This window comes from Virgibacillus carmonensis (assembly GCF_057836705.1).
In genome coordinates this window covers 1-57,671 of the sequence record NZ_JBYQFJ010000015.1, presented here as the reverse complement: position 1 = coordinate 57,671, position 57,671 = coordinate 1, and the positions used below count along the sequence as shown (strand labels likewise).

Genomic DNA, 57,671 nt, shown 5'->3' with positions numbered 1-57,671 from the left:
GAGTTATTATCGGAGTAAATGTTCTCTCATCAGCTATTGCGATGGAATTGCAGTTAGCTGGAGTCGAGGTTGCCTGTCTTACGTTACCTAAATTAAACCAAATTACTCATGATTCTGCACATCCAAAGAAGGTGCTGGATTCACTTCTCCATGTATCACACATGGCTCCTTCTCAATTCGTTAAGTTGGGAAGCAAATTAATGAAAAACGATTTTATGAAAAAGTTAGGAGTTACCTTTTACCCAAAAAATGGAGTGAAAATGTGGAATATACCGATCCAGCTTAGAAAAGCAGTAATCGAAATCTACGGCGAAAATCAAGTAGAAGGAGTAACAATAGCCACAATTAATCCGAATGGAGATGTGGTCCCTGGTAGCGAAGAGAATATTTCCGCAGACTTTGTCTGTATTGCTGGTAGCCTTTATCCATTGGCTGAATTAGCATCAGTTGCCGGGTGCCCATTCTATTTAGTCGAAGAATTAGGTGGATATATACCATTACATAATGAACGGATGGAAACTACCTTAGATGGATTATATGTTGCAGGCAATATAACTGGTATTGAAGGGGCGAAAGTCGCTGCTGCACAAGGGCGGACAGCTGGTTTAACAATTGCTTCAAAGTCTGGAATTAGTGGGCTGGATAGTGATATTCAAGATTCCATCCGTGCTGTAGAACAAACAAGGGATAGTGCATATATTCAATTTCATCCTGATGTAAAAAAAGGAAAAAGGGCAATGCAAGAGCAATGGGAAAATACTTAAGATCCACATCCAATACAAAGGTCAATATATAGGTCTCAGTACAGTTAAAGCATATGCGAGAACCAGAAAAGGAATCGGAAAGTAATCCGATTCCTTCATCTGCAAGATAGTACCAAAAGTTTTCATAAAGAACCGTCACGTTTGAATTCTTTATTTATTACCATTCTGCATACTATCTTCAGCGATTTTGATCATACGTTTGACCATCTCGCCACCCACCGATCCATTTTCTCGTGCAGTGGTGTCAGCTCCAGGCTGTACACCAAGTTCATTTGCAATTTCCTCTTTCATACTGTCAATTGCATTTCTTGCACCTGGCACTAACAAATCATTTTTGTTTCCTGCCATCGTTGATCACTCCTCGTGGGATTTTGAACAGAAAAAGTCTGTTCTGCTTTATCATTTGAAGAAAATCAATACTTTACACCTGTAAAATAGTAGATGTCAATGAAAAGTATATCTTTTAACCATTTTAACGATGGAATTACGCCCCTTTTATTTCTCAGTAAAAAATATATCCCGGTCTATTATTTCCGAAAGAAAACTTGTTCCTTCAGCTGTTTCCGGAATTCCAAAAAAGTCACTAAACGTTGCCCCTACATCTGCCATTGACTCGCGTAGACCGATATTAGCTGCTTTTACTTTCCCTCCGACAATCATGATTGGTACATATTCTCTTGTATGATTCGAATGTCCAATTGTAGGATCATTTCCGTGATCAGCCATAATAATCAATATATCGTCTCTACCCATTGTTGAAACAAATCCTTCAAGCCATTTATCCGTTTCATTAAGCAAATTACAATACCAATCAACATCCTCAGAATGTCCTGCTAAATCTGTTTCTTGGATATTTACTAAAAAGGCTGCATCACCTTGCTCTTGCGTATATGCCTGTGTAACTTTATCCAACAAGTCTGTCGTATTTACAATTGGATCTTCTGGTCCCTCCCCATGGATAACATCTGCGGTTTTTCCCAATCGATAAACCGTTAGTCCTTGCTTTGCAGCAATCATCGGAAATTGGTTCTCAATATCAACACCATAACCCATATGAAAAACCTCGTAGCCTTTCCCATAGACTGCGGCTCTAGGTGTATCCACACCCCATTGTTTCCCACTTTTTTCTTTTACACACCGTAAAATATGCTCAATTGACGTGTTAGGTCCACCAAAAGCGATAACCCGAGTGGTATCAACATTATCTCTAACCACTTTTCCGAGGCTTTTCACCTCAGAAAATGGCATTTTATTAAAGTCAGCGGTCACATTAATAATGTTCCCTACAGCAGATTCTAGGTTATCAGCCACAACGACTGCATCATTCACTAGTAGAACTGGACAATTTTCAAATGGGTATTTCACATTATACCCAGTCCCTTCAAGAGCCTCTTTTATAGTTGAATGAATACTTATCATCAGTCTTTTATTTGACCTTTTTGGGCAACTTCCTGCTATTTCCTGGTGACCTAAATAAGTATCTGCTCCATGATGCGCTAATTTAGAGGACCCATAGGCATTACCTGGAGCGGAATTACCATCTACAAGAGTTCCCAGCCCCAATCCATACATGAATGGGATTTGTAAATCACCTTGCTTTTTTTCTCGGATATGTTTATACGTGTGAGCACGACAATCCGACGGTAGATATTTTTCACAATCGTCCATTGCACCGATTCCAAAACTATCGATGACTACCAATGTCATTTTCGCCACCTGATTCACCACTTCCTTTCTAGATGAATAAGCTTTGGATTCCCTGATTGTATACCCTCTACTAACGCGATATGTGCACGGGTTACAAAAATTTGTGTGCGGAATGCAAATACTGCTGTATCTCCTATTTCAATTGAAAAATCAGTAGGAATATCAATTGCACCATAGTAATCAATTGATTCCGGATTTTTTTTAAGGGTATCAACGTATCGACTAAGAATAGTCTTTTTATCATGACCTACCAAACAGCCTTCCATATTGGAACGTCCATAAAATCCACCTGCTATCACGTGGTAGCTTTCTTTAGATTTATGTGATACTTCACTTACATATACAATTGCTGGTTTCTCAGCTAAATCTTTGAATGCGTGTAAAGGTGTCGTACCAGTTAATCCATGACCAGGCTCTCCATGCGTAACTCCTTGTTCAGCTAAAAAAGGAATCGTTTCACTGCTTGTTCCACTTGGTCCATTTACTTGTTTTATATTTATCCCTTTTCTCTCAAGAATCTCCCTAGCATTTAATAAAGAGGATAAATTATTTGTTGGAATCATTTGTGTCTTATCGCTAGCTAATTGCAAGTTCGGAAAAGTAGTAACACCAACAATTGTTACACCTTCTAACTCAACAAATTGATCAATTACATCAGAAAGCTCCTCCAGAAATATTCCGCCTTCTTGGCTTTCATATATACTGTCTTTTGGACCAACAACCTTTAACAAAATATCCTGATTAACACCAAGCTTTACCGCGGTACTCGATAACTGTTTTGCCCGTTCATATGAAAAAATGGTTACTACTTCTGGCTTCCAGCTTAGAACTTCTTCCCATTGATGTTTTCCAGGCTGAACAAGATGTCCAATGTTACCGATAGCTATTCCATGATCAGCTAATATTTTCCCTTCATCAAAATCGACCGCTACAGCCTTGTTTATTCCATTTTCTACAATAATCTTTGCGATTTCTGGAAAACGACCGAGTTGTTTACTCATAAAGTACAGCTCAAGATTATGATTTTCAGCAACTGTAGCAAGTTTATTTGTGTTCTCTTTTAAAATATCGATGTCGATTACATATGTGTTCGGAGGAATATCCCCCATTTGATGAAGTGAAACACCAGCATGTATTAGCTCTGGATTTCTACGTTTTGTTACATCCAAAAACATGGAAGCATCCTCCTATTTCTTTCTTGTCTAGCGTTATTTATTAGGATTTAATTGCTTTTTCTAATATATTTAATACCGTTGAAGCTCCTGACTTCATTGGATTTATACGTAGTCCATACTTTTTAAGGCGTGGTTGCGCCTCAATAAAACTTCCCGAAACGCGGTAAATCATTGGTACAATTTCGTATTTCGACTCTGCTCCAACGGGATGTGTAGCTGCCCCTAGACTATTGCTTTGTTTAATCACTTCTTGTGCAATTGGATCCTTCAACTCAACAATAACATTTTTTGATTGTGCGTTAGTCATATACGCAGATTCTATTCCCTCGATGGTACCTTCATTTAATTGCTTACAGACTTCTTCAACTTGTGCATTTTGTATGGCAAGCGAAACTGGAGCAAAAGTCATCATACGCAATAACTCCATAGCTTCATAACCTTGTACCTGTCCACCGCCAGAATAGTTGCGTTCCTGCAAAAGATTTATTGCTCCTTCTTTCCCTGCTATAACACCAATTCCTTCAGGCCCAAGTATTTTGAAACCGGAGAAAGTAGAGTAATCTGCACCATATTCAATACCAATTCCATGTGTTTTCATTGCACAATAATTATCATCAACCACTACCTGTAAATCAGAACGCACACACTTGACTGTTTCTATCAACGCCTTTAAATCATACGTATCTGTTGGTAGCTGTCTTGCATGCTGGACATAGAACAACTTGCAAACTTGATCATCAACAACAGCCTTTTCAACAGCCTTTAAATCATTAAAATCAACAGCTTTTGTTTGGACACCTAACATCTTTACGGTATCTTTCGTCGTCGTATAAACAGGAGCCGTATGAATAAACATAGATTCGCCTGCAGAAAGTAACGTGCTTAATATAATTCGGATTGCACCAGTTCCTGCACCACGAACCAGTGCTGTCCTTTCCGCTCCAAAGAAATCAGCTATCGCACATTCTACTCTTTCCGTTTGTTCGGGTTTTTTATACCGTGGTGCAACACCTAAATCACCCATAGATAAAAATTGGTCCCCTGTAAAGTGCTTACTCATGCTCCCGACCAATTTGAATTGCAAGTTTTGCGCTTCTTCAATTGTTAAACTCGGAAGTACAGAATCTGCGTATTTTAATCGTGTTGAATCATAAACCATTGTTATTACTCCTTTATTGAAAATGCATTTGCTGGATTATGAACTACTAAATCTGAAATCACTTCATCAGAAATCCCACGCTCTTTCAAGACCGGTATAAATTCATTTAATACTAAGTCATATCCAGGCCCACCATGTTTTCTCCAATGTGATTTCCTTGTTAAATCTGCCGATAACAAAATTTGTTTATGAAATCCTTTCTCAATAAAATCCATTAAAAAAGCTAATCGGTCCTCATCAGGCCTGTAATTGTTTTTTCCTATCGTGTCAAATCCAATATATACACCTGATTGAAGAACATCTAACACTTCTTCCTTATTTGCATTTAAATCCTGATGACCGATAATAATTTGATCCTTCGATAACCCAAGTCCAAAGAACATTTCAACCTGTTTACTTCCTAGTGTCCCGAGCGACGTGTGTGTTGAAACAGGTAAACCAGTTTCCAATGCTGCTTTGCCAGCGCCTAGAATTAATTCATTTTCAACCGGCTTTATTTCATCCACACTCGTTCCAACTTCACCAATTACTCCAGGAAAAATATCCGTGCCATCAATACCCTGTGTAATTTCTTGAATAAAATGGGCAGCAAACTGATCTTGATCCCATCTTTTTGCAAATGCTGGGATGAACGGATCTTTATAAAACCCGGTACACGTAACAATATGAACATACGTTGCTTCACTTAATCGTTTTAAGCGCCTTACATCTCTTCCCATACCATCATTCGTTAATTCAATCATCGAACGACCGCCAGCACGATGAAAATAGTAAAGCTCAGCAATCATACCGGTTTCATCATCTAAAATAGTATCTGGATCAATCTTTACTCTCGATAAATCAATCGATAAATGTTCGTGCGCTGCACATATCCCAAGTTCTTCTTGCTTTATCTTACCAGCAACTGTTTGTATCAAATGTCTCACCCCTAAGTTGTTTTTAAGCTATCGTCATTATTCCTAGAGCTACCAAAATATTTGCGATAATACCTACCGCGATTGCACCTACTGGTCCTACTGCCATACGTACAATCGGGCGCCCTGCTATTTCATTTAATAAATAAAATCCTGCAATAAAGAAGAATCCGAATCCTGGTGCGATCGCGTTTGACGCATTTGCACCACCAATTAGCAAAGCAACCTCAATCAATCTTGTCATTGCGCTTCGGATGTTTTCTCCAGAATTTCTAACGCCTGGATATTTATCTAAGAATTTAGCAATTGAACCCAACAGCATAACCTCTAAGAAAATAACAATTGCACCAACAACAACTGCAATCCACACATTCGGTGAAAACAATCCTACAACAAAAATTAATGTAAATCCTACTGGGCTATATACACCCGTTGCAATAGCTGTACTCGCTACTAAAGGAATGAATCCAATTGCTCTAGCAGCTGCAGCAATACCAGCATCCGTTTGTTTACCCTCTGCTAATAAGCTAAGCGAAATTGGGTCGCCAGCCATTAGCAATAAATTAGTTGCACCAGCAATTAGCGCACCAATCACCATAAAGAATGCCACATTCTTCTTGATAGATTTAACCTTTTCACTAAATATAGAAGCTAAATCAACAGAGGCGTCACCTTCTGACTTTTCACGCATTGCATAGCCAAAGAGAAAAATCATTCCAGCAATTAACGCCATACCTTCCTGGTTTAAACTAATTACATTACCGCCAATACTAATAAAACCGCTTTCATTTACAAAAACGGCTAACTGTCTAACCAACGCTGCTACGATAAATGTCAAAACACCTTTTTTAACACTGAATTGCATGGCGACCGCGAGTGCAGGAAATGCCATAAAGGTAACAACAACTGGTGTACCTACTGCCCCCATTGGTTCTAAAAAGTTAACAGGTAACTTTTCAAATAACGCCACGAAGCCCTCTAATCCAGCTAATAACCCCCAACCATATAAACCACCCACTACAGCGGCTACGGGCGTACCCCATTTATTTTTTGGAGCTATTAAACCAATAATATCTGTACCTAATAAAATACTATGAATTAATATAATACTAGCTGTTATCGTAAAAGGAATACCAAAACCAATAACTAATCCAAAGCTCATTGCAAACGCAGTTAACCCGAGCTCCCTACGTTTCAAACGCCCTTCAATATGTTCCCCAACTATCGGACGTAACCCGTCATTGAACACCGCGATATTTAAGTTAGCTAACACCGCAGCTACTGCACCTATTAACACGACAAATACTAACTCCATAAATAATCCCCCTCAAATCAATTACTTATATTTTTTAAAGATTTAATAATCATTGGTACTGCCGTTTCCATATGATCTCCCGTAAATCCAAAAGCTTTCTTCCCACTAGTTACAGCTACCTCAACTTTTTCTGCAACTGGTTTTCGCCCTGGCATGGAAACAGTTTCACATTGATCTCTCCCAATTAAAGCGATGGCCATTGCAAGCGCACCGCCACCACCTGTGTGACATGCTCCTAAATAATAATCGGCTTGACCATTCTTAATAGCCATAGCTGCATCTATGTCCGACTTAATTACAGTTTCAATTGATGAATCTATACCCTTTATCAATGCCTGCATTTCCTTTTTTTCTACTTGTCCGCCAATTACAATTTTCATATTACTCTCCTCCAATTGTTACATTTATAACGTTCGTATAATGCATATATAGATATTCCTTTTCTCCCTGTGGCAGTCCTCTTCCCCATTCTCTTTCAATAAAATTTAATTGCCTTTCTGCAACATGAAAATGAGGAGAATCTTTAATCTCACTCATTATTTCAGGTAAGGGAGCCTCTACTACTTCCCCGCTTTCAATTCTTGATAAAGCAGTTGGTAAATGAGTGAACAGCATCTCTGCCTGCTCCAGTTCACTAACATTTAAACTATCTAACAACCTTTCGAATGCTAGTTTCGTAACATCGCTCGCACGCGTCGTAATAACCTGTTGATCTACTAACAATAGAAGTCTTTCTTCAAGTTCAGCTCTATCCATATAGTAATATTCCTCCCCACTCTAATAATGTGGTAGCTTTTTCTTATCCACTACTAGCTGTTGAACGGAAACGATTTTTTGTTTATCAAGATGTAAAATCTGATCTAATTCATCTTTTCGATTCTTTTCAACTACGATTACAGCCGTGGAAGCCTTTTCTGAAACGCTCAGTGCTTTTTCAGATTTAAAAGCACCAGTTTTAAAAGCATTTTTAGATCTGTTTTCATCCGAGTTCCATACTGCCGCATCAAGCGTTCCATTCATCAAATTATCGAAAAGCTGCATGTAGTTTACCGGTACTAATTCAACATTTATACCTTCACATTCTAGTAGCGTTATCTTTGATTGGTCGATTGACGTACGATCAATCCCAATTCGCATGCCATCTTTTATATAACTATCATTTGAATTTGCAAAGAATATTTGGTGGGACGATACATATGTTTTCGGTCCAAAGTTTTGAACAATTACTAGATTAGCATCATGTTTGAACTCTTCTTCAGCTGCTAAATGGGACATAATAATGAAATCATACCTGCGTGATTTCAATGCTTCTAACCTGAGCTTTGAACCTCTCATATATGCTAAGTTAAGGCGGTTTATCATTTGTTCCGATGTCTCAATCAAACCTGTCGCTAACCCCTCGTACTGTGGTGAGTACGGTAAAGGCATAGCTCCCATCAATGAACCCACCCCGGCTATTTCTTTTAGTAAATGCAGATCTTTGTTCTTTAAAAAAGTACCTAAATGTCCTTTTGATTCCAGGCGGACCGCATGAAGATTTTCCAAAACCCTTAATGCCCCTTGCACCGTTCCCCGACCCAATGCTAGCTCTTCCACAAGATCATCTACTTTTGGAATTCTTCCTCCTTCCTCTACGTGCACTAACTTCATTGCAATTTCTTTTGCTGCCAAACCATTTTTTGAAAATAAACTATCCCAGATTCTACTCATTTTTACCCCTTTTTGAAAATACAGTATTTAGTATATTGAAAGTATAGCGCTTTCAATATTCAATTACAACTCCTTAATTCAAAATTTTTGTTTTACTTTAATAATTTGTCGAACCTATAGTTCATAAGTGGTTTGGCTATTTCAATTCAACAAATGAGACTTTTGGCAGTCTTGAAACCCATTCCAATATACATTATATTGTATATTAATAGTTATTGTATAGTTCAGAAATTTATTACACTTTTCAATTACAGGGAGGATTATTAATTCATGAAAAAAAGCCTTTTAATTTTGTTACTAGTTTTCTTAACTTTTGGGGTAACGCTTCAAACGACAGATTCTGTTTTAGCCAAGTCTTCTGAACTTAGTCATGGAAGTCCACAAGCCGTTGGAATGGATAAGGAAAAGTTAAGTGAATTAGATGAGATTGTTAAAGATGCAATTAACAATGGAATAACACCTGGTGCAGTGGTTTTAGTTGCAAAAGACAACAAAATAGTAAAAGAAACTGCGTATGGCTATGCCCAAAAGTATGATATGGGTCAATTACTTAATCATCCTAGAAAAATGAAGCCTAAGACCATCTTTGATTTGGCTTCTGTTACAAAAGTAATGGGCACGACACAGGGGATAATGAAACTAGTTAGCGAAGGGAAAATAGCTGTTGATGATAAAGTGTCTACTTATATTCCAGGGTTTGCACAAAATGGCAAAGACGCAGTAACAATTGCTGATCTGTTAACGCATACATCCGGATTAACACCTTGGCAACCTACTTATTTACACGCTAGTAATTCAAGAGAGGTACTTGACTATATCAATAAACTACCATTAGAATATGAGACTGACACAGACCGCCGATATAGTGATTTTAGTTTTATGACACTTGGGTTCATTATCGAAAAAGTAACGGGGCAGCGATTAGATGTTTATTTAGAAACAACTATCTATAAACCTTTGAAAATGAAAAATACAATGTTTGCTCCACCTGAAAAATTGAATAAGAAAATCGCAGCCACTTCCTGGGGCAATCCTTTTGAATACAAGATGATAGACGATCCAAACTTTGGATACTATGTTGAGGAAGATGCTGATGACTTCAAAAGATGGAGAGACTATACGCTCGTCGGCGAAGTAAGTGATGGAAATAGTTATTATGCAAATAACGGTGTAGCAGGACATGCAGGTCTATTTTCAACCGCTCGCGATCTAGCAATTCTTGGTCAAACTATGTTAAATGGCGGAAACTATGGAGATGTAACGTTATATGATGAAATGATAATCGATACATTTTCCCAGGCGCAACGATATGGCCAAGGATATGGCTGGGAACTGAACAAAGGATGGTATATGGGTGAACTACATTCCGATTCAGCCTTTGGTCATACCGGTTTTACAGGAACACAGGTGATTTTCGACCCAGCACATAACTTACAAATCATCGTATTAACGAACAAACAAAATAATGGTCAATTAGAAAGTGGATCGTACCCTAGTACTGGGTCGTTGTCTGCAGAAATAGCTACGACAGTTTATGAATCTATTGGTGAGTAAACATTTTAAAAGAGCGGTCGTCATGCGACCGCTCTTTTATATTATATAAATTCTTATTTCCATTAACTTTCTCACGAACATAAAATTTGTTTATCACATGACCAATTAAGAGGTATGTTCGTTTTTAAAATCATATTTTCCTGTTGTCTTTAGAAGATGTTGATCATCTTTTCAAGCACCTAATACAAATTCCCTTAATGCGTACGCCACCCCATCATCATTATGATGCTTTGTAATATATGTAGCTTGTTTTTTTACATCTTCCTCAGCATTTTCCATCGCAATGCACATCCCAGCAATTTCGAACATGGAAATATCATTTAAATTATCGCCAATTGCAACCGTATCTTCCACTGGTATTCCAAAATGATTTGCAAGGAATTCTAATGCATTACCTTTACTTGCTTGAGAGTGGCCAATTTCGAGCTTTTCGGTTCCAGATGAAGTAAGAGATACTTCTTTATGCGTTAGGTTCTCACGCAGCTTTTTTAGTTTTTCTTTATCAAAAGAGAGAACAAACAATTTGTAGACGCCTTTATCAGTAAAATCTATTCCTTGATAATCATCTACATCAATTAAACCGTTCTGTTCATATTGAATATCAATGACATGCTCTGCTTTTTTTAACTCTGAGCTGCTAGATCGATACTTTAAAGCATCAATTTCCTTATTTAAAAGATCTCTCCCGTCTTTTTTAATTAAAATGCCTTCATTGGTATAAATCTCATAATATAATCCACTTTTTTGTAACAAACTCATCATTTCTGATAGAACCTCTGCAGAAAGGGTATGGTGTTGAATAATCCCATCCGATTCGAATGAAAGTCCACCATTTCCCGTTATAATTGGACATTCTAAACCAGCATCATGCAGAATTTGTTTTACGTCATGCAAGGAACGCCCTGATGATATAGAAACAATATTTCCCTGACTTTGTGCATCAAGAATTGCATCTCTATTCCCCCCACTAATCGTACTATTTTCAGAAAGCAGGGTCCCATCCATATCAATAGCTATTAATTTCATTTAAAGAACCTCCCTCGTATTAAATTTATGCTAAGTACTTTATTTAACATTTAACCCACCACAACAAAATTTTACTTCATGTTATAGTTATACTTTTCCAATACCCAACGCGGGAGCTCCATTCGGGAAGTCATTAATGGATCAACAATTTGGCAAATCTTTAAATCTGCACCTACTGATAAAAACATTCCTGCTTCATTAACATCCATTTTTAACTGCTCAACTAAAAAGGTATGCATATTTTTTGTTGCTTTTTTGGCAGCTTCATCCAACGTCTCTGCCGATGCAATTGCCATCACATAATCGTTATCTACAAGAAATGGCAATGGATAGTCACGGCCTTTTAACACGGATACCTTAACAGTAACTTCTGCCGGTATTTCCAGACCACAAATTACTACCTCTCCGTCTCCCATAACAGCATGCACATCGCCCATAGCCAAAAGGGCCCCATCAACATTCACCGGCAAATAAAGAGTTGATCCCTTTGCAATTTTTTTACAGTCCATGTTTCCACCATGATCTTTAGGAGTACCTGTTGGAACATCTTCATCAAGTGGAGCAGTACCTATAACTCCAATCATTGGTTTTATAGGTAAATTCAACTGATCATTAAATTTTGCAACACCATTTTCAATCGGAATAATCTTTGTCTTTTCACCGGTAACTGTTCCCGCTAAGGCACCCATCTCAGGTGATATAGCCATAACGCCTTTATCTTCAATTTGAATATCAATTATCTCAACCTTTAGAGTGTCACCAATCTTTGAACCTTCAACAAACAAAGGACCTGTTGCTGGGTTTATTTTGTCCCAGCCAACTGAACTAAACGGATGTTCCTCACTAGTAATCTGATTACTGAAACAGTCATATGTTTCAAAGATAATTGTTTCGCCCGAGTCTACTCTTTCTACCTCTTCATTATTAGGTGACATTTTTAAAATACATTTTTCCTTTGAAATAGTTTTCATTATCATTACCTCCAACTGTTGATTTTCAGTTTAATCATAGAAGATGTCCAAACATTACTATCAAACTATATAAAGTAATACCCTTATTATAACTTTAGTTCAGTATTGATGAAAATGAAATGATAGAATTATTGCATTTTTGCGTATTGGCAATTTTATTCAAAAAAAAGCCCGATTATCCGGACTTAATTTAATGATTTTAATTCTATCTCACTTTCCTTTTATCCCTTTAACAATTTGAGCTCTTCTAATTCCTTTAACACAACCGAAATTAATGGATGAGTAGGATTCAGATCAGAAACGGACTGCAGTGTTTGTTTATAGCCATATTCCGTAATCATTTGTTGTAGTTTAACCGCTTCTTCATCTTGTTCGTTTTTGTATTCTAAAGCGGATGCTATTGTTTTACCGAGATAGAATGGCTGTTTTCCTGTCACGTCCATAAAAATGCTAGCTGGGCGAATCAAGCGGTCGTTTGGGCCAAGCTTCCTTATCGGGCCCCTTCCTACCCTGGTAACTTCATCAGAAATGTACGGGTTCATAAACCGCTGAATAATTTTATTTATATACGTTTGATGCTCTTCCCGATCAAATTGATAGGTTTGAATAAGTGCTTCCCCTGATTCCGTTAATGCGCCTTTAATAATTTCTTGAACATGTTGATCATTCATTGCTTCATTAATTGTTGTATACCCCATATAACGGCCAATATAAGCAGGTACAGCATGACCAGTGTTAACAGTAAATAATTTACGCTCAATATATGGTTTTAAATCACGTACATACGTCACCCCATCAATTGATGGTTTAGCACCCCTGATAGTTGTTTCTTCTACAATCCATTCATAATAAGGCTCAACAGAGACCTCTAAGGGATCATCATTAACTTGATTGGGAACAATTCTGTCAACAGCAGCGTTTGGGAAACCAAATACTGCATTAAAGGATGTTTGTTCCTCTTCGGTTAAATGTTCACCTATCTTTTTCTTTAATTGTGAGCTTCCGCCAATCATGTTTTCACAGGCAATAATATTAAGTGCTTGTTGGTTAGACTTCATTCTTGCTCGCAAACCTTTTGCAATTAATTCTGAAATTATCGCTAGAATATTAGGACCGACAGCGGTTGTGATAATATCAGCGTTGACAATAGCTTCAACAACTTTTTCTGGATCGCTTAGGCTGTTGATTCCTGAAACATTTTTTACTGTTAATGTTTCACTGTTTTCGGAGGCTAACACAACATTGTATTGCTGCTTTTCGTTTAGTTCCTGAACTACTGCTTCGTTTACATCAACAAATGTTGTATGATAATTTGCTTGATGTAAAAGGGATCCGATAAAACCCCTGCCTATATTTCCTGCGCCAAAATGTACAGCTAACATTTAGTTCACCTCATCGAATAGAGCTAGAATTTCTTCCTTTGATTGTGCGTCCACTATTTTTTTGATATTTTCTTCTTCTGAACATACAATAGCAATTTTCGATAGAACTTCTAAATGTTCATCCCCTTTTCCAGCGATCCCGATTAAAACCTTGGCAATGTTACCATTACCAAAATCAACACCATCAGGTGCAGTTACAACGGTAAGACCTGTTTCTAGAACAGCTCCCTTCGCGTCATCTGTTCCATGGGGAATTGCGACATTATTACCCATAAATGTAGAGGTTACTTCTTCTCTTTCCAGCATCTTACCAACATATGATTCTTCCACATATCCGTTTTCCACCAATATTCCGCCAGTATACCGAATTGCTTCCTCTTTATTATCTAACGTTACATGTAAATGAATCGTTTCTTTGCTTAATACTTCTTTTGGCATAATATAACACACTCCTATAAGAGATTTTTTTCATGTAAAAATTTATGAAATTGTTTTGACAGGAATTGTTTGACTTCAGCTTCATTACCTGATTCAAACAATTTAATACTTTCTTGTCCTTGTATAATTAAACTGCTTAGGTAACTGAGAACTTCTAACGCTTCTTGATGTATATCCTCAGGAGCAAGCATTAACAATACCGTATCCATTTCCATACTTTCGCCATCCATTCCTATAACAGATAGTGGATGATTTAACGGATGAATGGAAAAGCTTGGTCTAAATACATCATTTGACCGCGTATGAAAAAGTGCAAGGGAAGTATTAGGAATTCCTAGACCACTTATTTGCTGCCTTTTTAAGAGCATATTCCTAACATTTTCTTTATTTTGTATCAGCCGGTTTTCTTCTAATTCTGTACAAATCAAATGCAACATGGATTCCATTGAACCTTTTTCTGTAACTTGCCTGACATGGAACGAGGCTAACAGATCCAACATTGATTTTGTATAACTTTGCATGGCTTCAAGCCGCGGAATGAAATCTGTACCTAACTTGTCTTCACGTATAGAATCAGATCTCTTTTGACTCCCTCTTGTTTTGTAAGCAAGCTTTTTTTGTCTGATTATTTTTTTAATACGATGAACTTCCGATTGCGTCAAAATTGGCGAGGTGAGAATATAGTCACCAGCGAATTCTTTTAATGGGATAGTCGAAACAATGATGTCATATTGATTTGGTTTGAGATCCTCCAGATCAAACAGAGATTGATTTTTCACTTCCTTAATTTCTGGAATCCGTTGCACTAATTTCGTAGCAAGTATTTTCGAAGTTCCAATCCCACTCGAACAAATAACTAACGCTCTTACGTTATATGCTTCTTCACCATGTAATAAGGCAGCTGCAAAATGAAGTACGAGATAACCCGTTTCATCCTCTGGAAATACCATGTCTGGAAATATTTCATGAACACTTTCCTGGATTAACTGGAAAAGATCAGAGTAGTCTCTCGTAATGTCTTCTATTAGAGGATTCGTTATATTCATTCCCTGTTTAAGCCGATAGATTGTTGGCTTTAAATGTGCTACCAGATCATTCAACAAAGAGGTATTTTCAGATAAATCCACATCCATATGTGACCCTACATAATAAATCAATTCTTTTGTTTTATAAGCAATATCTAAACTAGAATCTTCTATTAAATAATTATGATCGATGCGCAGTTTTGCTCCCATTAAATGCATCGTGATATACCCGATTTCATCATCTGGAATATCCATGGAAAGAGACACTTCCAAATCTCGGATCATTTTCCTCGCAATTGCATACTCGTTAGTTCCTTCAATTTGTTTCATATATGCTTGATCAAATTTGATATGATCTCCCTTTTGCAGCCGTTCAATCGCTAATGCTAGATGAACAACTAAACCAATAAACGCACTATCAGCTAAATCGTGTGTTAATTCCCTTTTTGCTTGATTTACCCTTTTTTCAATTGTGCTTAACGTTTCTGGATTAACTAAACCTAATAACCGATTTGAAATCGTATTTAATGGTTGTTTCGATTTTTTCTCGATGTTTTCTTTTAAGAGGGATATGAATTCAAAAGGGTCCACATTCTTTGCAATTAAGTTACTTATTACTGCGCGTTTATTCGATTCATCCCCTTCAATCCTCACGCCATACCCTCTTTTTCTCAATAAAAGAAGGTGAAAAGTTGTTAATTCTTTCTCTAACTGATCCAGGTCATGACTTATCGTAGCAATCGTCACTTTCAACTCATGTGCAAGGGTGAACAGTTTTACCGGTTCCTTCGCCTCAAGAAGGGTTGATAAAATAATTGTCTGTCTTTCCTCAGAAGTATAATCAGAAGAAGATGCATTGGAAAGCGTGACTTCTAATCGTTGCTTATCATCCTTGCTTCCGATTACACGAAGTCCTTTCCCTGCCTTTTTCACTACCTCCAAATCATGACCTGAAACCACCTTTTCAACGCTATTCAGGTCACGGTGAATCGTTCGTTCACTTACTTCAAGAATAGTAGCAATTTCTTTTACTGTGACATCTTCTTGAGCATGTAATAAAAGCTTAAGCATTTTTCGTTCACGGCCAGATATATACAAAACTGTCACCACCTCACGCGGTTAATTCACTCCCTATTGTTTAAAACGTTCAACTAATTCATCATATCTAGGACTGTTCAAGAAATTTTCTACAGATATATGCTCAGCATCAGGGAGTTTCGCCTTCGCCCGATCGGTTAAATCCTTATGCGTAATGACAATATCTGCATCATCAGGCAATTGATTGATTGCTGAATTCGTAACGAAAATATCAATATCTGCCTTTTTAAACTTGTTTTTCAGCAACGATGAGCCCATTGCACTCGAACCCATTCCTGCATCACAGGCAAAAATAATCTTCTTAACATTTTCTATTTTTTCACTTCCGACTGGCACTTCCTCAGCATCTTGGTTCAAGGAATTTGTGACAGAGCTTTTCTTCCCTTTCATTTCTTCCATTTTACCAGTAGCTGCTGATAAATCTTCATCTTCGGCTTTACTTGCTTTCAAAATGATAGAGGCAATAGTAAAGGAAACAGCTGCTGCCACAATTACACTTGAAATTACACCGATATAACTACCTTGTGGTGTCAAGGCTAAAACAGCGAAAATACTTCCTGGTGATGCGGGAGCTACTAGTCCCGCGTTAAATATTGTGAGTGTGAATACGCCACTTATACCACCACCAATAGCTGCTAAAAGCAATGCAGGCTTCATTAAAACATAAGGGAAATAGATTTCATGTATACCTCCAACAAATTGAATAACCGCAGCTCCAGGTGCAGAGCTTTTCGAAAGTCCTTTTCCAAAAAAAGAGAATGCAAGCAGGATACCTAATCCCGGGCCAGGGTTTGCCTCCACTAGGAATAAAATGGATTTACCAACCTCTGTTGCTTGTTCAAGTCCAATAGGAGTTAATATCCCATGATTAATTGCATTATTTAAAAATAAAATCTTTGCTGGTTCGATAATAATGCTTGCAAGTGGTAGTAATCCAGCATTAATCGTTGCCTCTACACCAGCTGCTAATGCATTGTTTAACCCTTCTACTACAGGGCCAATAAGTTGTATTGCAATACTCGCCAAAATTGCTGCAAGTATACCTGCTGAAAAATTATTGTAGAGCATTTCAAATCCTGATCGAACTTTATCCTGAAATAATTCGTCGATTTTTTTCAAACAATATCCAGCTAACGGACCCATGATCATGGCGCCTAAGAACATCGGTATATCCGCTCCAACGATAACACCCATCGTAGCGGTCGCACCTACAACTCCGCCTCGTAACCCGTGAATCAACCGTCCACCAGTAAAACCAATTAACAGTGGCAATAAGTATTTGATCATTGGATCTACTAATGTTGCCAAATCTTCATTTGGCCACCAACCATCAGGAATAAATAAAGCTGTTATAATACCCCACGCGATAAATGCACTTATATTTGGCATAATCATTCCACTTAAAAAGCTACCAAAGCGCTGTACTTTAGCTCGAAATCCCTTTTTAGCCATATTAAAACACCCTCTCTAAAATAAGTAAATAAAAGTTCCATACCCTAATCGTACAGCGCTTTCACCACCATTATCAATTTATACTAAAGACCAATTTGGCAAAGATGATGTTGACATAATTTAATAGTGCATTTTTGGGAACTTTGCACAGACATTCTATCCAGAGTATTTCCCTTCAATTTACCTTTATGTATGAGTTTCCATCAAATAAAACCTGCACTACCCTTTTAAAGTTGCGTAGGTCTTCCCATCTCGAATATAAGAATCGTATTAAAAAACAGTGGTGAAAATTTTTTTATACAAAATACAAATCTACAACACCCATAGGCCTCTAATTTGTTGAAATGCACCAAAATGTTTGTTTTAATATACCATAGTATAATTTTTAAACTATCTTACTATTCAAGCAAGCATTTTAGCGAGGAGACTATATTAAACATGACTTGGTACTTAAGTTACATCGTTATTTATTTTATCTTAATGTTCGCGATGGGTTTCTACTATTTTTTCAAAATAAAAACCTATGATGAATATTTAATAGGAGGCTGGAATACTGGTTTCTGGCCAATAGTGGGTACAATCATCAGTACATGGTGTGGCGCCGCGGTCTTTATTGGCTGGGTCGGCATGGGTTTTACAGTAGGACTTTCAGGATTTTTCAAGTTTGCTCTTCCAGGCATTCTGTTTTGTCTTTTATTGATCGTTGCGTTTGCAGGACCACTTAGAAGGCAAAAGCTTTATACATTAGCTGATTTATTTGGTGAAAGATTTGGAGGCAAATCTGGAATTATTCCTTCTGTTCTGTCAGCATTTGTTTATTCTGTTCCGACACTTGCTTTACAAATGGTCGGTATGTCAACCATTTTTTCCATTACATTGGGGATTGAACTAAATTTGGGGATTGCCTTGTCTTTCGCTTTGATACTAGGTTTCACTGTTTTGGGTGGATTGCCGGCAACGATCATTACAGATGCACTTCAATCGATTATTGTAATTATCGGGATTATTGTCCTGTTTATAGCTAGCATCATTTATGCAGGTGGATTCAATGACATTATTGCGAATACACCAATCGAGTATATTAGCCCATTAGGCCCTGAAGGATTGGGTGAGGTATTGTTATATGCGTTATCTGTAGGTCCTTTCTATCTTGTTTGGCAATCAACATGGCAACGCATCTTTGCCTCAAAAAATGAACGGGTTGCGAAAAAAGCCGGTGTTACTGGGTTTGTCATTGCTGGTGCCATTTCTATCTTACCTTTTTCCATTGGTGTTATTGCCCGCCAGTATGTTCCATTAGATATGGATCCTGACTTGTTATTTTCCTATGTAACTGCAGAACTACTACCTCCAGCAATTGGAGGCATAGTTTTTATCGGTCTGCTCGCTGCATTAATGACTGGTGCTACCTCCTTCATTCTGCAAGGAAGTTCCAACTTAACGCGAGATTTATATCAACGGCTAATGAAACCGAATGCTGACAATAAACAACTCATGTTTACTTCACGCGTAACGGTTGTCATCATATCCGTATTGGGTCTAGTCGCCGCATACTTCATAACGGATATAGCAAGTGCCTATCAGTGGGCTCTACGCTTATCAGCAACAGTACTGGTATTTCCGTTTCTAGCCGTTATGTTTTGGGAGAAAGTCACGAAAGCTGGAATGCTTTGGAGCATGATTCTGGCTTTAATCGCAACACTCGGATGGCCTTATTTAGGAATTGAACTCAACCATACGATATTTGGTTTCTCCGTATCCATTATTAGTTTAGTTGCGGTTAGTCTGTTGACAAAACACGACAATTCGGAGCAAGTCAGAGCTGTTTATTGGAATGATTTAGATTCTGCAGATCCTTCCGAAAATGAATAACGATCATGATTTTAAAGGAGAACACGTAATGAAGCCGATTGATTTACTTATTAAAAACGCTGCTATTTTGACGATGGATGAAGAAAATACACGTGCAGGTTCTATAGCGGTATCAAAAGGACGTATTAGTACCATTTGGACTGATGCAGAGCCACCAGAAAATGAAATGATCATTACTCCAAATACAAAAGTAATTAATCTAAATGGTGCTACGCTAATCCCAGGTTTTATCGACACACATAATCATCTATTGATGTATTCACAATTTCGTACACAAGCAAATTGCAGTTCTCCTTTGAACCGGAATATTTCAGATATTCTAGAAAGAGTTAAAAAGCTAGTAGCAGAAACATCTGATGGAGAGTGGGTGATGGGATGGGGCTACGACAACACACTGTTAGAGGAAGAAAGACATCCGACTCGCGAAGAATTAGATACAGTGGCACCTAACAACCCGGTTTTACTCCGTCATATTTCCGTGCATTTTGGAGCGGCCAATACAAAAGCTCTTGAACTAGCCGGAATTGATGAAACTATCCAAGATCCACAAGGCGGACGCTTTGGGCGTGATGAAGCTGGGCGATTAGATGGTGTCTTGCATGAGCTACCAGCATTATCACCTGTTCATGCGGCTATTCCTACAGCATCTATCGAAGAAATGGCTTCATTAATAGGTGATGCATCCAAGGATTATCTAGCCCAAGGGATTACCACAAGTTCAGATGCAGGTGTTGGATTAGACCTTGGTATAGCTGAATTTGATGCACATCTAGAAGCAGTTAAAAAAGGAAATAACCCACTTCGTATGCGCTTGATGGTGCTTCATCATCTTTTGGGTGAAAACGGGCCGTTTAAAAACTATTCAGCTGAACAACTTGACGAAGAAGTTAAATCTCGATCAATTAATCGTGCTACTTTAGACAGCGCAAAGTTGTTTCAAGATGGTTCCATTCAGGGTATGACAGCAGCGCTTAGAGAAGCCTATTATTGCCATTCTGACTTTCATGGTGAGCTGTCACGACACCAAGAAGACTTTAATGCGGAAATACTGGATTTACACAAAAGAGGCTTTCGTATCGCGATACACGGCAACGGAGACCGGGCAATTGGCTCCATTTTAGATGGCTATGAAAATGCTTTAGCTACTGAACCACGTGTGGATCATCTTCACCGTATTGAACATATACAAACTGCTACTTCTAATGACCTAGATCGAATGCGTGAACTTGATGTTGTCGGTTCGTTTTTTATTAACCATGTTTATTATTGGGGCGACAGACATAAACATATTTTCTTGGGTCCGGATAGAGCTGAACGGATCAATCCATTAGCTGACGCTTCTAGGCGTGATATTCTATATACATTGCACTCAGATTGTCCAATTACACCAATATCCCCTTTGTTTTCCATTTGGGCAGCCGTGAATCGACAGACAATGGAAGGTGACGTGCTAGGAAAAGATCAATGTATCAGTGTGGAACAAGCATTTAAAACAATGACTATCGATGGAGCTAAGTTAAATGCTGACGAAGACCATTCTGGGAGTATTGAAGTTGGAAAGCTAGCTGACTTTGCTGTTCTCGACTCGGATCCAATGACTATTGATCCGAATGAGATTAAGGATATAGAGGTTTTAGCTACATTTATCGATGGTAAAATTGTTTTTGAACGTTAATGGTATTTATCACAGATAGATGTGACTTAGAACCTCAGGCGAGCTAGACAGATAAACGCCAAAATCTATACTTCCCATGCAAATACAAACAAGACCTACTCGCTTTTTTAAGTCTGAGTAGGTCTTGTTTGTATTGTATAATCGACTGCTGTAACGTCTTTTGAAAAAATCAATTTAGTAAAGAATGTCTAATTCTAAATCGACGTATGAGAGACTTACGAATTACCCTTCTCTCAAAGCACTCTTCAATCGAAAAGTTGGAATCAATTCTCCAATGATTTCATTTCTGGCATTATGTAATTTGGGACGGTGATAGTCTTGTAACTGTTCAATCTGATCTTCATTTAGTAACCCAAGTTGCACCAATACTTCCATTGCTGCAGGATGTGCTGCTCTATCATTACCATCTGCAACTTTTACTGCAATTCCAAGACCAGTTTCATTGTCTCCAATACAATAGACGCCTTCCGCACCAGCTTTCCCAAAAAACCTTCCCTTTCCAGCTACCATAAAGTCCGTACAAAAACGATTTGTCCCACCAACCATTTCAGGTGCTGTTGTCATTGCTTTTGTTATTCGTCGTGCCGTTCTCGCCCTTTCCTGACCAAGGGATTTAGGATTAGCCATTCTGGCAAAACCGAATGCAAATCTTTCTAGTGGCAAAGCATGCACAGGTACCCCACAACCATCGACTCCCATTTCGATAGCATCTTCTGGATAATCGCACACCTCAGATATAGCCTGCGTGATTCGTTGTTGAACAGGATGGTCTTCAGCATAGTAAGTTTCAGTTGGCTCACCCATAAATTTAGCGGTTGCTACCATCCCCATATGTTTACCAGAACAATTGTTATATACCGGAGTTACCTCTTTACCATTACGAATAACATTTTTGTAAGTTTCATTCGAAAATGGAGGATGGGTTCCACATTTTAAAGCCGATTCTTCAAGACCAACTCGCCTTAATATAGATGAAACCCTGTCGGTGTGCATGATCTCACCATTATGAGATCCAATACAAATTGCTAAATCTGCATCATTAAAGTCGTAGTAGTCTGCTGTTCCCGTCTCCACTATTGGTATTGCTTGAATTTGTTTTATCGAAGAACGAGCAAAAACTTTTATGTTAGGATTTCCTACATGATGTAGTACATCACCATTAGAATCGACAACAGCTATATGTACTTGGTGACAGCTTTCTATATGGTTACCTCTTTGAACCTTTACTAGATTGCTAGCTTCCACTCTTTCATTCCTCCCAACGTTTGATAATCTCCATCACCCATTTACACCTGGTGTAATTTGACAAAAATCGGGTGGTGACAGGCACCTTCTATCCAAAACAAAATCCAACTGATTAACCAACCAGTTGGATTTTCCCAATAAGAATTATATCTTTACACCTTCTGGCAAGTGTAAGTCATGTTCTTCTACACTAGTAATATCGTTGTTTTCATCTACAAATACCACTCGAGGTTTCAGATCTTTTATTTCCTCGTCGGTCATGAGCCCTTGGCTTAATATAATTACAATATCACCTGGGGAAAATAGGTGTGCAGGTGGGCCATTTAAGCAAATTCGATTTGAACCTTCTGGAGCAGGGATTGCGTACGTCTTCCATCTAGCTGCATTTTTTAAACTCGTAATTTGTACCATTTCATATGGTAGAATATTCGACTCTTTCATTAAATTATAATCAATCGTTATACTGCCAACATAGTCAAGTTCAGCTTCAGTAACTGTGGCTCTATGTATCTTTCCTTTACACATTAAGCGTTGCATGTAAAATGCCTCCTCTATAATAGTAACTATCTTATCTTCAGTATAAAGTAAACCAAATAATCTTACAATGATCTCGTTAAACCGTGTTTTTCAAAGGAACCGAAACGTTAGTGTTTCGGTTTTAATCAAGCGAGATAAATTCAACCAAAACATTCGTACCTTTGGCTAAATTTTCAACAGACGTAAATTCATCAGGATGATGGCTAACACCATCTTTGCATGGTATAAAAATTAACCCTGACGGCCATTTACTAGCCATATTCATCACATCATGCCCAGCCCCACTATTCATCAAATGCGCGTTAAGCTTGAGTTCATTGCACGTATGTACCAACTTTTCCTGTATTTCTGAATCAAGTAGCACGGAATCATTATCTACTAGAGTAGTAACTTCCATTTTAACACGATGGATTTTTTCTAATCTTGAGCAGTATACCTTGATTGTTTCGGCAAATTTCCGCTTTAACTCATCGTCAACACTGCGAATATCAATACCCAGTTCAACTTCCCCCGGAATAACATTCATAGCGTTTGGCTTTAAATTTACCGTACTAACCGTAGCAACAAGCGGACTTAATGCTGTTTGATTCACTTTCCTAGCTTCCTCACTAACAAAACTAACCAACGGCGCAACTGCTACAAACGCATCTCGTCGATTATGCATTGGTGTTGTGCCAGTGTGATTGGCCATACTGTGCGAACTAATTTTCAAGCGCACTGGACATGCTACACCATTTACCACTCCGACATCCGCCTTATTTTCCTCTATCTGTGTCCCCTGTTCAATATGAACTTCCAAGAAACAGGCCAATTTCCAAGCTGGTAGTTCAGCCTGTCCGATCGTATCCCAGTTTATTCCGAAATCTTCCATAGCCCTCTTCACTGTTACTCCATCACTATCTATAACCCCTGCCACTTCTTTTTTATCCAGCATGCCAGTGATTGCTTTACTCCCAAACGTTGAAACACCAAATCGTGCAGATTCTTCTGATACAAAACAGATGACTGCGATGTTTTTCGTTGGCGTAAATTGCCTTTCTTTTAATACTTTTATCGTCGCCAGTGCACATAATACGCCAGCCACGCCATCATAACCTCCACCATTATTGACTGTATCAAGATGTGATCCTATAGCAATTGTTGGGGCTTTCTTATCTATTTCCCAAACTGCCCATTGGTTTCCTGCCTGATCTTGGTGTACGACAAGTCCTAGTTCCTCGGCGATTATAATAAACTGGCGATGTGCATCCGCTTCTTCTTTAGAAAAACTTAATCGGCTAAAGCCATTCGAAATATTCATCGTTTCAGTAACATTGAGTGCCAGTAATTTTTCTTCTAACCATTTTGTCAAATCAGTCAATAAGATACACCCTCTATAAAAATTTTCCCATAAATTTTACAATCATCGTGTTCATTTGAATATGGTTTTCAATTTTTTCCGTTTGGTGACCCTCATCCTCAAAAATTTTAAGCTCAACTTGCTTGCCTTGTTCTTGTAAATCCGCCGTTAATTGTTGCGCTTCATTTACTGGAACACGCGTATCATTTCGACCGTGGAAAATTAATAATGGAGCTACAATTTTGTCGGTATGGTTTAAAGGAGCAATTTGCTCGAAAAACTCTTTATCATCTTCTAATGAACCATATTCGAACTCCCTTAGTTTCCTCCGCCATGAGCCGGTATTTTCCAAGAATGTCTTAAAGTGTGAAATTCCAACGATGTCCACCCCGGCTGCCCAAATATCTGGATAGTGTGTCAAAGCCGCCAGCACCATGAATCCACCATAACTACGCCCCATAATCCCAATTCTCTTTGGATCTGCTTTATTACTATCTACAAGCTCTTTAACAAGCCACTTTAAATCGGCAACTGAATCCATCCGCTTTCGTTTATCATCTAGTTCCATGTATTTCCTACCATATCCCATACTGCCACGAACATTTGGCGTCACCACCGCAAATCCATTAGCTGCTAAAAATTGGATGACCGGATTAAACTCAGCGCGAATTTGGCTCTCTGGCCCACCATGAACATAGACAACTACAGGCTGCGATTGCTGCTTATTCCCATAGTAAAAGTATGGTACTTCTAATCCATCAAAAGAAGTAAAACGATGTAATTCCGGCTCCATCCATGATTGTTGCACTTCTTTTGCTTCGCCAACATATGTCACACGTTCTACTTGTTTTTTCTGCAAGTTGGCCCTCCAAATATCACCTGGGAGCACAGCACTTTTTACCTCAACAATGAATTCCGCATCGTTTAGCCAGGAAGGAGATTGCAAAACACCTTTAGGGAATCCTTTGACATAATCATTTGTGTGATTGCTAAGATCATAGATACCAAGATGTGAGATGCCACCTTCATTTACGGTGTATGCAAGTTTGTTTTCATTAGGAGACAATTCGGCCTCCTCTATATCCCAATTTTCAACAGTTACTAACTCCAGTAAAGTAGATGGTTCCGCAAATGAAAATTCGAAAATTCCTAACGTATCTCGGCCCACATCGGAAAGGACAAATCCACCTTTCCCATCATTAGTTAACACTAATGACTGATACCTAGCAGATGTAGCCTTCTCATTGCCGAGCCTATAGTACTTCTTCGTTTCTACATCTAATACAAATAAAGATTGGTCAATGTTCGTCTCTGGCATGCTCAGGATTATATTCTTTCCATCCTTTGTCCAGCAAACCGGCGTACAATTCCCGTCAACCTCTAATACAACTTCCTTTGTTTTCGTTGCAAGATCCATTACATACACATCAAAAAAGCCTGGGTGACGGCGATTACTTGTGAAAGCTATTTTCGTCTCATCTGGTGACCATCCACCAAATTGATGAAAATGTTCCATGGAATGAACAAGTTTTTCAGCGTTGGAATCATGTTCATTCATTATATATAACTGTTGTTTTTCATTGCCCTTATGATCCATCCCCACAATCGTTTTCTTCCCTGATGGGGAGTGATTAACCGAAAGCACACGATCCGCTAAATCCGTATACTGTTTTAGTTGCGTTGTTACCCCATCCCATTTCCATACCTGTGGCGTCCCTGTCTTTTTCGATATAAACGTAAACGCATTTTGATTGGGGATAACATTTGGTTGATAAGCCTCATTAACATTTAAATATATAGACAAATTTCGATCTGTCATTAAAAAACTCCTTTATATAATAGTTAACTCAAATTTCGCAGACTGAAATAAATAGATGATCCCTGAGATAGTTGAATAAGCCCGCAATCCATTGTTGTAGTTGACATAAAATCTATAGACTGCGACGTAACTAAAAATCATGTTCAGTGACCTGCGTCGCTGTGGAAAAATCACTACGCTTTCCGCGGGCTTGCGCTGAGCCTCCTCAATCGCAAAAACCGCTCTCTGCGGGGTCTCAACGCTTCGCTTTCCCGCAGGAGTCTCCGTGTTTTTCCTTCGCTAAGGTTCAGCTCATAACTTCAGTGATTGGAGCTGTGGGTAGTCGACTCCTGCGGGAGGAAAGGCATAGGTGAGACCCCGGAGTGCGTAGCACGAGGAGGCTCACCAGCCACCCGCGGAAAGCGACTATCCACAGCGGAAATCACGGCGCTGTTACGTCGCAGTTTATATCAGTTACGACAAAGTAAATAGCAACAAGTTTTATGAAAAGACATATTTGTAATTCGTGTCAAGTACCATATTTCAAGTGCTATAAGTATTACAGTTTATTGAATTCATCATGATTATCTATGTGCGAAAGTTGAGTTAATAAGATTTCCAGGACTTAAAATATCCCCGACTTCAATAGTAACTCCATAAGTACCGTGGTAATCCGTGCCACCTGTCATCACAAGGTTATAGCTTTTGGCTAGCACTTCCACCTTTCGATGATCTTCAGCTTTATTGTCTGGATGGTTCCGTTCAATCCCTCCTAAACCCGCCTTTACAAGCTCTGGAACAAGGTCGTAGGAATCCAGCTGACCGGGATGTGCAACTACTGCCAGCCCTCCATCTGCTACAATCGCTTGTACTGCACTAACTGCGTCTAGATAGTCAATGTCACCAGATGCTACACCATCTCCTTTAAACAACTTTTTGTACAGTTGCTTATATTCCAGTGATGTATAGTGGGCCCCAGTCAAATGCTTCATAATATGCTGCTTATAAATCGTAGTACTCGGCTTGGCTGTTTCTATAATCGCTTGTACATCCAACACATAACCGGCTGCTTTAATCTGCTCGATTTGCCATAGCGAATGTGCCTGCCGTCGTTCCAGTAACGGCTGGCAAATCGACTTTATACGCAATGCCTCAGGTTGATAGTTATACCCGAGCACATGTACTTTGCGATTCCTTTTAAAATCATACGCTGAAACCTCTATACCGGGGATAGCCTCTATTCCATATTTTTCACTAAGTATGAGAATTTCAGGTAAAGCCTCTACCGTATCATGATCCACAAAGCTAATTTGCTCGAGACCATTGGAACTTGCCATTTTCATCACTTCCTCAACCGAATTGGATCCGTCAGAATAGTGACTATGGACATGGAGATCAGCCCTCATTAGCGACACCCGCTTGTGTTTGAGTAATTATTTGTCTCGTTTTCATATCGAAAACCTTGTCACATAGACCTTCCATAAATTCAATATCATGGAAAATGCCAACCAAAGTTGTTCCATTTGCTTTTAGTTTTTCAATGATTTCACGAACTTTTATTTTCGATTGCTGATCTAAACTTGCCGTTGGTTCATCCAGTAATAACAATCTGGGCTTTTTCACTGTTGCCATAGCGATATTTAACCGCAATTTTTCACCACCGGAAAATGTAGTTGGATAGGTATCCCACAATTTCGGATCGAGTTCGAAATGCGTTAATGCTTTTTCCGCTTCTCTTCTGGCAATCACTTCAGGCTCTCCCGCTTCTAATAAAGCCTTCTCAACAAGCTGTCTAGAAGTGGTTCTTGGCATAACGTTAAGAAATTGTGATACATAACCAATTTCATATTTCCGCAAATAAAGCATTTGTCTTTCAGTTGCTTTAGATAAATCGATGTTGTCAAAGCGTTCCGAATCATATAGAAGGCTTCCTGAATCTGGTAAATACGTGCGGTAAATACTCTTCAGGATGGTGGATTTTCCGCTGCCACTTTTACCCACAATGCCAATGAACTCTCCAGTTTCCAGAGAAAAGTCAATGTTCTCTACAGCTTGCATTGTTTTGCCTAAATGATGAATGGTAAATTGCTTGCCAAAATTCTTTATTTCCAGCATCGACATGTAATTTCCTCCTCCCCTTATTTAATGCGATAATTTGTAGTTGTTATTAAGGCACCATTGACCATCGTACTCGTCAGCATCGGATAGCCATCATCCATCCTTTCAATGATGAGAATATCAGCCTTTTTTCCAACTTTAATTGAGCCAAGTTCATCATCCATACGAACGGCTTTTGCTGGATTAAGTGTGACCATCATAAACATTTGGTGTAAATCATTCCCATGCTTTTCACTTAAATCAAATATCGCGTGAAGTAGGGCCGCAGGATAATAATCACTGCAAAGAATATCGGCACAGTTTTGATCAATAGCTTCAGTTGCTGATAAATTTCCGGAATGGGAGCCACCCAGCAACACATTTGGAGCTCCAACAATTGTCTGTAAGCCCATTTCTTTCGCTTTTTTTGCAATATCCAATGTAATGGGAAATTCACTAATTGTGGTTCCAAAGACTTTTACTAGCTCTAGTTTTTTACTATCATCATCATCGTGCGAAGCAACCGCAATGCCTTTGGATATAGCAATGTCTGCCACCTCTTTAATTTTTTCAATCGTCATCATTTCACTATTTTGGCGTTCAACAATGATGGTTTGCACATCCTCATCTGTCAAATCCCGATATCCCTGTAGTGTTTGACGATAAATTTCTAAGTTACGATATTGTCCTTGCCCCGGTGTGTGATCCATAAATGATAGTAAATGTACTTTGTTGTCTTCCATATTTTTAACTAGGCGTTCAACCTCGTCGATATTGTCAATTTCAAAACGAGCATGCAAACGGTGGCGAATAAGATGCAGTTCATTATGCGTAGCGTCAATAGCATCCACCATCCGTTGAACATTTTCTGGGTAACGCATCGGTTTATGTGTGAAAACATCTTCACGGTAAAAAGAAAGGGAATGGAACATCGTCGTGATCCCATGGCTGATTAATATCTTTTCAGCCTCTCTTAAACTAATGTTGAAATCCATCATACTTGTTGGCCTGGGGGATGCGATAGTCTCGATATAATCGGAATGAATATCAATAAATCCAGGAGAAATATACCCTCCCCTTGCATCAATCAGTTGTGCATTCGAATAAGTTACAACTTCTTCTTCAGGAATAATTGCTTGAATGACTTCACCCTCAACGACGACAGCATATCCATCTATAATTGCTTCTTCTGTAATTACTTGCCCATTATGAATAATGTACACAGTGGCCATTCCTCCTCTATTGTGATATATGGTGTGTATTCAAAAAGTTGCCGAATTAGAAACAAGAAGTTCAAGGCCGCGAAGTCTTGAGGACCGGACTTGCACAGGATGTGCTGACTTCTACGTTGCCCACAGGACGTGGGCGATTTTAGTAGAAGTTCCTCTGTGTTGTTGCTACATGAGGACCGGAAAGACAAGCAAAGCGAAGAAATTCGCAGTTTATCATTTGGTGACTTTTTGAACATCCTCTTATAATAATGAATAGACTAGTTGTTGCGTATACGAATGCTGTGGATCTTCAAGAATTTGATCTGTCAAACCTTCTTCAATAATGGAACCATTAAGCATGACAACAGTACGGTCTGCTAACATTCGTATAACTGCTAGGTCGTGAGAGACAACAATCATGCTGATGCCTAATTCTCTTTGAATTTTTTTAATTAAATCCAACACATTTGCCTGTACAGATAAATCAAGCCCTGTTGTTACTTCATCCAGAAACAGAATAGGTGGATTATTGGATAATGCCTTGGCAATTTGGACACGTTGCTGCATGCCACCTGAGAAATTCCGAGGTTCCTCTTTCATACGAAAGTGTGAAATGTGAACACTTTCTAATAAGGATTTACTTGTTGCCTCCATTTCCGATACATTGCGGTTACCGGCGGCAATTAATTTTTCTGCGATATTACCAACGGATGAGAAGTTCATTTTTAAACCATGGACAGGATTTTGATAGACCATGCCGTATTTATGGTTACGGATATAACGTTTTTTTTGGGAAGATAATTCAAACACATTCTGGCCATCCAACTCCGGGTCCTTGATATAAGCTTCTCCCGATGCCACATCTGCATCAAAGTACAAGCATTGCATCAACGTTGATTTTCCACTTCCACTTTCACCGACGATACCAAGAATTTCTCCTGAAAATAAATCAAATGAAATATCCCGACAAGCATATACAGTACCGCAATTAGGGCAGTAATTTTTCTCTAATTTTCTAGATTCTGCTTGTTTACAATGTTGGCAGCCTTGGCCAAATTGCTTGTGTAAATTGCGAACACGTAATATCGATTCCTCATGCATGAGTACTCTCCACCTCAGCTTTCCAATTCACATTCAGACGCTCCGTGCAGTAGCTTGTGTCATTGCATTGATAAATCGTTTCTCCCGTATCCGGGTCAATTAATTCATCCATAAAGACATCCGTTTCACCACATAAGTGACAGGACTGTCCTTCAAAAGATTCAACTGTAAACGGATAGTCTTCAAAGGCAAGTGATTCAACGTCCGTATAGGGTGGTACAGCATATATTTTCTTTTCTCTCCCTGCACCGAGTAAAATTAATGCTTCCGATTGATGCATCTTTGGATTATCAAACCTTGGAATTGGACTCGGTGCCATTACATAACGATTATTAACATATACAGGATGGTCTGCGTCTGTAGCTGTCTTCCCGTATTTCATAATTTGTTCGAATAACATTAGCCAGGCTCCGCTATACTCATCTTCAGAATGGAGTCTTTTCGTGATGTATTCACTGGCTTCTACGTCACGAAGCGGTTCTGGCATTGGAACCTGCAGGACAAGAATTTGATCGTTTGTTAAAGGTACTTCTGGAATACGGTGCCTTGACTGAATTAAGGAGGCATCCTGGGTCCGCTCAGATAGCTCGACACCTGTCGTTTCGTTTACTAACTTCTTGATGCTAACCGCATTGACAGACTCATCTGCCCCCTGGTCAATGACTTTCAGCACATCCTGTTTGCCAATAATAGACAAGGTGATTTGCAGGCCGCCTGTTCCCCAGCCGCGAGCAATCGGCATTTCTCTTGATGCAAACGGCACCTGATAGCCTGGAATAGCGACAGCTTTTAAAATGGCACGACGGATTTCTTTTTTGGATCCTTCATCAAAAAATGCAAAGTGCGTTTTAGTTTTCAACTTTCTGCACTCCTTTCTTTATCTGACGAATACTGTCAAGCTTTGATTGGAACGTAACATAATGCGGTAATTTCAAATGTGAAATAAAACCTGTCGATTCAACTGAGTCAATGTGTAATAAAACAAATTCTTCATCATGTGTTGGAAAATCCGACTCTGGATGTTCCAAACATTGATCTAATATACTCATGGCAATTGCCTTCGTTTCATTTTGTCCGTAACAAATTCCGTAACCTATTTCAAATTCCATCTCATCATCATTTTTTTCATTTTTTACCGTCACTGGAACAAACGATTCTACTTCCGTCACTTTAATGTCCCCAATATAAAAATTGTCTTCAGCATCCTGTTCCATTTCGTTTGGATGTTCTACATGGATAGGCAATGAACCAACACGCACTTCACCGACAGTTGGATGGACCTGTCCGTATCCTCGCAGAGAGGCATAACCTAAAGATGTGACAGCACCTGTCTGGCCGCGAGTTAATACTTGTAATCTTGCGCTTCGAGGTGCAGGGAATTGTATACTTTCTTTTGTAATATCCATTGGAGGGGTGTTATCCGCTTCGTATTCTTCAAAAAGTCCTTCCTCGCGTAAATAATCGACTACTTTAGGAAAGTACTGCACATCATCGGATACAACAATGCTTTGTAACTCTTTTTTATAATCCTGTAACCATTGTTCATTCTCTTCAGCGTTTTCTTCTGTTAAATTAAAATCCAATAATCGATGTGTGTAATCATATGTAGGACCTAAAAGCTGCCCTCCTGGAATATCTTTAAAACTTGCAGAAATTCGGCGTTCCACTAGCATAGATTCAGATTTGACCGGCAGACTGTAATAGAGACGAGGTAATGTGGAACGATGTGCACGCATTAAGAAAACCGCTTCTTCCATACTCCCCTCAGCTTGCTTAATGGACAGTGCTGCTAAGAATGGTGAATACAAGCTGCTTTCAGACATCACCTGATCCACCATTGCTTTCATTGTAGACTTAATCGTGTTGATTTCGATGATCTCCTCATTCTTTAAACGCTCGTACTTCAACCGTTTAATCGAAGCTTCAATAGCTAATGTGCCGCCCTTCACCGCAACATAACCCATTAGTTCACCCCCGTCAGTTCTACTGAAGTTGTTCTGGGCACACAGACGATTTGTGACTTTTCATCAGTAAAAATTAAATCAATACCCAATGGATATTCCCTTTTACGTTCATTTCTCGTTTGCCACATTAATGGTGTGAAACTAACATGGAGCTGTGCTGTATGTTTAATGCCTGCACCGGTTAAGATTAGATCACCGTTATTTGATAGAGGTGAACTCTCTATTATCCAGGTCGCCGAAGCTTGAGGATCAATTAAGTTGCCATTTTTACATTGTTCGATCGCACGCATGATTGAATATTCGTCATCGTCACGTAAAACAATGATGTAGTCAGCCTCGTTAATCGGGGCAAACTTTGCCAGTGTATATTCTGAAATTTTTCCAATTAAATTTTGATTATTTTTTGAAAGAATATGAAATGTTACTTCTGCATCCAGAAGCGTCATTGTAGTAAGTAAGGTCGCATCGTAACATGGAAGATTGTAATTTGCATGTGCAGTCAATTCCTGAATAGATGAAATCGTGCCTGGTCTAGACATACTATGCAAAAGTTTTCGATAAACCTGCTGCAAATCATGGACTTGATCAATTGCCATACTATCTCTCCTAACCTGTAAATTTGTCTGAACTATGCATCCATCGTTTCAAAATTAACCTTCGTTTTAAATAGCTCTGCCTGTACTCGGGCTTTTTCTTTTTTAATACGCTGCTCGGCTTCGATTAATTGCGTGCCCCATTCTTCTGTATCAGGCAGGTTAGCTTTATATGCCGCATCAATAATTGCTAGATATTTAGCAAGCTCACCTTGCATCCCTGCAACAATACCGATGCCAATACATTGATTAATCTCCACTTTTGCTTCTGTAACAAGGACTTCTCCAATATAGAATAATGAGTTCTTTGCGGATTCCCGCATCTTAATCATGGTTAACCCGTACCTGGGGGCAACAATTTCCTGACATTTATAGTTATGAATAATCGTTTCCGCAAACTTTTGAGCCAACCTGAAATCTCCTTGAATGAGAATTTCTGTTCTTCTACGTCTTTTCATTATGAGATACAGCCTCCTTTACAAATTAATCTTAACTTGTCGCCAAGTTGCTGTGTTTTAAGATATCGTAAAGTATTTGTAAAATGCCTTAATATTAGAGAAGTTTAAAAAACAGGTTCGGAACCCCTTTGGGTTCCAAACCTGTTTTAGTTAATCCATCGTAATGTCATATTTAAACTTATCACTTCGATATAATATTTTTGTATGTTCCAGCACGTTATTCGAATTCACATCGATACAATCACTTTCGACAATGATGAGCGGTACCATACTACCGCAAGATAGAATTTGCTGCTCGTAGGAAGTTGGAAAGGTGACACTTAATAAACTCTTATTACTAGTAAATTCTTTATAACCAAGCTGTCTATAGTAGGCAAACATAGATTCAATTTTCGTACCGTCTTTTACAATCCCAGGAAATCTCGTTCCACTGACAAATGAATTATGTATGGCAATTGGCTCATCATTAATAAAGCGCATTCTTCCGATTTTATATACACTGTCATCTTCGTCTGCTTTTAATAATTGATAAATTTTAGCGTCATAGCTGACTTTTTCACAGTAAATATTACGTGTTTTCAAATCATAACCAAGCCGTTTCATTTTATCAGTAAAACTGGTTTCCCCCGTTAAATGTAATTGAATTTGAATAGATTCTTCTCTTAAGTAACGTCCTTTCCCCTGTTTTGAATAAATGTAGCCTCGTTCTTCTAATATTGTTAGTGCATTCCTTACTGTCATTCGTGGTACCCGGTACTTCTCTACAAGCACACTTTCAGAAGGAAGTTTCCCCCCGGATTTTAACGTTTTTGTAACAATATTGTGCATGATGTCATCAATAATTTGGGTTTCTTTATCTGTTGAAATAAGAACCATCTCACTTCCTGAGTTCAAGGCTTTTGGTGTTGTTCTTAGCTGATCCACCTTTTACTTTATCAATTATAGCTTAATAATTGAAGCTCTTTAATCAAAAAAAAAGCCTCCAATAAGGTAGCTACCTTATTGGAGGCTTCTCGGACAAGTCATAATAAAAACGGTTCACCCTTCTATTTCGTAAAATACCATTTCCAAAGCGAGAAACCTATAATTACTAGAAATGTGATAAATCCATACAGCCATATGGAAAGCATCGGATTAACAAAAATTGCAACTCACCCTTTCCTTAATTTGCCTTTAAGCGCTTTTCTTCAGCTTTTTCCATTTTAGCGGCTTGCGGTTCCTTCAAAATACGAGCTAGGATAATAATCGTAGCGATACCAACAAAGGTTGCAACTGCTCCAGCTGTCATTGTACTTGATATTATACCTCCAAAGTACATAACAAGATAAGAGAGCAAACCAACAACCATCGACAGTTCGGCTGCTCTTGCAGGAGCTTTTTTCTTTCCATAGACAGCATACAGAATTGGTCCCATTGTTCCTGCAGCTACACCAGAAATCCCAATCCACATGACTGCTCCCATATAAACAGGTGGCTCTAGCACAATCAGAAATGCAGCCAAACCAATCAAAGGAACTGTCATACGACTGATTTGAAGCGCAATCTTCTGTGCCTTCTGATCACTAATATTGATAATTCCTCTTTTGACTAGAACTTTCAGAAAAATATCATTGGCAAATACGGTCGAAATAGAAACGAATAAACCATCTGTTGTTGACATAGCAGCAGCAAGAATAACAACTCCCAAAATTGCTACGATAATGGCTGGAAAAGCCCAAACTGCATATTCCATTAGTGCCAGGTCAGCGGCCACAACATTATCGCCAAGTGCTGCCCTGCTGTATAATCCCCCGAAGAGAACAAAAAGAGAGAATGTAGCAGCGACAACATAGGTCAGAATCATTTTCCCGAGATCCTTTTCATTTTTTAATCCAAGGACTTTGTTGAACAGGTGGGGGGCCGAGGCAAACGACCACTGGATAACAATTGCACCTAATACGACACCGATAGAATAAAAGTGGGTGGAGTCTGGATTAAATACCTCTACTAAATTACCATCCTGGGCACCCAATTTCTGGGTAATGCCGGTAAATGTTGCGGTAATGCTTCCCTCCCAGAAGATGACGATTCCAGAAACAAACACAAATGTACCAGCGATAGCCATCAAGACAGCTTGGACAGCATCCGTGTAAATATCGGCAATTGCCCCACCTGCAAAGACATAGAGTACGACAATTGCTGCAATAAATATCAACCCATTTGTATAAGACATACCAAGCAAGTATTGAAAAATACGTGCGCCTGCAACAAATTGTGCCGCAATATAAAAAATATTAAAGAGTAAAATTAAGCCTGTTCCAACCCGCAAAATGTCACTTTTATAAAAGTCACCCAACCAGTCTGGCAATGAAAGGGATTTTTGCCCCGTATTCAATTTCCTTACTCTTTTGGCTACCATTAACACCCCGATCGGTCCTCCGCCAATGATTGCTAAAAACAGCCAAAGGTTTGAAAGTCCCCAGTCATGTGACCAACCCGGATAGCCGAGAAATGTAGCGGCACTTAAATAGGTTGCAGCAAAGGACAGTCCGAGTACATATGGCCCCAAACTTGCACCGCCAATGGCAAAGTCGCTTACATTTTTCGTTTTTTTGGCGCTCACATAACCTAGGACGAACATAACAACCAGAAATATAGCAAAACCTATCCATGTATATAGTGTTACAGTACTCATTTTTGTCCCCTTTCCCTTTTATGCTATTCATTTCATTTATTAGAGGCTAACAGGAAATGAATCTCCCAATCATTATTAAGTCTGAACGATGCCTAGTCTTTTTGCAGGATGATTATCCGGCAAGTGGACATGCCCTTTTCCAAACATGTTCTCCCTTAATGTCTTTCCTTCATATTCCTTCCGATAAATCCCACGTTTTTGCAGTTCAGGCACGACATAATCAACAAACTCTCGAAATGTTCCTGGCGAATACGTCTGGGCAATATTGAAGCCATCCGCATCGCCCTCTTTCGCCCATTCTTCAATCTTATTCGCAATTTGTTCCGGTGTGCCGATAAACTTTACGGTTCCGTTACCAAGACCATGATTTTTAATGGCCTCTCGCAATGTCCATTTTTTATTCGGATCTTTTGCATACATATCCAGATTCCCCTGAACGGCTTCAGTCTCCATATCTTCGATGTATTGATCCGGATCGTATTTGGAAAAATCAATACCCGTATGGCCGGATAAGAGTGATGCCGTTCCTTCATAGCTAACATGATTGGTCAAATCCTCATAGTTGGCATATGCTTCTTCCTCAGTTGATCCGATAATCGGCAGAATCATTGGGAAGATACGCACATCAGTCGGATTTCTGCCCTGCAGTTTCGTCCGTTTGCGAATATCCGCAGTATACTGCTTTAATGCATCAAGCGAGTGGTTTTTTGTAAAAACAGCTTCGGCATGTTTGGCCGCGAAATCTCTTCCTTTTGGAGAAGCCCCTGCTTGAAACAGAACCGGTGTACGCTGAGGTGATGGTTCAACCAAATGAGGACCAGGTACATTGAAAAACTTGCCTACATGATTGATCAAATGAACCTTATCGGGATTAGCAAATGTATCACTTTCTTTGTCGTTAACAACGGCACCATTTTCCCAGCTGTGCTCCCATAACTTATAGACGACTTCCAGAAATTCATCTGCACGGTCATATCTGAGTTCCTTTGGTAGCCGTTCAGAAAGCCCCAAATTAACCGCTTCACTTTCCAGATACGATGTCACCACATTCCAAGCAACTCTTCCTCCCGTTAAATGATCAAGCGTCGACAGCTGACGTGCCAACGCATAGGGCTGTGCATATGTAGCGGATATTGTCGGCGCAAAACCCAAGTTTTCAGTCACTGCTGCCATGGCTGAAATCGGGATCAACGGGTCATGCGCTGGAAGCTGTACAGCATTCCTTGCAGCAGCATGATGGTTGTTTTCATAAACGCTGTACGTACCAAGTACATCTGCGATAAATAACGCGTCGAATTTTCCACGTTCCAGAGTTTGTGCCGCTTCTACCCAATAAGATAAACTGTTATGATTTCTACCTTGGTCCTTTTCATGTTTCCACAATCCCGTTGAATGCGGGGAAGGCGAATTTTGGATAAATCCATTTAAATGAATCTGTTTTGCCATACATCAAAACTCCTTATTTAGTATTTTTGAATGATTGGTCCATACCACACACTATGAACATTTGCAGATCCTGCTGTTTCGATCCACCCCCTAAATTAAAGGTAACTTTTCCTATGCACTTACTTGGTTTAAAAAAGAAATTTGATTACACCATTTAGTCGTGGGAATCAAAAAAACCTCTTCCGATGAGGAAGAGGTTATATTTTCATTACACACCATCTCATCTTTCAAGCAAATGCTTGCTGGAATTAGCACCTTGTTACAAATAACGGTTGCTGCGGGATCACAGGACCAGACTCCTCCCCCGACTCTTGATAAGGAATATTCTATTCAGTTATAAAAGATTGTACATATCATATCGAATACAGAAAAAACTGTCAAGTAAGAATTTTATATTTATAAAAATAATTTGCAAACTAAATACTTTCTTCCTGACCAGCAGACATATTTCAGAACCCCGTGGATTCAGATGTGCGGATAATCCAGTGATATATTTAGTACCGGATACATATAAGGGTGTCGGAGAGGGAACAATACCCTTGCGGCTGTTCCTCCGCTTTTAGTGAACTTGTTGGAACGATTAGTATTATATTTCCACGAGACAATTCGAGTAATAAAGCCATTTTCAAAAACATGCTCTTATTAACAAATTCGAAAAGCTCAAGGCGCTGGAGCTAGACAGATTGTCGTTTATACTTTCTTTATTCTGAACAAAGGGGGGATTTAAATGGCTAAAGATGTGCTTTGCGAGGTAAACAACTGCACATATTGGGGCGAAGGCAATGTTTGTAACGCTGATCGGATATACGTGGTTACGCACAAACGAGCAAAGGCCAGGACAACAGAGGAAACTGATTGTAAAACGTTTGAAGCTAAAAGCTAAGTGATAATCACCTTTAAAGCACTTCGTAGGGTAAGGCAATGATTCGAAAATATTTGGTCATTTATGCCGAAAGAGGGTTAGAAATGGCCAAAAGCATGAATTGTTGCCCCCTCTTTATCAATTGGTTTCAATCCCATAATTTTTGTATATAATAAACCTAGAGTACGTTGCATAAACTAAAAAGAGACCGCTGGTGCTGATACACCAACGATCAGCTATAATAGCCCTTTAAAGGGGCACTGAAAAATAACCACCTGCTTGCTTGTGAGGCTAGGTGGTTATTTTTTATGGTCTGACAATACTGCAACCATTAATGTTCCAAATGAAATCATCAGAACAAGCGTTTCAAATACTGTCATCCGGGATCACCCCCTTTCTTAGGGTATCATCTCCGCTTTTTTACACCGTCCATAATGTTATTGATACATTTTAATTAGGTTTATTATATTTAATGATATGGGTGGGAACGCTTGTCTTATTACATTTATTTTAAAAAAATGTTTAGAAAACTTGGCTTATCGCCGACCCTTAATGGTGAAAGCCTTCGTTGCGCTTATGCAGTAAGAAAGAATTTATACTTTTTTAACTGCAAAAAAAAGAAGACAAAGTTTCTAACCTTCATCTTCTTCCAGGTAAATACATTTATGTAATGGTGGGCAGCCAAGCACAATCCAGATTTTAATGAATAACTCTAATCGTGGTTGGGAAGCATTGTTAAATATCTTACTTATATTTGGCGGCAGCATGTTCAATTGATCAGCAACATCTTTTATATAAATATTTTTATCTTTAGCAATTTCTTTAAAGCGATTCTTAATAACAGGTTGAGCATTATTTTCCATGAATGGGTTAACTAACTCAAAATGTTTTATTTGTTCTATTTTATCCACAATACAACCAATGACAAATTCCTCAATTTTATAGTTATCACGTCTATTTTTATCCCTATGTCGATTAATCAAATTTTCCAGATCAGTGATTTCTTTTATTTGATCATATGTCTCCTCGCTTAGTTCAATCGTTATCTTTTTCATGTATAAATTACCTCACTTTTGGAAATGGTTATAGTTGAAAGGATGATAAAATTGATTAATCATAATGACAAAGAAGATGTTATAGACATTATTCATGATACATTCGACAAAGGCGGAACGGGTAAATAAAATATAAGAAGTAGTTTTTCTGGACAAGCATTGTGAAAGGCTACTCTTATTACATATTCTATTTTCCTGTTAAAAATTCCTTTGTTTGAATTTTTAGTTGGTAGAGGGAACACGCAATTACTTTTTGATGTTTCCTTCTTCTAACGCACAGGACATTTCAAAAGGCCTTCACCGAATTAATCATCTGGTTAAGGCCTTTTTGAAATCATTTAAATTTTTTTTACTTAAACGTGAGAATTTCGACTGATAACGGGTTCTACCAGTTACATCTTTTCAAATAAGTCATATCCTAAGAGGAAATCTAAACGGTCTACTCCTCCTAGTTATTTAACATGACTGATATCCGTTTCTGGCATCTCTTCAGGTAAACCATGTTTTTTCTCGGACTCTGCGACACAGACAGCACATGCAGCATCACCTGTAATATTGATTGCTGTACGTGTCATGTCCAATAAACGGTCGATCCCGATAATGAGTGCAATCCCTTCAACTGGGAGGGATACTTGGTTAAGAACCATCGCAAGCATAATAAGTCCTACACCTGGAACACCTGCCGTACCAATACTAGCTAATACAGCCGTAACGACAACCATGATTAGTTGTGTGAACGATAAATCAGTGCCATATACTTGGGCAATGAAAATCGTTGCTACACCTTGCATAATAGCTGTTCCATCCATATTAATGGTGGCGCCTAATGGCTGGACAAAACCACTGATCGATTTAGGTACTCCCAAATTTTCCTGGGCTACCTTCATGGAAACCGGCAGTGTTGAACTACTACTCGATGTACTAAATCCGACCGTTGCTGCAGGGAAGAAGCCTTTAAAGAAGCGGAGTGGATTCATCTTACCGAATATGAAAACAGCGCTTCCATAGACGACAATAGCGTGTATAAATAATGCGAGTAAGACGACAAGCATGTAGGCAGCCATCGCCTTTGCACCGTCAAGTCCCATTTGGCCGATTGCAGAAGCTAATAATCCAAACGCACCATATGGAGCGAAGCGCATAATTAAATTAACAAGGAACATCATAATTTCATTTCCTTGTTCAATTACCCTCGTTACGGCCTCTACCTTTTTACCAAGCATCGTCAATGCAAATCCGATAAAAATAGAAAATGCAATAATTTGCAGCATATTCCCTTCAGCCATTGACTGGAGAGGGTTCGTAGGAATGATATTTGTAAATGTTTCAACTACTGTAGGAGCTTCCTGACTTTTATATTCTGCCCCAGATGGATCAATCCCTGTGTTTCCAGGCTCAAAAAGATAAGCAAAACCGATTGCTATTATAAGAGCGATGGTTGTAGTTGCTAAGAAAAAGGCAACCGTTTTCGTACCTATACGCCCTAATTTTTTCGGATCACCCAATGCAGCTACGCCTAAAGTAATAGAGAAAAACACGATAGGAACAACTAGCATTTTAATTAAATTCAGAAAGATTGTTCCAAGCGGTCCAAAAAAGTAGGCATCCAACGTGTCAAATAAGTCCGGAGCTAAGAAATGTAAAGCTAAACCGACGACAGCTCCGAGGCCGAGTCCAATCAAAATCTTTGCTGTTAGTTTCATACCTCTACCTCCTGATAGTATATTTTGAGGGCTCTAGCCCAATATGTGTCATAGAGTTAAGTTGAATATTTTAATACAGCCAACCACCAAGACAAAAGCCCAGTTAGTCTTTTCTTGTATAACTGGAAAATATGTATTTAAAAGCTCTTTGACCAGTGATATCCCCATGTAATTTTATAGTAATTTACGTTTGAACTCAAGAATAGCTTCAAAAAATGATAAAAAATTTGATACTTAAACTTATATAATTCCTTTTTTAGTAGAAGATAGATGCCCATTGAAGTATACCAGGGTTGAAATTTATAACTGAACCATATGAAAAAAGATGCACCTCAGAAAGTCAAAGACCATCTGAAGAGCATCTCAGAACAAAACATATAAAAATGTGATGTTTTGGTGATATCTACCTTACTGTTTCTCTTATTTTCAAACATCTTCATCAATTGGACAGCCTTCGTACCGCATAGGTGTTATTCTGAAAAGGCTGTTGTGACGGTGCTCCGTTGATATCTTTGAGGATTGTAGTTGATTATCACCAGAAACAAGGAAGCTTATAAGATTTTTTTAACTACCTACTCAATTCATTCATAAATGTCGTTGAAAATAAGCGAACGTTCATAAACATTTTTTAGTTATTTACGAACGTAAAGAGATATTTTATCAAAGGAAAAACTAAATCGTCCGCAAAAGTGTACTTTTACGGTCGGCAAAACTATAGGATAACAGCGCATAAACATAAACGTTAAGGAGGAATAAAAAGGAAAAATTACATAAATATAGTCATGGGAAGTTGCAGTTTGTAAACAGTAGTACAGTTTTTATCAGTGAATTAAAGGAGCCAAGTATATTGACACGTTCTAAAAGTGCTCAATATACTTGGCTCTTTGCAAGAAGCTCTATTTATTAATAACTATTGATAGTCTGTAGTTCACATGCTCATTTAACTCAACCAGAAATTCATCCAGTTTTTCGTTGGATGGAAATTTACATTCGAGAAGATAGCAGCTATCCCCGCTAATCTTATAGTTGTTGATGACGTATGGTTCCTGTGTTTTCAGGAAAGACAGATAGGGCTGGTGATAGGTGCTTTTGGTATAGATGCTGATCATGGCGTGAACAAAATACCCCATCTTTACTTGGTTGACATTTATGGTATAATCCTCAATTACTCCATTATCTTCTAATTTCGCAACTCTAGCCGAAGTGGCTGGTCCAGTCAGATGGACTTTTTCACCCAATTCTTTCATCGTGATCCGACTGTTCTGGGAAAGTTCATCTAAGATAAGCATATCTGTTTTATCTAACATTATTTAACTCCTTTGATTAATAAAGTCAAACGGCCAAAAGACTTTATTTAACCTATGTATTCGTTATGTAGTCATAGTATAGACTATACGTAGTTCAAAGAAAAGGAGTTAATTAATCATGAATATACAACAAATTCGAAATGCTACACTAGTTGTTCAATATGCAGGCAAAAAGTTTTTAATAGATCCATTTCTAGCAGAGAAGGGAACTTATCCACCTTTCCCAAATTCATTAAGACAAGATCAAAATAACCCTTTAGTTAGCTTACCCACATCCATTGACAATATCATTAACGTTGATGCTGTTATTGTTACTCATTTGCATTATGACCATTGGGATGATGCTGCGAAAGAGGCATTGCCAAAAGAGATCAAAATGTTTGTACAAAATGAAGAAGATGCGAAAGAAATTAGAAGTGCTGGTTTTCAAAATTTAGAAGTTTTACAGGAAGATATAATCTTTGAAGGTATCCAATTGGTTAAAACTAAAGGCGAGCATGGAAGAGGAGAAATGGTAAAACTTGCTGGCCAAGTGTGTGGCGTTGTCTTTAAGCACCCTAATGAGAAAACTTTATATGTAACTGGAGATACTGTTTGGTATGAAGGTGTTCAGGACGTTATTGATACACACAATCCAGAAATCATTGTAGTAAATGGCGGAGATAATCAATTCTTTGAGGGTGGTTCTCTTGTTATGGGGAAAGAGGATATCTATGAAGTGTATAAGGCTGCCCCTAACGCAAAAATTATTTCTGTCCATATGGAAGCTGTTAATCATTGGACATTATCAAGAGAAGAATTAAAAAGCTTTATCAAGGAAAAAGGGATCTCCTCTAATATGTTAGTGCCAGACGACGGCGAGTCCTACACGTTTTAAGGTGAGAAGTGAATCATGACATCCGGGAGAGGAGGTTAAGTGGTGAAGCAAATAAAACCGAAATTGTGGACAAAAGATTTTATCATTCTTTCCTTGGTCAATTTTTTCTTGATCCTCATATACCTTTTATTGAATGCAACAATCGCTCTTTATGTGCTAAGAGAATTTGATGCATCTACCGGGCAGGCAGGTCTAGTAGCTGGCATTTTCATCATCGGGGCATTGACGGGTCGGTTGCTTACCGGGAAAATCGTTAATAGAATCGAATACAAACGAATATTAGTTATCGGACTTGTCTTCTTTACGGTAACTACACTCCTATACTTTGTGGATTATGGGCTTACCTTTTTAATTATTAGCCGATTCTTGAACGGCATTGCCATGGGGATAGCAACTACCGTCATTGGGACGATTGTTGTCCTCACGATACCGGAATCACAAAGAGGGGAAGGAATTGGCTACTTTGCTGTCAGTACAGCGTTGGCTACCGGACTTGGCCCGTTCATTGGCCTTTATATGACTCAGCATACCGGATTTGAGATGATTTTTATCTTTTGCCTTATGTTAGGGATTGTTAGTATGGTAACTGGCTTCTTCGTTAATGTTCCCATAGTGAAAACGGCAGAAATCAAACATGAAAACAAAGGGTTTAAGCTTTCCAACTTTATTGAGCCAAAAGCACTTCCCATCAGTTTTATTGTCCTTACGATGACCTTCTGCTTCTCAAGTGTTCTTTCATATATAAATCTTTACGCTATTGAGCTAAATTTAGTGGATGCAGCCAGTTTTTTCTTTATTGTCTATACAGTTACCGTCTTGGTATCGCGACCGTTCACCGGCCGGTTGATGGACAGTATAGGGCCAAACTATATTATGTATCCGGCTTTTTTTGTTTTCGGTGCCGGAATGCTTCTCCTCAGTACAGCAAATAGCGCTGTAACTTTCTTAATGGCAGGTGCTATGATTGGACTTGGTTTCGGGAATATTTCTTCCATCAGCCAGACCATAGCAGTGACAGTAGTTGCACCTCATCGTATGGGGCTCGCTACTGCCACTTTTTTCATCTTTTTTGATATCGGAAATGGATTTGGCCCTTCTCTTCTGGGACTTGTGATACCAGTAACTGGATATCCTACTATGTATGCGATTTTGGGAATCGCAGTTATTGCGATGTCTTTCCTCTATTACTTGCTGTATGGCAAAAAGGAAAGAGCAGACCGTATGCGCTTGATAGATTAAAATAATATAAACCTGGCAAATAGAGCAGTTGTAACTGCGGAAGAATAGGTTTTGCAATAACTAATTTCTCAATACAAAATTGCTGAAAAGGTGAATTTTATTAAAGATTCTTAATTTCATTTTAAGAATATGAAAAAGGCTATGGCAGCCTTGCACTAGCTCAAATTAAAGAGAAGTACCCAGATAATCGAATAATACTCAATATAGAAGTCATTGATGAGACAGCAAGTAACTATGAGCAAAGGGTAACAAGAAGAATGTTCTATACCCGGAATGGTTATCAAAGTTCAGGGCTCGCATATAAAGATCGCTGGGGTTTATATGAGGTTATGATAAACGGAGGTAAGGCTAATGAAGAAGAATTTTATGGTTTACTAAAAAGATTTGCAGGAGCTATACTTTTTTCGGTTTTCAAACCTCAAATAACATCATCTAGGGGTTTATAAATAAACCATTTAAACGAGCGCGCCCAATTGTGGACTAAAGAATTTAAAAAGGGAGTCACATAGTCTGTCGCGGAATTAACGACGCTTCCGCGCTTGCTACAGTGGAGATGGATATGGCGATTGGGCCTGGGGCTTACTAAGGTTGGCAATGCAATGGCCTTCAGTTCCGAATCAGTCGTCTTGAATGCGTTTCAGTTACAATGAGTAAAATTAGAAAAGAAAAGGTTTGATACTACAAAGAGTAAACGACATTCTGCGTAGTTTATTCTTTGGTTTACATATGACCGCGTATCGGTAGCTTCCATAAATTAGGTATATAAATTAAGAAACCCTGTAACTTATTACGTCAAGGTTACTGGGTTTCTTAATCTATGTGTAAAATAACGATTAAATTAACGCAAATTATCTCTTAAATTTACACTGGAACTTAAAATAGGAGTCAAAATTTCTGAGTTATGAAACCTTTCCTTTTAACGAAACGAAAAAAGCCGACATTTTAGATCGACTTTTAACTTTTTCTTATTCAACTAACGCACCCATTTGCGTAATATCATTATGTTGGTTTTTCCATAATAATAACCTTTGGTGTTGCTTTAAAATAAAGTTTGATCAAAATGGATTTATTATTTGTGAAGTAGTATTCAATTTTTAAAAAATTTGATTATTTTCTACCTGATAGTAATGTGGTAATTGACGCAATTTAATTCTATCATTTTAAAAGTGAGTTGCTTATGAAGATAAAAGCAACCCTTTGGAAAATCCTATCCAAAGAAGGCAAAACGGTTTAACTTTATTTTAAAGCCACAATTGTGTACGGAATTATCCGATGAAGTTGTTATACGAAAGATTTAAAAATAATAAAGCATGGAGTAAAGCTTATACCCTTTTTTATAGTAGGTGAACATTTGGACCTAAAACTAAGAAGAGGTTATACATAATCCCCGGAGTTCTTTACGAATCACGGGGATTTTATACTTAATATCTTCGTCCTACTCTTCTATCAATGGCTGTTCTTTCATATACCGATAAATAGGAACCACATCACCTTCATTGACCGGTACATAGTTAAAGGTAACATAACTATCGATTGATTCTGGCTCCAGTGCAACAGATATTAAGTTAGCTTCCGGCTGAGCGGAACTAATCACATAACTTCCTTTAGGGAATGTGCGTGTTGTTTCCGCTAAGTCAGTTGTAACATGGTTTATCTGATGGCCTTGGTATAACTCATCTTCAACCACCTTTTCCGTTATTTTATACCGTTCAACTGTCACCTCTTTTACGTCTTTAAGTTTTTTAACGTCTACTCCCTGGATTTTCAGTTTTTCTGCAATCTCGTGGTACTCCGGAGGCAGAATATAGGCAGTTGGGCGAACACGTTCCATGGTAGGTACCGCCTCTTTTGAACTGTAATAGTTGACTGGTATCTGCTCAATTGATCCTTCAGCTATGTCGACTACTTTAAGTTGTTGTTGACCAGGCAACTCTTGGCGCTTACTATCCAATACAATTTTATCGTTATTTCCTATCTTGCTGCCTTGGCGTATAATCTTGGCCTTAACATTTTCTATCACTTGTTTTATTGCAGTTGCACGCTTAGCACTTGATTTCAATAAGCTCGTATTAGCCGCCACTGTTGCAGCAACGCGACGTCCAAAAAGTTCACGTCCTATTCCAATCCCACGACTTTCAACAAGAATCGTAAAACTTGGCTGGAGACCATATGCATTGGTATCCATACGCGCCTCTAATCCACCTTCCGTAATAGTTGTTTCTTTAGCTGATCGATCAACAATATAATACGGATAAGAAGAGAAGCCGTTTTCTTTTAGGTCTTTGTGTGCTGATTTGACAAACCATTCAGATGATTTATTACGTATTGTTTTTGGTGTGTTCAGGTTGAAACCTGGAGCTAATAGAATGTCATGGTAAGGCAACGCTCCCTGTTTACCCACGTCCGGAAACTTACCTGGATACACACCATATTCATGCGAACTAATGACAACTTCCGGTTGAAATTGATTATATACCTTGTGAAGTGTACGAATTTCCGGAAGTTCAAGCTTTACATGGTCTCGATTTGCATCTAAACCGTTAGCCGTTTGACGTTGGAAATAGTATGAACCATCCGGGTTTATTCGTGGAATAATGATGACGTTAATATCGTCAAGTACCTTCTCTCCCAAATCTCCTGTAGCCAGTTTTTGCGCTATTACAAGCATGGACTCTCCACCAGCCGGTTCGTTCCCGTGTATCTGAGCTTCCAGCATTACTGTTGTTTTATTTTTAAAATCGGACGATTCCGTATTACCGCTTGTTGAGAAAATCAGCAACGGCAACTCCCGTCCTTCAAGTGAATTATCTGCGGTTCCCATCTTCATTAAATCACTCGAATGATCTAGATTTTGAAGAAATGACATCATTTCATTTTGTGTTGTGAAGTTTGATTTCCCTTCTTTAAAAGCAGGGGTATTCAAATAAATTTTAGGCATTGGATATAGTTCTTTTACTTGTTCAGGTTGCTCATAAAATTGACCGAAATAAGGAGTAAAACTTGAATTCATTTGTTCTACAGCTGTAGAAGACGTAATTGTTTTTTCTGAAGAAGCCTTACTTACCTGTCCTGTTCCAAATAGTGACGAAATCATTAAAATAATTGTAAAAACCGCTAATAATTTTGCGTTTCGAATAGCTAAGCCCTCCTTAAATATATTATCTTCTGTAGCCACATAGCGTAGCTATAAATGAATTAGGCTTCTGGAATATCACCTCCGTATGTAAACTACCTACCCTACTAATTTCGCTTTTTCGATTGTTAAATCCTTGCGTCAAAAGATGTGTTTTTGGAGGGGGTTGTTCCATTTGCTGGTACTTTATCATCAGATATCTTCATTTTCACCTCACAGTAAATACGGGAAAAACAACAAAGTAGATTTCTAATTAATGGGATATTGGGATTAATTACGAATGTTGCACGTTGGGGAAGTCCTGCGTCTTGCTTTGAAATAAAGTTTGTTCAAAAAACCTCACAAACCCGTATTTTACAGTAAATAAAAAGAATCCATTTTGAAAAAAGATTGATCACCAATGGATTCTTCTCTAGCATAATTAAGTTTCAGTTTTATAAAAACGTTTAAATCATTTTCTACTACCTTCGGTCTTAAACAATAGTGCCCTTTCGGAACAACTTACTATTCGAGGGAAGCCCTTTAATAGAAATCAACTGATCTCAATCATTTACCGGATAATGGCCAGGATCTACTATTTCTTAAAACTCTATTACTTTTGGTGATGATTGAAAATTATTAAGACAGATGTTCTAATTTCATTCTAATTCGTTCTCTTTTAAGATTTTTAAATAACATATTTTAAAGCAATTAAATTAAAATGTAGTGCAATTCGTGAATGAATTTCCTACTGTGCTTTTTTATTTATACAAAGGTTTTATAAGGGTTGTTTTCAACAAACGCATCGAATTCAAATCACTATTCCACAAAATGGCCCTATACATAAATAAAGAGCGCAATTCTTGCTACAGAAAAGCGCCACGTAATAAGTTTATTTTTCCTTATGTTTTTTCTGCATATGTTGTAAGTATTCTTCCGATTCCCCTTTTGGGATGCTTAGGGTTTTCCAATCCTCATCTTTTAATTGCTTTCCAATATAAACGATTTGCCCTATATGATAAGCATAATGAGCCATCTGTCTCTCTATCGCATCAAGTACCGTATGGCTTTCACTACGAATATGTATATTCTTTAACAAATCTTGTTCTTCCAAACTATTCAATGTTTCAAAAAGTATATTCCAACCCTTTTCCCACATTGCAATTAACTCTTGCTTTGATGATATATTATTTTCAAATTCTTGTTCGCGATTCCTATAAGGCTTTTCTCCATCCGAAGCTAAAAAGTCAGACCATCTAGATACCATATTTCCACTTAAATGTTTTACGATAACTGCAACACTATTCGATCCTTTATTTAAAATCCAATGAATCTCTTCTTCTGATAATTGACTTATTGTCTTATTCCCAAGACCTTTAACACTTTTAAGTCTGTCCTGGACAACTTGCAAATACTCATTTCCAAAACTCATTAGTCACCCCACCTTTACACGGTTATTTAGATAACCCTCAACTGCTAATAAAAAAACAACATCTAAGTTAATTTCAATTTTTTTCGAGTATTCCTTCTTTCACTCCACAAAATGGCCCTATACAAAAATAAAGAGCACAATTCTAATTCCAGAATCGCGCCACGTTCGTATAATGGCATAATTCCAATCTGATATTGGCTAATATTAGGTTTACTTTATTTCGTAAGAATTTCTATTACCAGATAAAGAAAGTTCTACTGTATTTCCAGAGGGATCTTTCACAACAAACCCCCAATATCCATTCCAGTAGTTCATATTGAAAAAGAAAGGTGAGTAGATATCATTTAAAATCGTTTATCAAGCTGTTAACTCCAGAATTGCAACAGGAGCCCGTGTCCTCAGAGTCATCGTATTTATCGTGGAGACGATTCCACTGATAAGGTTGCGTTTGCGGCACCCATTCAGGTGAATCTTCCCAATCTTCCTGCCGCCCGAACGGCGTTAGATCAAGATAACTCCAGTTAGTGCCCAAATGTTCAACCCCTCGAGCATCCGTTGAGTATGTAAGAAAAATCTGCTCCTTATCGCGTAAAAAAACACTGCAGAGGTGTGTTTCTCCACCTTCCGTCGTTGCCCCGAAGTCGTAATTAAACTCATTCCCAAATGAGGAGTACCAAAGCAGTGTCCATCCCATACGCTTCTTAAACGGTTCATTCTTCTTGAGTGGCGCACGAGAAATCAAGGCCAAGGATGTGTTTCGTGCTTGCAAATGAGCCGGATGCCCCATATTATCAACTACCATTGAACAACCATCACATCCCTCTGACCAATCAGGATTAAACATGAAGTGATAAACAATAAGCTGGCGACGTCCATCGAATAGATCCATTAGGTTCGCTGTTCCATTTGACCCCTCAAAAACAAACGTATTCTTTGTCGATCTGAACCATCGGAAGCCTACGGCAATCGGCAGCTAATGCGTCTAACGCGCGGGTTTGCTCCTTCTCCTTAACGAGTATTTTTTCGCGCTCAACTTGCCATTCCTTCCTGATACAATTTTTGATAATGGTTCATTCTTTTCAGACATCATCATATCTCCTTCCATGGGTGAATGTTATTTTTATGATTCCCTTCGAGTGTAACACGGTATATTTCTTGTGAGTTCTCCTCGATTGCGCCCTATCGTATTATGGCAGAATTCATTTTCTTTGTTATGGCTATTTGAATTCACCACGGACAGTTCGGCTCACATCGATCACCTTTGTCATTTGATTATATAACTTTTCAATCTGTTCATCATTATCAACTTTCTCCAGAACCTGACTATGGTGATCCAGATTATGATAACGATTAATTTCTAACATAAGTATCTCGCTTTCGTGTAGTTCAACTGCCGATGCCATTCCTGAACAACCATATTCTGGCTGAATAGATGCAGCAGTAAATGTTTCGCTCTGGATCGCACCATATTCTTTGTAAATACGTTCAGCTTCTCGATTAATTTTTAAAAATTGTTCTTTGTTTTCTTCCGGTACTGGATAAAGATAAATTTCTAAATACATGTTTACTCCTCCTTTAGATAAAATCATTAACGTTATTGTCAAGTTTAGCACACGCAACCATCAATAATTTTTTCTTAATTGCTAAATTTCTTTATTCAACAATCTGTCCCGTTTGAGTAGGAGTTATGTGGTAGCCGTTTAGCTCAACTAGAGATCTCTTGAATAAAGCATAAGTGCTAAACCTTATTCAGGAAACACACCCTTTTAGGAAGATCATTAATCCAACGGAATCTTACTGCTTTAATAAGCAAAGTAAGAATAAATATTGTACTGAGTTCACATTCATTAGATAACAATATGCTAAAGTGATATAATTGACAGAATATTTTAACTTGTGTTGATATAATTTATACGTAAAGGAGGACGAAACCAATGATGAATCATGAAGTTCTACCAAGACGTTGGGGTAACGATCAAATTATAACAAGCCCTGTTAACGGAAGTGTGGAAAGTATTAAGGTCGAATCTGGTGAGAGGGTTTGCGAACAGCAATCGTTAGTAATCATTCGAATAGAACAGGAAAATGTAGAGCAAATTATGACCGGCACAAGCGGAATAATCGAGGCATTAAATATGAAAGTTGGTGACAAAGTAGTCCGTGGCGATGTTCTCCTTTTTATAAAGGAAGATTTATAAGTCTGGAAAAAGTGTTCACCGAAAACGAAAGATCATGGGTGTTTTTTTGCCCACCCCCTCGAAAAGGTGTATGTCAAAATGTTATGAGTAAAATTCCAAATCCATCATCCAATGCAGCGTAACGGGCGCTTCCTTCTTCCGTAAAAGCGCCCTTTAAAGGAATAAGGGATGAACAATCCGGGTACAATAGCAACAGTAAAAATGAAGTGAAGGCTTAAAAGCAAGCACTCCATTTTTATTTTTAGTTTTGACTTTCGGTATAAATTTGAAAGGTCACCCCGAATTTATCTGTTACATCACCAAAACCCGGGCTGAAAGGGGTTTCTTCAAACGGCATATTTACTTTACCCTCTTGTTCTAAGGCTTCAAAAATTCGTTTTGATTTTTCCATGTCGTTAGTTGAAATGCAAATTGTTATTTGCTTACCCTTTTGAATAGCCGAACCATCCGGAGCATCGGAAAACATGAGCTCCGTTTCACCAACTTGTAACTTTGCGTGTGCCACAAGATTCTTCAGATCATCAGTGAAAGTATTTGGCATTTCCGGCATATCACCGTAAGTACTGATTGTGAGGACTTCGGCACCGATTGCTTGTTCATAAAACTGAATTGCTTCCCTTGCGTTCCCTTCCATATTTAAATATGGAATTAACCGTAACGTCATAATTAATAGGCTCCTTTACTTTGAATTGGGATTGTTCACTCTAGTTAACATATTCTTTGAATAACGAAGAAATCCTCCTTTTCATCCTAAATAACATTATCTTTGAACCTATTCCATGATATTGTGACGTGTTAAACGAACTGTTGAAGAAGCAAAAAAGTGCTACGCAGAGATTGCTAAAAACTACTTATTGAATGGTATTTCATCTCCATATATAGAACAGTTATCGTTCCCTCCTCAATATAATACAGCAGACCCTGTTATTAGATACTTCTAATATCCTTTTAAGCTCGACTAAGTATGATTTTTTCCGCCGGGTTTAAGGCGAAAACAAACCACTCCTTTTTGAAAACACCGCTTTTGAAGAATGCGGTTCCTATTTTTGAAAGTAAAATTTGCATTTATAATCTTCCACAGTCTGGCACTAAACAGGAAAAAGAGCGCTTACCCTTTATTCAAGGATTGCGCCTATTGAGTAAGACCGTTGACGGAATGATAAATATGGTTCATTTCCTCAACTTTATTATTGGAAGATATTTCTTCACCCCATGGGGTTTTACCAGCGATTAAGCAGGGTAAATGTTTGTAACATAATAGTCACATCTGTGGAGGGATAAGTTTGTAGAACACTATATACTTTCATAAACCATCCGTTGACCTACACACTGTCCTCTTACACTTTTATCACCCACCAAAGTTTTGTGGTCCACTATGACTGAAAAACCCATCACGGGCACAAGCAAGGTCAGAAGTGATGGGCAAGCTGGTACTATGTGTGAATTTTTCACCCGAATTTCTTGATTAACTAACAGACTCTTTATCATCTACATTTTGTAATGAACCTGTTTTAGCTATGCCATATCCACTAAAGATATATATAAGTGCGAATACTACGCCAAGATAAGTCATCGGAGCATATAAAATATATTCTCCAGTTGTAACCTGTAAAGTATCTGCTATAAATGCCCCCGTTACACCCCATGGGATAATTGGAGCTAATGCAGTTCCTGTATCTTCCATAGTCCTTGACCAGTTTTTATTATGCAATCCATATTTATTATACAATGGGGTTATGGTCGGCCCTAAAACAGCGTACGTTACATAATAGCTTCCAGTTATTGTAAAAAATAGTGCGTGTAAGGTTAAACTCGAAGCCATCATTGTTTTTGCACTCTTTGATAATCGTATAAATTTATCCAACATCGTTTGTATGACTCCAGCAGTTTGCAAGGGGGAACCGAAAATTGCAGCTCCGATTAACAGTGCGACAGTATCCAACATGCTGGATAGACCACCCCTTTGTAATATTTGATCAACAAGGGGGACATTAGTAGTATCTTGAAATCCACTATTGAGTACATTAGCGACTTCGAGAATATCTTTTCCTTGAAAGAAAACTGCTAATAGACAACCGCTTAAAATACCTATAACAAACACTGGCAGAGTTGGCTTCTTAAAATAAATTAGTACTAAAACAATAATTGGTGGAATTAACAATGTCGGGTTTAGGTTAAAATTCTCTTTTAGAGTTGATATTATTATTTCTACATTTCCACTATTTCCGGTACTACCTCCAAATTGGAAACCTAAAACAAAATACAGCACTAGTGAAATAATATAACCAGGTATGGTTGTCCATAATAAATGCTTTATGTGATCAACAAGCTCAACATTTGCCATTGCGGAACTCATTACAGTCGTATCTGATAGGGGGGATAATTTATCCCCAAAAATGGCACCAACTACGATTGCGCCCGCGGTGTAGTACACTGGAATACCAAAGCCGACGGAAACACCTATTAATGCAACTCCAACTGTTCCGATTGTTCCCCATGATGTTCCAGCCATTATTGACATTAAAGAGCAAATTATTGCGGTGATAAATAAGAAGTATATAGGATTAATGCTTAGCAATCCATAGTATACAATTAATGGAATGGTCCCAGATAACATCCAAGAACCTATTAACATCCCTACTGCAAGTAAAATTAAAATTGGCTTAAACATAGCTTTCAAATTATCCATTAAATCTTCTTCAATTTTTTTCCACTTAATTCCCCACATTACTGCTAGTGCAATAACTACTGAACCAGTTGAAATGAGAACAATAGTTGAAGGAGCACCTAGATATAGAACTCCAACTAAGATAAGCGTAAAGGAAAGAATTAATAGGATTAAAGCCTTTAATGTTGATAGCGTTTTATCCATTTATAGACCCCCTCGTATTAGTGTTACAGTTAAAAGTCAGTGTATGTAAAATTTTCAGAAACCCTACCATTGACATAACTGACTATGGATTCGCCCTTATCCTTACAGTATATTTAGTAATTTCATAGTCACTACCCCCTAAAAACATTTCCTCTATTTTGAAAAATTAGTTTAATCCAGTCTACTACAAAATGACTAAATTAACCACCAACTATTCTCTTGTAGAGAAGGCTTTTAATGAGTAATTACTTGTTTTGGCTATGAGGCTTATTAAACAAAATGGCCCGTTTGAGTTGGAGTTATATGGTAACCGTTTTAGCACAACTATCACATTTTCGACTCCAACTAACACTTTTCATTCCAAATATTATGCTTACGCATTTAATAAAGCTTAAGCCAAGAAAGAGCAAGTTATTAAACTGTAATGTAAAACTAATTCTAATATTTTTAATTTCGATGCCACCAAACTACCCACACTTATCAATTATAAGGTAACAGGAAATAAAACAACGATTGGTCTGGAAATGCCTAGATCACCGGATTTCGGTTATATTAATTTATTTACCTAAATCGGTAAATTTTATTAAAATATAGTAAAGATTCAGTAAACAATATCGCCTTTTGTATTTTAATAAGCTATGATAAAAACGAAATTAAAAATTTGACCTTGTCATTGACAAGAGTAAGGGGTTTAGCATGTTTATTTTTAAAAAAAGGAACAAAGATCTAAAAGGTTATATTACCACTGTTGTACTTGCAATAGCACTCGTTGCCATTAATCCGACTACGTCAGTGTTGGCAAAAGGGGAAGAAAAACCAAAATTTGAATTTGGACTTGTCCCAGATGCACAATATTGTGACTGTGATGCTTTCGGAACACGTTTTTACCGCAATTCAGTGGACAAGCTTATCGATGCCTCTCAAACTTTTAACCAGCATGAACTTGATTTCACTGTACAACTTGGTGATCTTATCGACAAGAACTTATCCAGTTTCTCTACAATGCTTCCCATTTATAACATGATAGAAGGTCCGAAATATCATGTACTTGGTAACCACGATTTTGCTGCGCCAACTGAAAAAGTTGTCGACATACTTGGTATGCCAAACCAGTACTACAATTTTAAATACAAAAATTGGCGTTTTGTTGTACTCGATACAAACGACCTTAGTCTCTATGCAAATCCCGAAGGTTCTGAAAAGTACCAGGAATCCGAAATCATGTACAACTCCTTAAAGGAAAATGGTGCGATTAATGCTCAAACATGGAACGGCGGTGTCAGCAATGATCAATTAACATGGTTACGTAATGTGCTTAGTAAGGCAGCAAAAACAAACGAAAACGTAGTGGTATTCTCACACATGCCAGTATATCCTGCGAACAATCACAACGTTTGGAACGATGATGCAGTAATAAAAGAGTTAGAGGCCGCTGGTAATGTAGTCGCCTATTTTAATGGACATAATCACTCTGGAAACTATGCAGTTAAAAATGGAATTCATTACGTAAACCTTAAGGGTATGGTGGAGACAGAAGACACTAATTCATATTCAATTGTCCAGGCTTACAAGGATCGCTTAGAAATCATTGGCTATGGCCGTGAGCAAGATCGAGTGTTAAAATTCCATGAAAACTAATATTTTGTGGGACACCAGACTAATGGTTTGCATCTTGCATAAAAAATACGACAGTAATATAGTTAGTTTTTTATAATCAAGATAACGTTTCTTCATATTTCGTTTAATTACTTTCTTGTAAAAATGGAAATAATGCATGTGCTTACTTTAGTATAGAAAAGTATTTAACTACCGTTTAATAGGTTTCAATCACAAAAAGGTCTAACACTAGACCTTTTTTGTAACGTAGATATCATATATAACACCGAATCCTCATAACCTTTTAAATACCTAGTAAAAAAGCCATATTCTCTAACCTCCTGGATATGGCTTTTTTCGTGGTCAAAGCCTTGTTGCAGGAACGCCAAGTCATTAATTTGGGGTTGTTTTTTTGCCATAAGAAAAGAGTAGCTTGATGCTACTCTAAGTCCACTATTATATTTACCGTCAGCTAACTAACATAGTAGTATAGTTTAAACACACTTCACATAAAAGTGCCCTTAAAAAATGAGCACTGATCTATCTTTATTATAGTAAAGCGCTCCTATTGCGACTATAAACTTAGTGTTCTTAAATTAGTAGACTTGGATCTCATTATCATTGTGACATGCCATTATTTTTTACTATTTTCAATAAAACAGTTACCTTGTCCCTCTTACTCCAAAATCCGTTTCATACTCTTAATGACACCCTGATGCAACCCTTCATGCCAGAGTGTGAATATGAACAGATCCCCCACCATCTTTAACTTTTTATCCCTAAATGCAAACACATTGGCTGCCGGTTCTCCTAATCTTCCGGAAAATGTCTCTCTTATTCGTTCCTTTTGTTCTATTTGCAACTCGCGTATTTCATACAAAGTAAGAGGCGAGGCAGACCAATTCTTTGGACTTGTCCCCGGTTTGAAAGCTTCCTGTACTTTTGTGGAAATTTCTCCGGATTGATTCATCCCAAAGTAATACATTACTCCCTCCTGTACAACGGAAATATGCCCTAAATTCCAGCGCAAGGAATTGCTATGTCCATTTGGAATCACATCAGCTAGTTCTTCTGAGGCAACAGAATCAAGTAGTTCGATGGATGACTCCCTGTAAAAATCATATTGTTCAAAAATCCCGTCTTCTTTCATTACTTTTACACTCCCTGTTTTTGGTTTATTTAAGTTTATCACATACGTCTGCTAAGGAATTCTTCTCGATCGCCCAAATGATCATCCTTTTATTCAATTAAATGGCCCTTTTGAGTAAGATTGTTCAACTTTTAGGAAAGCCCCCGGAAATTGTCCATTTGGACATTTTTGGGGGCGGATCATATGATAAAATAAAAAAGACCTTATAATTGAAATCTTTTTCACTTATCGAGCTTGTAAAAGTTTTTTATTTTGTAATCAAGTCATATTTCTTCAAGATATCCATGGTGATATTTTTTGCGGTTGTACCTGAGCCCTCGATATTGGTAATAAACACATATGAACGCTTTTCCGTTTCTATAAACCCAACGAACCATCCTAACCCTAAATCAGATAACCGAGTTCCCGTTTTTCCATACAGGATATAACGATCTCCTTCTTCTTGAATCATCATTCGTTTAACCGTATTCATAACAGGCTTATTGAAAGGGAGATTCTCCTTATACAATCTTTCCATAAAATCTGCTTGTTCCAATGGACTTATTTTTAAGGAGCTATCTAACCAAAA

The 57,671-nt window shown here is 38.1% G+C and carries 52 protein-coding genes and 1 riboswitch (1 of these 53 running past the window's edge); of the genes, 9 read left to right on the top strand and 43 right to left on the bottom strand.

Going from position 1 to position 57,671, the window contains the following annotated elements; genetic code table 11:
• Positions 1 to 764: the 3' portion of an NAD(P)/FAD-dependent oxidoreductase gene (locus tag AC3G7N_RS12870; RefSeq protein WP_489422564.1), read on the top strand. It extends 433 nt beyond the left edge of the window; only the last 764 of its 1,197 coding nucleotides appear in the window; its start codon lies off the left edge, out of view; its stop codon occupies positions 762 to 764.
• A 150-nt stretch (positions 765 to 914) separates the two neighbouring features.
• On the opposite strand, the gene AC3G7N_RS12865 is transcribed toward AC3G7N_RS12870, so the two are convergent.
• The 9 genes from AC3G7N_RS12865 to yhfZ form a co-directional block, all read right to left on the bottom strand.
• Positions 915 to 1,112, bottom strand: a complete 198-nt coding sequence (locus AC3G7N_RS12865; RefSeq protein ID WP_089531377.1) for an alpha/beta-type small acid-soluble spore protein — start codon at positions 1,110 to 1,112, stop codon at positions 915 to 917.
• Between the two features lie 147 nt (positions 1,113 to 1,259).
• Positions 1,260 to 2,471, bottom strand: a complete 1,212-nt coding sequence (locus AC3G7N_RS12860; protein WP_489422563.1) for a phosphopentomutase — start codon at positions 2,469 to 2,471, stop codon at positions 1,260 to 1,262.
• 14 nt (positions 2,472 to 2,485) lie between these two features.
• A complete protein-coding gene (locus AC3G7N_RS12855; protein ID WP_489422562.1) occupies positions 2,486 to 3,646 on the bottom strand; it encodes a YhfX family PLP-dependent enzyme in 1,161 nt (386 codons plus the stop codon).
• 40 nt (positions 3,647 to 3,686) lie between these two features.
• On the bottom strand, positions 3,687 to 4,805 hold the full coding sequence (locus AC3G7N_RS12850; protein WP_489422561.1) for an aminotransferase class V-fold PLP-dependent enzyme: 1,119 nt from the start codon (positions 4,803 to 4,805) through the stop codon (positions 3,687 to 3,689).
• 5 nt (positions 4,806 to 4,810) lie between these two features.
• A complete protein-coding gene (locus AC3G7N_RS12845) occupies positions 4,811 to 5,722 on the bottom strand; it encodes a phosphotriesterase family protein (RefSeq protein ID WP_489422560.1) in 912 nt (303 codons plus the stop codon).
• Between the two features lie 22 nt (positions 5,723 to 5,744).
• Positions 5,745 to 7,034: a YhfT family protein gene (locus AC3G7N_RS12840; protein ID WP_489422559.1), complete on the bottom strand. Its 1,290-nt coding sequence runs from the start codon at positions 7,032 to 7,034 to the stop codon at positions 5,745 to 5,747.
• A 17-nt stretch (positions 7,035 to 7,051) separates the two neighbouring features.
• Positions 7,052 to 7,414, bottom strand: a complete 363-nt coding sequence (locus AC3G7N_RS12835) for a DUF2620 domain-containing protein (protein ID WP_489422558.1) — start codon at positions 7,412 to 7,414, stop codon at positions 7,052 to 7,054.
• A gap of 1 nt (position 7,415) precedes the next feature.
• Entirely contained in the window at positions 7,416 to 7,790 is a 375-nt protein-coding gene (locus AC3G7N_RS12830) for a PRD domain-containing protein (RefSeq protein ID WP_489422557.1), read from the bottom strand.
• Positions 7,791 to 7,811: 21 nt separating this feature from the next.
• A complete protein-coding gene (gene yhfZ / locus AC3G7N_RS12825) occupies positions 7,812 to 8,744 on the bottom strand; it encodes a GntR family transcriptional regulator YhfZ (protein WP_489422556.1) in 933 nt (310 codons plus the stop codon).
• A gap of 270 nt (positions 8,745 to 9,014) precedes the next feature.
• Here yhfZ and AC3G7N_RS12820 point away from each other — a divergent pair, with 270 nt between their 5' ends.
• The gene (locus tag AC3G7N_RS12820) at positions 9,015 to 10,298 is read left to right on the top strand and encodes a serine hydrolase (protein WP_489422555.1); all 1,284 of its coding nucleotides are present in this window, start codon (positions 9,015 to 9,017) and stop codon (positions 10,296 to 10,298) included.
• 171 nt (positions 10,299 to 10,469) lie between these two features.
• On the opposite strand, the gene AC3G7N_RS12815 is transcribed toward AC3G7N_RS12820, so the two are convergent.
• The 6 genes from AC3G7N_RS12815 to AC3G7N_RS12790 all read right to left on the bottom strand — a co-directional run bounded on the left by AC3G7N_RS12815 (position 10,470) and on the right by AC3G7N_RS12790 (position 17,690).
• Complete coding sequence (locus tag AC3G7N_RS12815) at positions 10,470 to 11,324, bottom strand: Cof-type HAD-IIB family hydrolase (protein ID WP_489422554.1); 855 nt, start codon at positions 11,322 to 11,324, stop codon at positions 10,470 to 10,472.
• 71 nt (positions 11,325 to 11,395) lie between these two features.
• A complete protein-coding gene (locus tag AC3G7N_RS12810; protein ID WP_489422553.1) occupies positions 11,396 to 12,295 on the bottom strand; it encodes an acetamidase/formamidase family protein in 900 nt (299 codons plus the stop codon).
• Positions 12,296 to 12,516: 221 nt separating this feature from the next.
• The gene (locus AC3G7N_RS12805) at positions 12,517 to 13,677 is read right to left on the bottom strand and encodes a mannitol-1-phosphate 5-dehydrogenase (protein WP_489422552.1); all 1,161 of its coding nucleotides are present in this window, start codon (positions 13,675 to 13,677) and stop codon (positions 12,517 to 12,519) included.
• Positions 13,678 to 14,115, bottom strand: coding sequence for a PTS mannitol transporter subunit IIA (locus AC3G7N_RS12800; RefSeq protein WP_489422551.1), 438 nt, complete (start codon positions 14,113 to 14,115; stop codon positions 13,678 to 13,680). It abuts the gene before it with no gap.
• A gap of 14 nt (positions 14,116 to 14,129) precedes the next feature.
• On the bottom strand, positions 14,130 to 16,247 hold the full coding sequence (locus AC3G7N_RS12795) for a BglG family transcription antiterminator (protein ID WP_489422550.1): 2,118 nt from the start codon (positions 16,245 to 16,247) through the stop codon (positions 14,130 to 14,132).
• A 24-nt stretch (positions 16,248 to 16,271) separates the two neighbouring features.
• Complete coding sequence (locus AC3G7N_RS12790; RefSeq protein WP_489422549.1) at positions 16,272 to 17,690, bottom strand: PTS mannitol transporter subunit IIBC; 1,419 nt, start codon at positions 17,688 to 17,690, stop codon at positions 16,272 to 16,274.
• Positions 17,691 to 18,128: 438 nt separating this feature from the next.
• Between AC3G7N_RS12790 and AC3G7N_RS12785 the strand changes: the two genes are divergently transcribed.
• Positions 18,129 to 19,562 (top strand): sodium:solute symporter family protein, encoded by a 1,434-nt coding sequence (locus AC3G7N_RS12785; RefSeq protein WP_489422548.1) that lies wholly within the window; start codon positions 18,129 to 18,131, stop codon positions 19,560 to 19,562.
• A 28-nt stretch (positions 19,563 to 19,590) separates the two neighbouring features.
• Positions 19,591 to 21,237: an amidohydrolase gene (locus AC3G7N_RS12780; protein ID WP_489422547.1), complete on the top strand. Its 1,647-nt coding sequence runs from the start codon at positions 19,591 to 19,593 to the stop codon at positions 21,235 to 21,237.
• 222 nt (positions 21,238 to 21,459) lie between these two features.
• On the opposite strand, the gene AC3G7N_RS12775 is transcribed toward AC3G7N_RS12780, so the two are convergent.
• From AC3G7N_RS12775 to AC3G7N_RS12705, 15 genes are all read right to left on the bottom strand, one after another.
• The gene (locus AC3G7N_RS12775) at positions 21,460 to 22,482 is read right to left on the bottom strand and encodes an asparaginase (RefSeq protein WP_489422546.1); all 1,023 of its coding nucleotides are present in this window, start codon (positions 22,480 to 22,482) and stop codon (positions 21,460 to 21,462) included.
• Positions 22,483 to 22,626: 144 nt separating this feature from the next.
• A complete protein-coding gene (panD, locus tag AC3G7N_RS12770) occupies positions 22,627 to 23,019 on the bottom strand; it encodes an aspartate 1-decarboxylase (RefSeq protein ID WP_489422545.1) in 393 nt (130 codons plus the stop codon).
• Between the two features lie 121 nt (positions 23,020 to 23,140).
• Positions 23,141 to 24,379, bottom strand: coding sequence for a M20 family metallo-hydrolase (locus AC3G7N_RS12765; RefSeq protein ID WP_489422544.1), 1,239 nt, complete (start codon positions 24,377 to 24,379; stop codon positions 23,141 to 23,143).
• Between the two features lie 13 nt (positions 24,380 to 24,392).
• Entirely contained in the window at positions 24,393 to 26,177 is a 1,785-nt protein-coding gene (locus AC3G7N_RS12760) for a S9 family peptidase (protein WP_489422543.1), read from the bottom strand.
• 563 nt (positions 26,178 to 26,740) lie between these two features.
• Positions 26,741 to 27,562, bottom strand: a complete 822-nt coding sequence (locus AC3G7N_RS12755) for a PHP domain-containing protein (protein ID WP_489422542.1) — start codon at positions 27,560 to 27,562, stop codon at positions 26,741 to 26,743.
• Complete coding sequence (phnL, locus tag AC3G7N_RS12750) at positions 27,552 to 28,277, bottom strand: phosphonate C-P lyase system protein PhnL (RefSeq protein ID WP_489422541.1); 726 nt, start codon at positions 28,275 to 28,277, stop codon at positions 27,552 to 27,554. Before phnL ends, AC3G7N_RS12755 begins: the two co-directional genes overlap by 11 nt.
• A 17-nt stretch (positions 28,278 to 28,294) precedes the next feature.
• On the bottom strand, positions 28,295 to 29,476 hold the full coding sequence (phnM, locus tag AC3G7N_RS12745; protein WP_489422601.1) for a phosphonate metabolism protein PhnM: 1,182 nt from the start codon (positions 29,474 to 29,476) through the stop codon (positions 28,295 to 28,297).
• Positions 29,477 to 29,725: 249 nt separating this feature from the next.
• A complete protein-coding gene (locus AC3G7N_RS12740; RefSeq protein WP_489422540.1) occupies positions 29,726 to 30,565 on the bottom strand; it encodes an ATP-binding cassette domain-containing protein in 840 nt (279 codons plus the stop codon).
• Positions 30,558 to 31,424: an alpha-D-ribose 1-methylphosphonate 5-phosphate C-P-lyase PhnJ gene (locus AC3G7N_RS12735; RefSeq protein ID WP_489422539.1), complete on the bottom strand. Its 867-nt coding sequence runs from the start codon at positions 31,422 to 31,424 to the stop codon at positions 30,558 to 30,560. Before AC3G7N_RS12735 ends, AC3G7N_RS12740 begins: the two co-directional genes overlap by 8 nt.
• Positions 31,414 to 32,529 carry a carbon-phosphorus lyase complex subunit PhnI gene (locus tag AC3G7N_RS12730; protein ID WP_489422538.1) on the bottom strand — a complete coding sequence of 372 codons (1,116 nt, stop codon included), beginning with the start codon at positions 32,527 to 32,529 and terminating at the stop codon, positions 31,414 to 31,416. Before AC3G7N_RS12730 ends, AC3G7N_RS12735 begins: the two co-directional genes overlap by 11 nt.
• The gene (gene phnH / locus AC3G7N_RS12725; RefSeq protein ID WP_489422537.1) at positions 32,529 to 33,125 is read right to left on the bottom strand and encodes a phosphonate C-P lyase system protein PhnH; all 597 of its coding nucleotides are present in this window, start codon (positions 33,123 to 33,125) and stop codon (positions 32,529 to 32,531) included. Before phnH ends, AC3G7N_RS12730 begins: the two co-directional genes overlap by 1 nt.
• Positions 33,126 to 33,157: 32 nt before the next feature.
• A complete protein-coding gene (phnG, locus tag AC3G7N_RS12720; protein ID WP_489422536.1) occupies positions 33,158 to 33,580 on the bottom strand; it encodes a phosphonate C-P lyase system protein PhnG in 423 nt (140 codons plus the stop codon).
• Between the two features lie 150 nt (positions 33,581 to 33,730).
• Complete coding sequence (locus tag AC3G7N_RS12715; RefSeq protein WP_489422535.1) at positions 33,731 to 34,504, bottom strand: GntR family transcriptional regulator; 774 nt, start codon at positions 34,502 to 34,504, stop codon at positions 33,731 to 33,733.
• A 238-nt stretch (positions 34,505 to 34,742) separates the two neighbouring features.
• Entirely contained in the window at positions 34,743 to 36,254 is a 1,512-nt protein-coding gene (locus tag AC3G7N_RS12710; RefSeq protein ID WP_489422534.1) for a sodium:solute symporter family protein, read from the bottom strand.
• A 75-nt stretch (positions 36,255 to 36,329) separates the two neighbouring features.
• Positions 36,330 to 37,700, bottom strand: coding sequence for an LLM class flavin-dependent oxidoreductase (locus AC3G7N_RS12705; protein ID WP_489422533.1), 1,371 nt, complete (start codon positions 37,698 to 37,700; stop codon positions 36,330 to 36,332).
• A gap of 217 nt (positions 37,701 to 37,917) precedes the next feature.
• Positions 37,918 to 38,021, bottom strand: a riboswitch (SAM riboswitch).
• Positions 38,022 to 38,427: 406 nt separating this feature from the next.
• Between AC3G7N_RS12705 and AC3G7N_RS12700 the strand changes: the two genes are divergently transcribed.
• Positions 38,428 to 38,583, top strand: coding sequence for a DUF1540 domain-containing protein (locus AC3G7N_RS12700; protein WP_489422532.1), 156 nt, complete (start codon positions 38,428 to 38,430; stop codon positions 38,581 to 38,583).
• Positions 38,584 to 38,861: 278 nt separating this feature from the next.
• Here AC3G7N_RS12700 and AC3G7N_RS12695 read toward each other — a convergent pair whose 3' ends face one another.
• The 4 genes from AC3G7N_RS12695 to AC3G7N_RS12680 form a co-directional block, all read right to left on the bottom strand.
• Complete coding sequence (locus AC3G7N_RS12695) at positions 38,862 to 38,942, bottom strand: putative holin-like toxin (RefSeq protein WP_227001955.1); 81 nt, start codon at positions 38,940 to 38,942, stop codon at positions 38,862 to 38,864.
• A gap of 252 nt (positions 38,943 to 39,194) precedes the next feature.
• On the bottom strand, positions 39,195 to 39,617 hold the full coding sequence (locus AC3G7N_RS12690) for a helix-turn-helix domain-containing protein (protein WP_489422531.1): 423 nt from the start codon (positions 39,615 to 39,617) through the stop codon (positions 39,195 to 39,197).
• Between the two features lie 452 nt (positions 39,618 to 40,069).
• The gene (locus AC3G7N_RS12685; RefSeq protein WP_489422530.1) at positions 40,070 to 41,320 is read right to left on the bottom strand and encodes a dicarboxylate/amino acid:cation symporter; all 1,251 of its coding nucleotides are present in this window, start codon (positions 41,318 to 41,320) and stop codon (positions 40,070 to 40,072) included.
• A gap of 896 nt (positions 41,321 to 42,216) precedes the next feature.
• A complete protein-coding gene (locus AC3G7N_RS12680) occupies positions 42,217 to 42,627 on the bottom strand; it encodes an Lrp/AsnC family transcriptional regulator (RefSeq protein WP_489422529.1) in 411 nt (136 codons plus the stop codon).
• Positions 42,628 to 42,745: 118 nt separating this feature from the next.
• Here AC3G7N_RS12680 and AC3G7N_RS12675 point away from each other — a divergent pair, with 118 nt between their 5' ends.
• Together AC3G7N_RS12675 and AC3G7N_RS12670 are read left to right on the top strand one after the other, a co-directional pair.
• Positions 42,746 to 43,504, top strand: a complete 759-nt coding sequence (locus AC3G7N_RS12675; RefSeq protein ID WP_489422528.1) for an MBL fold metallo-hydrolase — start codon at positions 42,746 to 42,748, stop codon at positions 43,502 to 43,504.
• Positions 43,505 to 43,546: 42 nt separating this feature from the next.
• Positions 43,547 to 44,743: an MFS transporter gene (locus tag AC3G7N_RS12670; protein WP_489422527.1), complete on the top strand. Its 1,197-nt coding sequence runs from the start codon at positions 43,547 to 43,549 to the stop codon at positions 44,741 to 44,743.
• Between the two features lie 1,435 nt (positions 44,744 to 46,178).
• Here AC3G7N_RS12670 and AC3G7N_RS12665 read toward each other — a convergent pair.
• From AC3G7N_RS12665 to AC3G7N_RS12645, 5 genes are all read right to left on the bottom strand, one after another.
• Positions 46,179 to 47,918, bottom strand: a complete 1,740-nt coding sequence (locus AC3G7N_RS12665) for a M14 family metallopeptidase (protein ID WP_489422526.1) — start codon at positions 47,916 to 47,918, stop codon at positions 46,179 to 46,181.
• Positions 47,919 to 48,747: 829 nt separating this feature from the next.
• Positions 48,748 to 49,287 (bottom strand): DUF1572 domain-containing protein, encoded by a 540-nt coding sequence (locus tag AC3G7N_RS12660; protein WP_489422525.1) that lies wholly within the window; start codon positions 49,285 to 49,287, stop codon positions 48,748 to 48,750.
• Between the two features lie 340 nt (positions 49,288 to 49,627).
• Complete coding sequence (locus AC3G7N_RS12655; protein ID WP_489422524.1) at positions 49,628 to 50,176, bottom strand: DUF899 family protein; 549 nt, start codon at positions 50,174 to 50,176, stop codon at positions 49,628 to 49,630.
• A gap of 25 nt (positions 50,177 to 50,201) precedes the next feature.
• Positions 50,202 to 50,306 (bottom strand): DUF899 family protein, encoded by a 105-nt coding sequence (locus tag AC3G7N_RS12650; RefSeq protein ID WP_489422600.1) that lies wholly within the window; start codon positions 50,304 to 50,306, stop codon positions 50,202 to 50,204.
• Positions 50,307 to 50,504: 198 nt separating this feature from the next.
• Positions 50,505 to 50,849 (bottom strand): DUF1428 family protein, encoded by a 345-nt coding sequence (locus AC3G7N_RS12645; RefSeq protein ID WP_489422523.1) that lies wholly within the window; start codon positions 50,847 to 50,849, stop codon positions 50,505 to 50,507.
• A 372-nt stretch (positions 50,850 to 51,221) separates the two neighbouring features.
• Between AC3G7N_RS12645 and AC3G7N_RS12640 the strand changes: the two genes are divergently transcribed.
• The gene (locus AC3G7N_RS12640) at positions 51,222 to 51,485 is read left to right on the top strand and encodes a biotin/lipoyl attachment domain-containing protein (protein ID WP_489422522.1); all 264 of its coding nucleotides are present in this window, start codon (positions 51,222 to 51,224) and stop codon (positions 51,483 to 51,485) included.
• A 241-nt stretch (positions 51,486 to 51,726) separates the two neighbouring features.
• Here AC3G7N_RS12640 and AC3G7N_RS12635 read toward each other — a convergent pair whose 3' ends face one another.
• On the bottom strand, positions 51,727 to 52,149 hold the full coding sequence (locus AC3G7N_RS12635) for a VOC family protein (protein ID WP_489422521.1): 423 nt from the start codon (positions 52,147 to 52,149) through the stop codon (positions 51,727 to 51,729).
• Between the two features lie 801 nt (positions 52,150 to 52,950).
• Complete coding sequence (gene nhaC / locus AC3G7N_RS12630; RefSeq protein ID WP_489422520.1) at positions 52,951 to 54,357, bottom strand: Na+/H+ antiporter NhaC; 1,407 nt, start codon at positions 54,355 to 54,357, stop codon at positions 52,951 to 52,953.
• A 696-nt stretch (positions 54,358 to 55,053) separates the two neighbouring features.
• Here nhaC and AC3G7N_RS12625 point away from each other — a divergent pair.
• Entirely contained in the window at positions 55,054 to 55,995 is a 942-nt protein-coding gene (locus tag AC3G7N_RS12625; protein ID WP_489422519.1) for a metallophosphoesterase, read from the top strand.
• 634 nt (positions 55,996 to 56,629) lie between these two features.
• On the opposite strand, the gene AC3G7N_RS12620 is transcribed toward AC3G7N_RS12625, so the two are convergent.
• Both AC3G7N_RS12620 and AC3G7N_RS12615 read right to left on the bottom strand, forming a co-directional pair.
• A complete protein-coding gene (locus AC3G7N_RS12620; RefSeq protein ID WP_489422518.1) occupies positions 56,630 to 57,103 on the bottom strand; it encodes a DinB family protein in 474 nt (157 codons plus the stop codon).
• Between the two features lie 247 nt (positions 57,104 to 57,350).
• The coding region (locus tag AC3G7N_RS12615; protein WP_489422517.1) for a penicillin-binding transpeptidase domain-containing protein at positions 57,351 to 57,671 on the bottom strand (321 nt) is incomplete at its 5' end.

Excerpts from the sequence above, each read along its gene's own strand:
- AC3G7N_RS12705 (WP_489422533.1), bottom strand. The coding sequence starts at position 37,700 with ATGGCAAAACAGATTCATTTAAATGGATTTATCCAAAATTCGCCTTCC.
- panD (WP_489422545.1), bottom strand. The coding sequence starts at position 23,019 with ATGCAACGCTTAATGTGTAAAGGAAAGATACATAGAGCCACAGTTACT.
- AC3G7N_RS12820 (WP_489422555.1), top strand. The coding sequence starts at position 9,015 with ATGAAAAAAAGCCTTTTAATTTTGTTACTAGTTTTCTTAACTTTTGGG.
- AC3G7N_RS12810 (WP_489422553.1), bottom strand. The coding sequence starts at position 12,295 with ATGAAAACTATTTCAAAGGAAAAATGTATTTTAAAAATGTCACCTAAT.
- AC3G7N_RS12625 (WP_489422519.1), top strand. The coding sequence starts at position 55,054 with ATGTTTATTTTTAAAAAAAGGAACAAAGATCTAAAAGGTTATATTACC.
- AC3G7N_RS12730 (WP_489422538.1), bottom strand. The coding sequence starts at position 32,529 with ATGGGTTATGTTGCGGTGAAGGGCGGCACATTAGCTATTGAAGCTTCG.
- AC3G7N_RS12675 (WP_489422528.1), top strand. The coding sequence starts at position 42,746 with ATGAATATACAACAAATTCGAAATGCTACACTAGTTGTTCAATATGCA.
- AC3G7N_RS12780 (WP_489422547.1), top strand. The coding sequence starts at position 19,591 with ATGAAGCCGATTGATTTACTTATTAAAAACGCTGCTATTTTGACGATG.
- AC3G7N_RS12860 (WP_489422563.1), bottom strand. The coding sequence starts at position 2,471 with ATGACATTGGTAGTCATCGATAGTTTTGGAATCGGTGCAATGGACGAT.
- AC3G7N_RS12800 (WP_489422551.1), bottom strand. The coding sequence starts at position 14,115 with ATGCCAAAAGAAGTATTAAGCAAAGAAACGATTCATTTACATGTAACG.
- AC3G7N_RS12760 (WP_489422543.1), bottom strand. The coding sequence starts at position 26,177 with ATGACAGATCGAAATTTGTCTATATATTTAAATGTTAATGAGGCTTAT.
- AC3G7N_RS12755 (WP_489422542.1), bottom strand. The coding sequence starts at position 27,562 with ATGAGGGCTGATCTCCATGTCCATAGTCACTATTCTGACGGATCCAAT.
- phnL (WP_489422541.1), bottom strand. The coding sequence starts at position 28,277 with ATGTCGATGCTGGAAATAAAGAATTTTGGCAAGCAATTTACCATTCAT.
- AC3G7N_RS12660 (WP_489422525.1), bottom strand. The coding sequence starts at position 49,287 with ATGAGTTTTGGAAATGAGTATTTGCAAGTTGTCCAGGACAGACTTAAA.
- AC3G7N_RS12640 (WP_489422522.1), top strand. The coding sequence starts at position 51,222 with ATGATGAATCATGAAGTTCTACCAAGACGTTGGGGTAACGATCAAATT.
- yhfZ (WP_489422556.1), bottom strand. The coding sequence starts at position 8,744 with ATGAGTAGAATCTGGGATAGTTTATTTTCAAAAAATGGTTTGGCAGCA.
- phnG (WP_489422536.1), bottom strand. The coding sequence starts at position 33,580 with ATGAAAAGACGTAGAAGAACAGAAATTCTCATTCAAGGAGATTTCAGG.
- AC3G7N_RS12700 (WP_489422532.1), top strand. The coding sequence starts at position 38,428 with ATGGCTAAAGATGTGCTTTGCGAGGTAAACAACTGCACATATTGGGGC.
- AC3G7N_RS12865 (WP_089531377.1), bottom strand. The coding sequence starts at position 1,112 with ATGGCAGGAAACAAAAATGATTTGTTAGTGCCAGGTGCAAGAAATGCA.
- AC3G7N_RS12805 (WP_489422552.1), bottom strand. The coding sequence starts at position 13,677 with ATGTTAGCTGTACATTTTGGCGCAGGAAATATAGGCAGGGGTTTTATC.
- AC3G7N_RS12620 (WP_489422518.1), bottom strand. The coding sequence starts at position 57,103 with ATGAAAGAAGACGGGATTTTTGAACAATATGATTTTTACAGGGAGTCA.
- AC3G7N_RS12840 (WP_489422559.1), bottom strand. The coding sequence starts at position 7,034 with ATGGAGTTAGTATTTGTCGTGTTAATAGGTGCAGTAGCTGCGGTGTTA.
- AC3G7N_RS12785 (WP_489422548.1), top strand. The coding sequence starts at position 18,129 with ATGACTTGGTACTTAAGTTACATCGTTATTTATTTTATCTTAATGTTC.
- AC3G7N_RS12850 (WP_489422561.1), bottom strand. The coding sequence starts at position 4,805 with ATGGTTTATGATTCAACACGATTAAAATACGCAGATTCTGTACTTCCG.
- AC3G7N_RS12835 (WP_489422558.1), bottom strand. The coding sequence starts at position 7,414 with ATGAAAATTGTAATTGGCGGACAAGTAGAAAAAAAGGAAATGCAGGCA.
- AC3G7N_RS12680 (WP_489422529.1), bottom strand. The coding sequence starts at position 42,627 with ATGTTAGATAAAACAGATATGCTTATCTTAGATGAACTTTCCCAGAAC.
- AC3G7N_RS12655 (WP_489422524.1), bottom strand. The coding sequence starts at position 50,176 with ATGGATCTATTCGATGGACGTCGCCAGCTTATTGTTTATCACTTCATG.
- AC3G7N_RS12645 (WP_489422523.1), bottom strand. The coding sequence starts at position 50,849 with ATGTATTTAGAAATTTATCTTTATCCAGTACCGGAAGAAAACAAAGAA.
- phnH (WP_489422537.1), bottom strand. The coding sequence starts at position 33,125 with ATGGCAATTGATCAAGTCCATGATTTGCAGCAGGTTTATCGAAAACTT.
- AC3G7N_RS12635 (WP_489422521.1), bottom strand. The coding sequence starts at position 52,149 with ATGACGTTACGGTTAATTCCATATTTAAATATGGAAGGGAACGCAAGG.
- AC3G7N_RS12855 (WP_489422562.1), bottom strand. The coding sequence starts at position 3,646 with ATGTTTTTGGATGTAACAAAACGTAGAAATCCAGAGCTAATACATGCT.
- nhaC (WP_489422520.1), bottom strand. The coding sequence starts at position 54,357 with ATGGATAAAACGCTATCAACATTAAAGGCTTTAATCCTATTAATTCTT.
- AC3G7N_RS12740 (WP_489422540.1), bottom strand. The coding sequence starts at position 30,565 with ATGCATGAGGAATCGATATTACGTGTTCGCAATTTACACAAGCAATTT.
- AC3G7N_RS12695 (WP_227001955.1), bottom strand. The coding sequence starts at position 38,942 with ATGACAGTATTTGAAACGCTTGTTCTGATGATTTCATTTGGAACATTA.
- AC3G7N_RS12690 (WP_489422531.1), bottom strand. The coding sequence starts at position 39,617 with ATGAAAAAGATAACGATTGAACTAAGCGAGGAGACATATGATCAAATA.
- AC3G7N_RS12790 (WP_489422549.1), bottom strand. The coding sequence starts at position 17,690 with ATGGCTAAAAAGGGATTTCGAGCTAAAGTACAGCGCTTTGGTAGCTTT.
- AC3G7N_RS12685 (WP_489422530.1), bottom strand. The coding sequence starts at position 41,320 with ATGAAACTAACAGCAAAGATTTTGATTGGACTCGGCCTCGGAGCTGTC.
- AC3G7N_RS12830 (WP_489422557.1), bottom strand. The coding sequence starts at position 7,790 with ATGGATAGAGCTGAACTTGAAGAAAGACTTCTATTGTTAGTAGATCAA.
- AC3G7N_RS12710 (WP_489422534.1), bottom strand. The coding sequence starts at position 36,254 with ATGAGTACTGTAACACTATATACATGGATAGGTTTTGCTATATTTCTG.
- AC3G7N_RS12815 (WP_489422554.1), bottom strand. The coding sequence starts at position 11,324 with ATGAAATTAATAGCTATTGATATGGATGGGACCCTGCTTTCTGAAAAT.